Origin of the sequence: Chlorogloea sp. CCALA 695 (genome assembly GCF_003003885.1) — a bacterium.
Lineage (GTDB): Bacteria > Cyanobacteriota > Cyanobacteriia > Cyanobacteriales > Chroococcidiopsidaceae > Aliterella.
Genome location: NZ_PVWN01000023.1, coordinates 1 through 57,671 on the forward strand (window position 1 = coordinate 1; position 57,671 = coordinate 57,671).

Annotated in this window: 56 protein-coding genes and 1 pseudogene (1 of these 57 running past the window's edge); 32 read left to right on the forward strand and 25 right to left on the reverse strand. The window is 42.6% G+C overall.

What is annotated here, in order from left to right; genetic code table 11:
- Nucleotides 1-61: 61 nt before the first annotated feature.
- The gene (locus tag C7B70_RS13370) at nucleotides 62-556 is read right to left on the reverse strand and encodes a filamentous hemagglutinin N-terminal domain-containing protein (protein WP_106369536.1); all 495 of its coding nucleotides are present in this window, start codon (nucleotides 554-556) and stop codon (nucleotides 62-64) included.
- A gap of 41 nt (nucleotides 557-597) precedes the next feature.
- On the opposite strand from C7B70_RS13370, the gene C7B70_RS13375 reads away from it, so the two are divergent.
- The 5 genes from C7B70_RS13375 (at nucleotide 598) to C7B70_RS28355 (ending at nucleotide 6,889) form a co-directional block, all read left to right on the forward strand.
- Nucleotides 598-1,848 (forward strand): glycosyltransferase, encoded by a 1,251-nt coding sequence (locus C7B70_RS13375; protein ID WP_106369537.1) that lies wholly within the window; start codon nucleotides 598-600, stop codon nucleotides 1,846-1,848.
- Nucleotides 1,849-2,376: 528 nt separating this feature from the next.
- Nucleotides 2,377-4,113 (forward strand): ShlB/FhaC/HecB family hemolysin secretion/activation protein, encoded by a 1,737-nt coding sequence (locus tag C7B70_RS13380; protein ID WP_106369538.1) that lies wholly within the window; start codon nucleotides 2,377-2,379, stop codon nucleotides 4,111-4,113.
- Between the two features lie 572 nt (nucleotides 4,114-4,685).
- Nucleotides 4,686-5,060: a hypothetical protein gene (locus C7B70_RS13390; protein ID WP_106369539.1), complete on the forward strand. Its 375-nt coding sequence runs from the start codon at nucleotides 4,686-4,688 to the stop codon at nucleotides 5,058-5,060.
- Between the two features lie 129 nt (nucleotides 5,061-5,189).
- Nucleotides 5,190-5,945: a ParA family protein gene (locus C7B70_RS13395; protein ID WP_106369540.1), complete on the forward strand. Its 756-nt coding sequence runs from the start codon at nucleotides 5,190-5,192 to the stop codon at nucleotides 5,943-5,945.
- On the forward strand, nucleotides 5,942-6,889 hold the full coding sequence (locus tag C7B70_RS28355; RefSeq protein WP_106369541.1) for a ParB/RepB/Spo0J family partition protein: 948 nt from the start codon (nucleotides 5,942-5,944) through the stop codon (nucleotides 6,887-6,889). Before C7B70_RS13395 ends, C7B70_RS28355 begins: the two co-directional genes overlap by 4 nt.
- 38 nt (nucleotides 6,890-6,927) lie before the next feature.
- Here C7B70_RS28355 and C7B70_RS13405 read toward each other — a convergent pair whose 3' ends face one another.
- The 4 genes and pseudogenes from C7B70_RS13405 to C7B70_RS13420 form a co-directional block, all read right to left on the reverse strand.
- Nucleotides 6,928-7,395 (reverse strand): competence protein CoiA family protein, encoded by a 468-nt coding sequence (locus tag C7B70_RS13405; RefSeq protein WP_233220927.1) that lies wholly within the window; start codon nucleotides 7,393-7,395, stop codon nucleotides 6,928-6,930.
- 37 nt (nucleotides 7,396-7,432) lie between these two features.
- Nucleotides 7,433-7,639 carry a Lar family restriction alleviation protein gene (locus tag C7B70_RS13410; RefSeq protein WP_158260490.1) on the reverse strand — a complete coding sequence of 69 codons (207 nt, stop codon included), beginning with the start codon at nucleotides 7,637-7,639 and terminating at the stop codon, nucleotides 7,433-7,435.
- 51 nt (nucleotides 7,640-7,690) lie between these two features.
- Nucleotides 7,691-7,963, reverse strand: coding sequence for a hypothetical protein (locus C7B70_RS13415; RefSeq protein WP_106369543.1), 273 nt, complete (start codon nucleotides 7,961-7,963; stop codon nucleotides 7,691-7,693).
- Nucleotides 7,960-9,501, reverse strand: a pseudogene (locus tag C7B70_RS13420) (FAD-binding domain-containing protein). The gene C7B70_RS13415 and the pseudogene C7B70_RS13420 overlap by 4 nt, the downstream one beginning before the upstream one ends.
- A 156-nt stretch (nucleotides 9,502-9,657) precedes the next feature.
- Between C7B70_RS13420 and C7B70_RS13425 the strand changes: the two are divergent.
- Nucleotides 9,658-9,900, forward strand: coding sequence for a hypothetical protein (locus tag C7B70_RS13425; protein WP_106369599.1), 243 nt, complete (start codon nucleotides 9,658-9,660; stop codon nucleotides 9,898-9,900).
- Nucleotides 9,901-10,048: 148 nt separating this feature from the next.
- Nucleotides 10,049-10,240 (forward strand): hypothetical protein, encoded by a 192-nt coding sequence (locus C7B70_RS25930; RefSeq protein ID WP_146134041.1) that lies wholly within the window; start codon nucleotides 10,049-10,051, stop codon nucleotides 10,238-10,240.
- 56 nt (nucleotides 10,241-10,296) lie between these two features.
- Here C7B70_RS25930 and C7B70_RS13430 read toward each other — a convergent pair whose 3' ends face one another.
- From C7B70_RS13430 to C7B70_RS13475, 11 genes are all read right to left on the reverse strand, one after another.
- Nucleotides 10,297-11,472, reverse strand: a complete 1,176-nt coding sequence (locus tag C7B70_RS13430; protein WP_106369544.1) for a cysteine desulfurase family protein — start codon at nucleotides 11,470-11,472, stop codon at nucleotides 10,297-10,299.
- A gap of 95 nt (nucleotides 11,473-11,567) precedes the next feature.
- The gene (locus C7B70_RS13435; RefSeq protein WP_106369545.1) at nucleotides 11,568-16,877 is read right to left on the reverse strand and encodes an FtsK/SpoIIIE domain-containing protein; all 5,310 of its coding nucleotides are present in this window, start codon (nucleotides 16,875-16,877) and stop codon (nucleotides 11,568-11,570) included.
- Complete coding sequence (locus C7B70_RS13440; RefSeq protein ID WP_106369546.1) at nucleotides 16,877-18,445, reverse strand: hypothetical protein; 1,569 nt, start codon at nucleotides 18,443-18,445, stop codon at nucleotides 16,877-16,879. Before C7B70_RS13440 ends, C7B70_RS13435 begins: the two co-directional genes overlap by 1 nt.
- Nucleotides 18,438-20,285, reverse strand: coding sequence for a hypothetical protein (locus C7B70_RS13445; protein ID WP_106369547.1), 1,848 nt, complete (start codon nucleotides 20,283-20,285; stop codon nucleotides 18,438-18,440). Before C7B70_RS13445 ends, C7B70_RS13440 begins: the two co-directional genes overlap by 8 nt.
- Before the next feature lie 228 nt (nucleotides 20,286-20,513).
- The gene (locus C7B70_RS13450; RefSeq protein WP_106369548.1) at nucleotides 20,514-21,320 is read right to left on the reverse strand and encodes a phosphoadenosine phosphosulfate reductase family protein; all 807 of its coding nucleotides are present in this window, start codon (nucleotides 21,318-21,320) and stop codon (nucleotides 20,514-20,516) included.
- Nucleotides 21,301-24,813 carry a hypothetical protein gene (locus C7B70_RS13455; protein ID WP_106369549.1) on the reverse strand — a complete coding sequence of 1,171 codons (3,513 nt, stop codon included), beginning with the start codon at nucleotides 24,811-24,813 and terminating at the stop codon, nucleotides 21,301-21,303. Before C7B70_RS13455 ends, C7B70_RS13450 begins: the two co-directional genes overlap by 20 nt.
- A complete protein-coding gene (locus C7B70_RS13460; protein ID WP_233220928.1) occupies nucleotides 24,806-25,738 on the reverse strand; it encodes a DUF4007 family protein in 933 nt (310 codons plus the stop codon). The genes C7B70_RS13455 and C7B70_RS13460 overlap by 8 nt, the downstream gene beginning before the upstream one ends.
- 209 nt (nucleotides 25,739-25,947) lie before the next feature.
- Nucleotides 25,948-26,100: a hypothetical protein gene (locus C7B70_RS26355; RefSeq protein WP_158260491.1), complete on the reverse strand. Its 153-nt coding sequence runs from the start codon at nucleotides 26,098-26,100 to the stop codon at nucleotides 25,948-25,950.
- A 1,225-nt stretch (nucleotides 26,101-27,325) separates the two neighbouring features.
- Nucleotides 27,326-27,625: a cell division protein SepF gene (locus tag C7B70_RS13465; RefSeq protein ID WP_106369551.1), complete on the reverse strand. Its 300-nt coding sequence runs from the start codon at nucleotides 27,623-27,625 to the stop codon at nucleotides 27,326-27,328.
- Nucleotides 27,626-28,461: 836 nt separating this feature from the next.
- A complete protein-coding gene (locus C7B70_RS13470; protein ID WP_106369552.1) occupies nucleotides 28,462-28,941 on the reverse strand; it encodes a tyrosine-type recombinase/integrase in 480 nt (159 codons plus the stop codon).
- Nucleotides 28,938-29,207 carry a hypothetical protein gene (locus C7B70_RS13475; protein WP_106369553.1) on the reverse strand — a complete coding sequence of 90 codons (270 nt, stop codon included), beginning with the start codon at nucleotides 29,205-29,207 and terminating at the stop codon, nucleotides 28,938-28,940. The genes C7B70_RS13470 and C7B70_RS13475 overlap by 4 nt, the downstream gene beginning before the upstream one ends.
- A 150-nt stretch (nucleotides 29,208-29,357) precedes the next feature.
- Between C7B70_RS13475 and C7B70_RS28360 the strand changes: the two genes are divergently transcribed.
- The 11 genes from C7B70_RS28360 to C7B70_RS13515 all read left to right on the forward strand — a co-directional run bounded on the left by C7B70_RS28360 (nucleotide 29,358) and on the right by C7B70_RS13515 (nucleotide 36,923).
- Nucleotides 29,358-29,486, forward strand: coding sequence for a hypothetical protein (locus tag C7B70_RS28360; RefSeq protein WP_255409336.1), 129 nt, complete (start codon nucleotides 29,358-29,360; stop codon nucleotides 29,484-29,486).
- A gap of 58 nt (nucleotides 29,487-29,544) precedes the next feature.
- Entirely contained in the window at nucleotides 29,545-32,256 is a 2,712-nt protein-coding gene (locus C7B70_RS13480; RefSeq protein ID WP_106369554.1) for a glucosidase, read from the forward strand.
- Nucleotides 32,257-32,280: 24 nt separating this feature from the next.
- Nucleotides 32,281-32,478, forward strand: coding sequence for a hypothetical protein (locus tag C7B70_RS25935; protein WP_146134043.1), 198 nt, complete (start codon nucleotides 32,281-32,283; stop codon nucleotides 32,476-32,478).
- Nucleotides 32,479-32,542: 64 nt separating this feature from the next.
- The gene (locus C7B70_RS13485; protein ID WP_106369555.1) at nucleotides 32,543-33,124 is read left to right on the forward strand and encodes a Uma2 family endonuclease; all 582 of its coding nucleotides are present in this window, start codon (nucleotides 32,543-32,545) and stop codon (nucleotides 33,122-33,124) included.
- Entirely contained in the window at nucleotides 33,105-33,614 is a 510-nt protein-coding gene (locus C7B70_RS27020) for a hypothetical protein (RefSeq protein WP_106369556.1), read from the forward strand. The genes C7B70_RS13485 and C7B70_RS27020 overlap by 20 nt, the downstream gene beginning before the upstream one ends.
- Complete coding sequence (locus C7B70_RS13495) at nucleotides 33,611-34,276, forward strand: hypothetical protein (RefSeq protein ID WP_106369557.1); 666 nt, start codon at nucleotides 33,611-33,613, stop codon at nucleotides 34,274-34,276. The genes C7B70_RS27020 and C7B70_RS13495 overlap by 4 nt, the downstream gene beginning before the upstream one ends.
- 120 nt (nucleotides 34,277-34,396) lie before the next feature.
- Nucleotides 34,397-34,630: an EF-hand domain-containing protein gene (locus C7B70_RS13500; RefSeq protein ID WP_106369558.1), complete on the forward strand. Its 234-nt coding sequence runs from the start codon at nucleotides 34,397-34,399 to the stop codon at nucleotides 34,628-34,630.
- A 629-nt stretch (nucleotides 34,631-35,259) separates the two neighbouring features.
- Complete coding sequence (locus C7B70_RS13505) at nucleotides 35,260-35,787, forward strand: hypothetical protein (protein WP_106369559.1); 528 nt, start codon at nucleotides 35,260-35,262, stop codon at nucleotides 35,785-35,787.
- A gap of 315 nt (nucleotides 35,788-36,102) precedes the next feature.
- Nucleotides 36,103-36,291 (forward strand): hypothetical protein, encoded by a 189-nt coding sequence (locus tag C7B70_RS25945; protein WP_146134044.1) that lies wholly within the window; start codon nucleotides 36,103-36,105, stop codon nucleotides 36,289-36,291.
- Nucleotides 36,252-36,500 carry a hypothetical protein gene (locus C7B70_RS13510; protein WP_106369560.1) on the forward strand — a complete coding sequence of 83 codons (249 nt, stop codon included), beginning with the start codon at nucleotides 36,252-36,254 and terminating at the stop codon, nucleotides 36,498-36,500. The genes C7B70_RS25945 and C7B70_RS13510 overlap by 40 nt, the downstream gene beginning before the upstream one ends.
- Nucleotides 36,501-36,506: 6 nt before the next feature.
- Nucleotides 36,507-36,923 carry a hypothetical protein gene (locus C7B70_RS13515; protein WP_106369561.1) on the forward strand — a complete coding sequence of 139 codons (417 nt, stop codon included), beginning with the start codon at nucleotides 36,507-36,509 and terminating at the stop codon, nucleotides 36,921-36,923.
- On the opposite strand, the gene C7B70_RS25950 is transcribed toward C7B70_RS13515, so the two are convergent.
- Nucleotides 36,862-37,116: a hypothetical protein gene (locus tag C7B70_RS25950; protein WP_146134045.1), complete on the reverse strand. Its 255-nt coding sequence runs from the start codon at nucleotides 37,114-37,116 to the stop codon at nucleotides 36,862-36,864. The genes C7B70_RS13515 and C7B70_RS25950 overlap by 62 nt on opposite strands.
- 23 nt (nucleotides 37,117-37,139) lie before the next feature.
- The gene (locus C7B70_RS13520) at nucleotides 37,140-37,385 is read right to left on the reverse strand and encodes a hypothetical protein (protein ID WP_106369562.1); all 246 of its coding nucleotides are present in this window, start codon (nucleotides 37,383-37,385) and stop codon (nucleotides 37,140-37,142) included.
- Between the two features lie 570 nt (nucleotides 37,386-37,955).
- Here C7B70_RS13520 and C7B70_RS13525 point away from each other — a divergent pair.
- The 9 genes from C7B70_RS13525 to C7B70_RS13570 all read left to right on the forward strand — a co-directional run bounded on the left by C7B70_RS13525 (nucleotide 37,956) and on the right by C7B70_RS13570 (nucleotide 49,277).
- Nucleotides 37,956-38,189 carry a hypothetical protein gene (locus tag C7B70_RS13525; protein WP_106369563.1) on the forward strand — a complete coding sequence of 78 codons (234 nt, stop codon included), beginning with the start codon at nucleotides 37,956-37,958 and terminating at the stop codon, nucleotides 38,187-38,189.
- 530 nt (nucleotides 38,190-38,719) lie between these two features.
- Entirely contained in the window at nucleotides 38,720-39,106 is a 387-nt protein-coding gene (locus C7B70_RS13530) for a hypothetical protein (protein ID WP_199192255.1), read from the forward strand.
- Between the two features lie 304 nt (nucleotides 39,107-39,410).
- Nucleotides 39,411-40,484 (forward strand): iron ABC transporter substrate-binding protein, encoded by a 1,074-nt coding sequence (locus C7B70_RS13535; RefSeq protein ID WP_106369564.1) that lies wholly within the window; start codon nucleotides 39,411-39,413, stop codon nucleotides 40,482-40,484.
- 32 nt (nucleotides 40,485-40,516) lie between these two features.
- Nucleotides 40,517-42,190 carry an iron ABC transporter permease gene (locus C7B70_RS13540; RefSeq protein ID WP_106369565.1) on the forward strand — a complete coding sequence of 558 codons (1,674 nt, stop codon included), beginning with the start codon at nucleotides 40,517-40,519 and terminating at the stop codon, nucleotides 42,188-42,190.
- Between the two features lie 128 nt (nucleotides 42,191-42,318).
- The gene (locus tag C7B70_RS13545) at nucleotides 42,319-43,056 is read left to right on the forward strand and encodes a COG4280 domain-containing protein (protein ID WP_106369566.1); all 738 of its coding nucleotides are present in this window, start codon (nucleotides 42,319-42,321) and stop codon (nucleotides 43,054-43,056) included.
- Nucleotides 43,057-43,248: 192 nt separating this feature from the next.
- Entirely contained in the window at nucleotides 43,249-46,311 is a 3,063-nt protein-coding gene (locus C7B70_RS13550) for an alkaline phosphatase family protein (protein WP_106369567.1), read from the forward strand.
- A gap of 998 nt (nucleotides 46,312-47,309) precedes the next feature.
- Nucleotides 47,310-47,873 (forward strand): hypothetical protein, encoded by a 564-nt coding sequence (locus C7B70_RS13560; protein ID WP_146134046.1) that lies wholly within the window; start codon nucleotides 47,310-47,312, stop codon nucleotides 47,871-47,873.
- Nucleotides 47,874-48,344: 471 nt separating this feature from the next.
- A complete protein-coding gene (locus C7B70_RS27025; RefSeq protein WP_199192256.1) occupies nucleotides 48,345-48,527 on the forward strand; it encodes a hypothetical protein in 183 nt (60 codons plus the stop codon).
- Between the two features lie 78 nt (nucleotides 48,528-48,605).
- Complete coding sequence (locus C7B70_RS13570) at nucleotides 48,606-49,277, forward strand: hypothetical protein (protein WP_106369570.1); 672 nt, start codon at nucleotides 48,606-48,608, stop codon at nucleotides 49,275-49,277.
- A 62-nt stretch (nucleotides 49,278-49,339) separates the two neighbouring features.
- Here the strand turns inward: C7B70_RS13570 and C7B70_RS13575 are convergent, their stop codons facing one another.
- A complete protein-coding gene (locus C7B70_RS13575; RefSeq protein ID WP_106369571.1) occupies nucleotides 49,340-50,314 on the reverse strand; it encodes a site-specific integrase in 975 nt (324 codons plus the stop codon).
- A 244-nt stretch (nucleotides 50,315-50,558) separates the two neighbouring features.
- On the opposite strand from C7B70_RS13575, the gene C7B70_RS13580 reads away from it, so the two are divergent.
- Both C7B70_RS13580 and dinB read left to right on the forward strand, forming a co-directional pair.
- Complete coding sequence (locus tag C7B70_RS13580; RefSeq protein WP_106369572.1) at nucleotides 50,559-50,840, forward strand: HU family DNA-binding protein; 282 nt, start codon at nucleotides 50,559-50,561, stop codon at nucleotides 50,838-50,840.
- 21 nt (nucleotides 50,841-50,861) lie between these two features.
- The gene (gene dinB / locus C7B70_RS13585; protein ID WP_106369573.1) at nucleotides 50,862-51,938 is read left to right on the forward strand and encodes a DNA polymerase IV; all 1,077 of its coding nucleotides are present in this window, start codon (nucleotides 50,862-50,864) and stop codon (nucleotides 51,936-51,938) included.
- An 18-nt stretch (nucleotides 51,939-51,956) separates the two neighbouring features.
- Here dinB and C7B70_RS13590 read toward each other — a convergent pair whose 3' ends face one another.
- Both C7B70_RS13590 and C7B70_RS13595 read right to left on the reverse strand, forming a co-directional pair.
- Nucleotides 51,957-52,277, reverse strand: a complete 321-nt coding sequence (locus C7B70_RS13590; protein ID WP_106369574.1) for a fertility inhibition FinO-like protein — start codon at nucleotides 52,275-52,277, stop codon at nucleotides 51,957-51,959.
- A gap of 398 nt (nucleotides 52,278-52,675) precedes the next feature.
- On the reverse strand, nucleotides 52,676-52,939 hold the full coding sequence (locus C7B70_RS13595; protein WP_199192257.1) for a WGxxGxxG family protein: 264 nt from the start codon (nucleotides 52,937-52,939) through the stop codon (nucleotides 52,676-52,678).
- A gap of 213 nt (nucleotides 52,940-53,152) precedes the next feature.
- Between C7B70_RS13595 and C7B70_RS13600 the strand changes: the two genes are divergently transcribed.
- Entirely contained in the window at nucleotides 53,153-53,350 is a 198-nt protein-coding gene (locus C7B70_RS13600) for a hypothetical protein (RefSeq protein WP_106369576.1), read from the forward strand.
- 234 nt (nucleotides 53,351-53,584) lie between these two features.
- Here C7B70_RS13600 and C7B70_RS13605 read toward each other — a convergent pair whose 3' ends face one another.
- Entirely contained in the window at nucleotides 53,585-53,830 is a 246-nt protein-coding gene (locus tag C7B70_RS13605; RefSeq protein ID WP_106369577.1) for a hypothetical protein, read from the reverse strand.
- Nucleotides 53,831-54,212: 382 nt separating this feature from the next.
- Here C7B70_RS13605 and C7B70_RS13610 point away from each other — a divergent pair, with 382 nt between their 5' ends.
- Together C7B70_RS13610 and C7B70_RS13615 are read left to right on the forward strand one after the other, a co-directional pair.
- Nucleotides 54,213-54,452 (forward strand): hypothetical protein, encoded by a 240-nt coding sequence (locus C7B70_RS13610; RefSeq protein WP_106369578.1) that lies wholly within the window; start codon nucleotides 54,213-54,215, stop codon nucleotides 54,450-54,452.
- The gene (locus tag C7B70_RS13615; protein WP_106369579.1) at nucleotides 54,430-54,822 is read left to right on the forward strand and encodes a two-component system response regulator; all 393 of its coding nucleotides are present in this window, start codon (nucleotides 54,430-54,432) and stop codon (nucleotides 54,820-54,822) included. The genes C7B70_RS13610 and C7B70_RS13615 overlap by 23 nt, the downstream gene beginning before the upstream one ends.
- A 219-nt stretch (nucleotides 54,823-55,041) precedes the next feature.
- Here the strand turns inward: C7B70_RS13615 and C7B70_RS13620 are convergent, their stop codons facing one another.
- The 3 genes from C7B70_RS13620 to C7B70_RS13630 all read right to left on the reverse strand — a co-directional run.
- Nucleotides 55,042-55,278 (reverse strand): hypothetical protein, encoded by a 237-nt coding sequence (locus C7B70_RS13620; RefSeq protein WP_106369580.1) that lies wholly within the window; start codon nucleotides 55,276-55,278, stop codon nucleotides 55,042-55,044.
- 64 nt (nucleotides 55,279-55,342) lie between these two features.
- Nucleotides 55,343-56,779 carry a hypothetical protein gene (locus C7B70_RS13625; protein WP_106369581.1) on the reverse strand — a complete coding sequence of 479 codons (1,437 nt, stop codon included), beginning with the start codon at nucleotides 56,777-56,779 and terminating at the stop codon, nucleotides 55,343-55,345.
- A 75-nt stretch (nucleotides 56,780-56,854) separates the two neighbouring features.
- Nucleotides 56,855-57,671: the 3' portion of a helix-turn-helix domain-containing protein gene (locus C7B70_RS13630; RefSeq protein WP_106369582.1), read on the reverse strand. The gene runs 407 nt beyond the window's last position; 817 of the gene's 1,224 nt are visible here — the last part of the coding sequence; its start codon lies off the right edge, out of view — the gene reads right to left on this strand; it ends in the stop codon at nucleotides 56,855-56,857.

The following is a 57,671-nucleotide window of genomic DNA, read 5'->3' on the forward strand; positions in this document are numbered from 1 at the left end:
TTGTCTGACTCACTGGGGTGTTCCTACTTGCTTTACTTTACCCCACACTACCTCATCTTTTTTATGCGGTAGCCCTGACTGATTGAGGATTCTTAGCACTAAACTCACTACCATCGGATAACTTAATACTGTCAGCCGTGCTGGCAATGAAAGACCCCTTGAGATCGAGAACAGCACCTAATCCAAAAATAATACCATTAGGATTAATGAAAAATAGATTAGCATCACCTAATACTCCCAGCTTACCCAGAATAGTAGATGGGCTAGAGCCTGTTACTCTGCTCAGGATATTGGTGATTCCGACTGGATTACTGAAGTAGACTCCTTGATTATTTCCGATGTTGAACTGCTGGAAACTATGAAATAGTGTATTTCCTCGTGATGCCCCCCCAGTGACTACATCACTAGAAGTATCCTGGATAACTTGGTTTGGAACAACAATTGAATTACTATTCTCTAAGGATGAATCAGGAATAACTTGAGAGTATGCTGACAGGGCAAAAACAAAAACCAAATTAAAAATTGTAAAACAGCCCGTGTGAAGATAATACGACATGATAGACCATAAAGTAATTTATAGTTAAGCGAGTTAAATGTATGACCCACTTTGGTATCTTGTGTCCTCCTGCTACCGGACATCTTAACCCAATAATTGCACTAGGATATGAACTTCAAAATCGCGGTCATTGTATTACATTAATTGGATTCGCTGATGCAAAATCCAAGACAGTGGCAGCAGGATTAAATTTTAAAGCAATTGGAGAGCTTGAGTATCCAATTGGAGCAGTTGCACAAGCAATGGCAGAATTGGGTCAATTAGAAGGATTAGCTGCATTACAATATACCATTAATCGGTATAACCAGGGAGCAAATATAGTTTTACGGGATGCACCAAAAGCTGTTAAGGAAGCAAAGATAGAAGCTTTACTAATAGATCAATCTATGTTTGAGGGAGGTACTGTTGCAGAATTTTTGAATATTCCTTTTATCACCATATGCAATGCCTTAATGCTAAATCCTGAACCCGGAGTCCCACCTGCTTTAACTCCTTGGGAATACGATACATCTTGGTGGGCGTATCTACGCAATCAAATAGGTTATGCTTTGCTCACATTTGCTGGACAATCTATCGGTGAAACGATTGCAAAATATCGCAAGCAGTGGAACCTGCCTGCATACTCTTACTCCAACGATCCATTCTCTAAACTAGCTCAGATTAGTCAACAGCCTGCCGAGTTTGAATTCCCCCGTAATTCACTACCAAAACACTTCTACTTCAGTGGACCATTCTTCAACCCAAGTAGTCGAGAGTTTACTGCGTTTTGCTTCGACAAGCTAACTGAAAAACCACTGATTTATGCTTCACTTGGAACCGTACAAAATCGGATGATGTCGATCTTTTACAAAATTGCAGAGGCGTGTGTAGGTATGAACGCTCAATTAGTAATTTCTTTAGGTGGGGCAGCAGAACCTGAGTCTCTTGCACAACTACCTGGCAACCCTTTAGTTGTAAAGTATGCCCCTCAACTGGAGTTGCTTAAAAGAACTACACTCACTATTACCCATGCTGGACTAAACACTACGTTAGAATCTTTAAGCAATGGGGTACCAATGATAGCTATTCCCATTGCTAATGACCAGTTAGGAGTCGCGGCGAGAATAGCTTGGACGGGAACTGGAGAAGTCATACACCTCGATCAATTAAGTGTTTCTAAACTTAGAACTGCTATTACTAAAGTATTAACTAAAACCTCTTACAAGGAAAATGCTCTCCGGCTTCAACAGGCTATCCGTCAAGCAGGAGGTGTAAATCGGGCAGCTAATATTATAGAACAAGTATTATCCTAGGGGAAACTAAGCTAACGGATATTCAAACTACAACCTCAAAGAACTTAAAGCCCGGAAAATTGGCTCCTTACCCGTGCAAATCAAATGTTCTTTAGCTTATGTGCAAGTAAAATATTTTGATAACTTTCAATAGAAAGATTGGATACGCGCCTTTCCTGTTCCTAATAAACTTCAGATGTTCTTGTACTTTACGATTGTTCTTGTACTTTACGATCTGGGCTTCTTTTTTATTTTCTTACGGTGACAAGTAATAAAACCATAGCCCTGGAACAAGAGACTTTTTCTTATAGATACGACCCATTCATCTACATAATACATACCTGGTCAAAGCAATAATTAGACGGAAATAGCCTAACCGTTGCTCTTACATTCAATCGCTGAAATCTGTTTTTGATAGATATTACAGCCTTAATACGGTTTCTTGCTCCATTACTTGTTGTAATACTAAAAGTGTGACAACAAGGTATTCTGACAGTCCAAGCTCAAAAGTCAAACGCAATCCTAATAAATTCAATACTACCTTTTGCAATGGATCGTAAAGCTAAAAGTAGCCTGTACCAGCCTTGGTTATACTTGATCGCACTCGCAGCCTTAACTAGCATCCTGGTAAGTACCCCTTTGAAGGCACAAACCCCACCGCTACAAGTGCCTTTTCCTCAAGACGTTCAGCCTTTTCCTACGCCGATTCCTTCTCCAGTATTACCTCAACCTTTACCGCCGCCTGAAGAATTATTAGAGCCAACTTTACCCACACCTACAATCCCAGAAAGTATTCCAGGCGGACTGCAAACAATTAATGTAGAACGCTTTGAAGTAGTGGGTAGTACCGTATTTTCCCCTGAACAATTAGCAAAAGTTCTCGCGCCTTTTACCAATCGATCAATTTCCTTTGCCGAATTATTCAGTGCGCGTTCGGCGATCGCTCAACTTTATCTTGACAATGGTTATATCACCTCCGGCGCTTATATTCCTCCCCAAACTCTGCAAGGCAAAGTAGTTACAATTGCTGTCCTTGAAGGCGGTTTAGAAAATATCCAAGTTACCGGGACAAAATATTTAAACCCCAACTACGTCCGCCGACGGATTGAAATTGCTACCAAAGCTCCGTTAAATCGCAATCGCCTTTTACAAGCCCTGCAACTATTGCAACTCAATCCTCTAATTAGTAATATATCTGCTGAACTTTCGGCAGGAACCCGCCCTGACCAAAGTATCCTCGAAGTCCAAGTTAGCGAAGCCCAAAGTACAACACTTCAAGCAACGATTGATAACGGGCGAACGCCAGCAGTAGGGAGTTTCCGCCGCAACCTGCAACTAAATGAAGGCAATTTACTCGGAATAGGCGATCGCATTAGTGTTGGTTATAGCAATACGGACGGTAGTAACGCAATCGATACAAGTTACTCATTACCCCTAAATCCTCGTAATGGTACGCTTAACCTTAGCTATGGCACGACTTCAAGCCGGGTAATTGAGTCACCTTTTGACGTGTTAGATATTAAGTCGGAATCTCGCTACTATGACATAACTCTCCGTCAGCCGATTATTCAAACACCAAGTCAAGAATTTGCTTTGGGTATAAGTGCTAGTCGCCTAGAGAGCGAAACTTCCTTACAAGGTAGCCCTTTTGCCTTATCTCAAGGCGCAGATGAGCAAGGACGCACTTGGATTTCGGCACTGAGATTTTTTCAAGAATGGACTGGGCGGGATGCTCGTCAAGTAATTGCCGCGCGATCGCAGTTTAACTTAGGAGTTGGGGCAATTGATGCCACTGTCAACGAAGAAAGACCAGATAGCCGCTTTTTTTCCTGGCAAGGACAAGCTCAGTGGGTGCGACTGTTAGCGCCAGAAACATTACTTTTAGTGCGCGGTAATGTCCAGCTATCAACTACGTCGCTTGTGCCACTAGAACAGTTTAGTTTGGGCGGTTTGCAAAGCGTTCGCGGTTATCGTCAAGACTTGCTGCTAACGGATAATGGGGCTTTCGCTTCGGCGGAAGTTAGATTACCAGTTCTGCGCGTACCTGACTGGAATGCAGTTTTGCAAATAGCTCCCTTTGTCGATGTTGGTAGCACTTGGAATGCTGGTAGGGAAGCTCCAGAGCGCAATTCTTTAGCCTCGGTAGGTTTGGGTTTAGTTTGGCAGCAGAGTGATCGCTTTACGGCGCGTCTCGATTATGGAATTCCTTTAATTTCTGTGTCTTCTACCGAACGAACATGGCAGGAAAACGGTTTATATTTTTCCGTGTTTTACAACCCTTTCTAAATAGGTTCACGACTTTGAGAGTTAGGAAACAAGACAGAATAACTTAACGGGTCTTTCACCTTTTCGGTTTCACCAAAACCGTGATGCTGTATTTTCGGCGGTATAACCACCGCGTCCCATATAATGACTAGAATCCCAGCCAACAATGTATCCGTTGCTCACTTTTATCATGAGTTTTTCTTTTCCTTTTCCTCCGCGCGGTAGCGCATCTGGAGCATTAGTAGCAAATTTACTCAGCTTTTTTGTTAACTTTTGAATTTTTAACCAACACGGGGCGAGGCTTCTTCTTTGTCAAAGTATCTGCCTTAGCCACAGGAGGTCGGCAAACTTCGCAGTATCTCGGTCTTGATCCGTAAGGCTCTCGCTTGGTCATTTGCTCCACTAGGCGTAAATGAACTTGTACAGGCGAGTTGTTATCGTCTATTCATGCGCCCTAACCGTATATTCTCTAGCATAAACCTTCTTGGATGGCATAATCAATAACATGGTAGCTGCGTATCAATTATCTTAGATAAAAAGCGCAATCTCACAAAAATGCCGCCAACGGAAACTTCATTACTAACCTGCGGGAAATGCGTTCACGCTACCAAAGGCGAATCCAACAGTACAATCCTCTTGTTGTTTATGCCCAAGAGCAACTGTTCCAGGGTAATGCTTTGTTGGTAGACGAGTCATCAGATAATCAGCAATTTGCAACGAATTTACTGGAAATGCGTTCGCATTACCAAGCTACAGTTGACGAACAAAAGCGCTCTTCTGGGCGACAAAGCCGAGGGGGTTGGAATTCTAACAACATTGCTCTAATTCCCTCTCCCTTAACCATCCCAGCAGCCCTAACTGAAGAAATCGGCTACACGAAGCAAAGCTATTATCTTCCCGCAAATCCATTACTGGCAGAAAAGTCAAATCACCTCATCAATGGCTACTGTTGGCTCTATAAAGCGTAATAGTAGTGAAGTAGCTGTTAGCAAACTGAATTTGCAAATTGTGATTCTATTTAATTAAATCTATTCTTAATACTAATTTTTTTCTCCATAATCCCATAAACTCTTAGGTAGCGTTTGTAGGTAAGTTCAGTGGTTCAAGTAATCACTATTTATAATCAATCTGGCGGAGTTATGAAAACTTCTCTAACTATGAATCTAGGTTATCATCTTGCCCAGCATACTAGAAAGGTTCTTCTAATTGACATGGACCCACAGGCAAGTTTAACAATCTTTATGGGTTTAGAACCATCTGATCTAGAGCAAACGGTTGCTGAATCAATCTTGAACGAAGCCCCGTTGATGATTCATAGGGGAATTTATGGAATGGATTTACTTCCGTCTAACATCATGCTAAGTGCAGCAGAAATGCAGCTTACGTCCGTAATGGCACGGGAGTGGAGGTTGAAACGAGCATTAGAACCAATCTTGGATGACTACGACTTTATCTTAATAGACTCTCCTCCGAGCCTTGGAATTCTTAGTGTTCTGAGTCTAGTGGCATCTAGCTATGTTCTGGTTCCAATCCAGACGCAGTACAAAAGTTACAAAGGCACAGAATTGTTGCTGGATAGCGTCAGACAAGTGCAAGATTATGTAAATCCTGACTTAAAGATTGCTGGAATTGTGCCAACTATTTATGCAGCAAGTAACGCTCAAGATAAAGCAATCCTAGGAGCAATTCAGGAGCAGTTAGCTAAAATTACCCAAATATACCCTCCTATTCCTCGTGCGACGGCGTTTGCTGATGCCTCAATGGAGCATCAACCACTAGCGGTACATAGCCCTAGTCATGCAGCAGTCAAAGTCTTAGAATCAATTGCTAAGAGTATGGAGAAGCTAAAATGACTAAGAAACAGTTGTCCGTTCCGCAGATGCGGGGTGTCAGTGCCTTTCTCAGCCCACCTGTCAGCGAGGATGAGTCTGGGCAAGAGCCTCTCTCAAATACCATAAGTACAGTTTCCATTAGTCAGATTCATCTACCCCAAAATCAACCTAGACGATATTTTGACTCAGAAAAGCTCCAGCAATTAGCAGCCTCCATTAAACAGCATGGTATTCTGGAGCCACTATTGGTACGTCCTTTTAAAAAAGGAGAATACGAACTGGTTGCAGGAGAACGGCGATACCGGGCTGCAAAAGAGGTGGGTTTGCAAGAAATTCCTATTACTGTCCGGGAATTATCAGATCAAGAAGCTTTACAACTGGCATTGGTCGAAAATTTACAACGAGAAGACTTAAATCCAATTGAGGAAACAGAGGGAGTGCTAGATTTGCTGAAACTGATGATGAGTTGTGGTACAGATAGCATTCTGGATACGCTAACTCAAATGGCAACGGCTCAGAAGAAAGGAATAGAGACATCGGGAAACGTTTCCCGACAGATAGAAACAATCACTACTATCTTAGAATCTACTATTGGAATAACGCCAGAGAGCTTTCGTACATCTAGACTTCCTTTACTCAATTTGCCTTCAGATATTCTTGATGCTATTCGGCAGGGGAAGTTGGAGTACACTAAGGCGCGGATAATTGCCCGGATTAAAGATTCTGATAAACGACAATCAATTTTAAAGGAGGCGATCGCTCAAAAACTCTCTTTGAACCAGATCCGAGAGAGAATCAAAGCGACTTGTTCACCTACATCAGTAGAAACACTAACTCTTAAACAACGGATGCAGAACATTTCACGTCGTTTTCAAAATACAAAAAGTTTAGATAATTCTAAAAAGCAGGAACAAATTGAGAAATTAGTTGCAAAGTTAGAATTCCTTTTAACAGAAGATAAGTAGCTAAAGGCTAGAAGATGCAGGGAGATTTAAACCTACAATCAAAAAGGGAACGCGGCTAGAGGCAGTGAGCCAAAAGGGATTTGCCCTACCTTAGTAAACTGGTAAGCTTTTCGCCCTGTCCCAGCGTTAATAGTTGGCGAAATCTCAACTAAGTCTTTCCTAGTGAAAGCTGGCAATACCTCTAGGCGATCAATGCAATTGTTGTGCGCCTTATGCCTGTGCCAAAGCTTTTTTAATTGCTCTAGATCCTTTCCCGTTAGGAAAATATTAAAGGCATCGTACAAAGGTAGACGCGGTATGTCGCGCGGCTCTCTTTTGAAAACTACGTTACACGTTTCCCCGTCATGAGCGAAATGATGCTCTTTTATTTTGCCCTTTTTAGCGATCAGCGCTCGGCCGCAGTAGGGGCATATTAAATTAGTTTTCCTACTGGTTACATCTTCAATTGAAACTAATTTGTTATCAGCATCAACGCCATAGTTTAGCCAAATGCGATTACTGCCCAAGTGAACCTACTATTTCTGATTATTCAGAATTACTGCTTTAATTTTTAACTCGACTATTCCACAAAAATGTTGCTTCCTCCTCAGTTTTTGCCGCCGGACCTTGTACGCCGCAGACGCAATAAACTGTCAGTCCCTCACCCTCCTGATTATCTTCAAACTCTGATTCAATGATTTCCAACGCTGACTCACCGCAAAATGGGCAAGGTAAAAAGTAATCTTTAGCTTCTATTTTCTTGCTGCTCACACTACAGATAATTTAAACTGCTTAAGCAATTATACAATCGGTGTTGTAGTATTACTGAGCGAATAATCTTGCTACTCCACTACCAATTAAATAAAAAATAAGCACAACAACGGTTTGAATTAGATAAGTAATGAGCAAGGATTTATACAGTTTAGAATTTTGCTGGTGAAATAACCTATTCCACAAATACCACTTGCCCTGAATATAGGCGGCGGTGAAGAATAAAGATAATGCTGGAACACTCCACAACGGGGAATTAGCAAAGCCTATGTAAATAGCGCTTGCCAGTAGCCCCACTCCTAACAATCCTTTAATAAAATTCATATTATTTTTGTCTGGTACTCTCGGTATTGCTTATCTTTATTCTCCCAATATTTGTCTACAGTCTTTTTGGCGATTGCCGCCTGCTCTAACTCCACCCCCTGCTCGGCTACTAATCGCTCTTTCACCCGCTTCCGCAAGTCTGATACAATCTTGCCATTAATCTTCCTCGTTTCCGCCCAGTCCAGTATTGGCTCAGGGTATGGACTTTCATTCAAGTACGCTCCATTAAGGATTTCTGGCAAACTATAACCACGCAATTCTTCAACCCAGTGATAGATAAACTTCAAATCGCCGTCTTTTTCCTCTAAATTTTTATTTGGATTGTAAATGCGGAAGGTATCGGACAAGGGATTTGTTACCCCTGCTTGCATCTACCATTGCCAATTGTCAATCGCTAGATCCCCGTCTACCAAATACTTCATGTAATGCTCTGCGCCGTGATGCCAAGAAATGCCACGGTTGATACATAGGAAAGTGGCGCACATTGCCCTCATCCGAAAATTCATCCACCCCATTGTTTTGAGTTGCCGCATTGACGCATCAACCAAGGGAAAACCTGTTTGCCCTTCCTTCCAAGCAGTAAACAACTCTTGTTTTTCCTCATCTAGCTCGGCAGATGAGTAATAATCATTAAACTCCGGATAGCGGTTGGTATCTACTAACTCTGGGTAGAAGTACAGCCGTTGGGTAAAACTATCGTGCCAGCGCAGCCGATCTCGAAAGGCTTTGAGGGAAAACTGAGCTTTTGGATTGCTGGCTAATTCGGCGGCTTTAGCTTTGGTACTCTGGTAAACCTGGCGAACAGAAATAGTACCGAAAGTTAAGTGAGTTGATAGGTGGGACGTAGAACCCTGCTGAGTTAACCAGGGGCGCGAGATTTTCCAGTGGGACCCTTGATATCGAGAACTTAGGAATGAGTCTAATGTAGCGATCGTCTGTGTCTCGCCGCCACTGAAATAGGTATTCTCTGTTTCCCAAAATTGGCTATACTTTTGCTTCAACTGACTGAAGGTAAGCTGAGGGATGTCAAGCTGAAGCTGGGGCGTGTTAATGCTTTCTGGCACTGGATGTTGAGGTTGCCGCAGGTAGGTGTAATATTCGTTAAACCACTCGTCGCGGCGATCACTATCGGTTTGCAGGAAGTTGTTTAGACCTTGGTGGTAATCGAGATTGTGTTGGCGGTAGAAGTCGATGATTTGGCGATCTCGCTCAATCCCATACTGCACCTGTACGTCATAGTTGAAAAACAGTTTAGGGCGATCGCCTAGCTCTAGTAACTGGCGGGTAAGCTCTTGAATTACGTCAGTGCTATTACCTTCAAACAAGTAGAGTTGACTTCCCCGCGCTTTGAGGTTTCTATCCAGGTCTTCTAAAGACTCGAATAAGAACTTGACCCTAGCTTTGCCTACTTCAGCTTGCCCATAAAACCAAGGATCGATTATGAAGCAGGGCAAGATTTCAGCGTTATCGGCGGTAGAATGAGCAATTATTTCGTTGTCACTCAAACGTAAGTCTCGACGGAACCAGAGGATGTGCATTCTTGAGGCGTACTATTTCTGTACTACTATTCTAATCTTTTGCAGGCGATTGCCTACGGCACTGCTGGAAGCAATCGCATTTAAGGTAGTTTAGAATTGGATTAATTGTGCGACAACGCTCTAATCATAATTCTTGCAATACTTTTCATCTTCTCTATGAATTCCAAGAATATCCTGAAAGTTAAGCGCCTAACCAAACCCCAAACTCCGCCGCTACCATTGAATGATTCTGCCATTGAAGAAGCCGTTGAAGCGTTCCAACAATCCACAATGGAGACGCTTAAACAGCCAGAGCCAGTAGTAAACAAAGAGGTTTTTCTCGGAACTCCAAGAGATGAATCAGTCTACGGATCTGGGTGGAGCTTGACGGAATTATTGAATGAGTTTAACGATAGGTAATTACCGTTGCTAAGGTTTTAGGGCGGCTGTCTAGTCTTCTAAATTTAAGGATTGGGTTACATTCACTTATGACTAATTTATGGTGGGAATTTAAACGCATCTTCAGGCACTAACGCCCCATGAAACTATTAATCAATAACCCATCAACTTGGAAAACAACCATTTCTTTCTTGTTCCTCAGCACTTTACTCATTTTGTTTATTGGCGTTGGAAAAATGGACGTAGTAATCCCTCACCACTAGCTATGCGAAAGGTTGAGGAAATGCTGCGGCAGATGGGTGATCGCGGTGAGGATTTATTAAATAAATACTTAGCAAAATGGGTAACTTTCATTTTTTGAAGACTATACTAGCTTTGATTCAGTGATGCCAATAATCTCTAATCAAGTTCGCAAGTTTACGAGGACATAGCTTCACGAATTTGACGGACAGCAAACACTAAAATTTTGGTAGTTTGTTCAATCTCCTCTAAAGTTGTAAATTTGCCTAAGCCAATACGCAATGCTCCTTCAATTACTTGAGAAGGTAAACCCATTGCTCGTAAAACGTGAGAGGGAGTTTCTACACCAGATGAGCAAGCAGAACCCGTGGAAATGGCTAGATTTTGACGTACCCTAGCAATTACTGCACTGTTGGGAATATCAGGGATAGAAATGTGAAGATTGCCGGATAAGCGAGAAGTAATATCTCCATTAATTATCAAACTCGGAATTTTTTCGAGTAGTAATTTTTGCAGTGTATCTCTTAAATTAGCGATCGCTTTCTCATCTTCTTCCATTTCTAATGATCGCAAGCGGCAAGCTTCTCCTAGTCCTACAATGCCTGGAACATTGAGAGTACCTGATCGCATCCCCTTTTGATGTCCACCCCCAAATACGAGCGGCTTTAGATAGTAGTCTTTACGAACTACCAATGCCCCAACACCTTTAGATCCATATAACTTGTGGGCAGAAATAGCTAGATAAGTAATGCCCCAATCCTCAAACTGGATTGGAATTTTTCCCACTGCTTGCGATCCATCACAAAGAAAAGGGACATTGTAGCGTTGGGCAATTTGCCCAATGTCTTGTATTGGGTAAACGTTGCCAATCTCATTGTTTGCTGCCATTATGCAAACTAGAGACAGCCCTTGGACACAAACTTGCTCTAGGTGAGCGATATCTAGCCTACCTTTAGAATCTATTTTTAGATAAACTAATTCTGCCCATCCTCGCTGCTCAAAAGCTTTGCAAGTATCAAAAACAGCCTTATGCTCAAGAGGTAATAGTCCAATCCGGTAGGGCTTTTCGGGATTTGGAGGCAGGCTACCTTGAATTGCCAAGTTAATGCTTTCTGTCGCTCCTGATGTCCAAATAATTTCTCGTGGTGAGGCTCTAACTAGGTTGGCTACGTGTTTAGCAGCTTGTTTTACCGCATTTTCAGCGTGATCGCCGTACTCGTGATCTACGCTGCTTGCATTGCCAAATTCTTCAGTCATGCAGTGGTAAATGCGCTCGGCAACCCTGATATCAACAGGAGTTGTAGCATGATAATCAAGGTAGATAGGCTTTAGATCAGATGAGCCGTTTGACATTCGGATGATGACAGGGTAATTTTATAATGCTGTGAGCCATTTGAACCTGGTAGTTCTACTTAAACATTAATGTTCAAAAGTTAGTCTACTGCCTTTTATTCAGAGTCAGCTTTGATTGATTCCACTATTGAAGGAAAATCTGCATCATTTAGAAATGGAACTTGCGTGTATATAATAGCTGACTCATTGGTTAGTCTTGCCGCCAAATGTCCTTTTCCTAACAAATTTTCTGCCCCTTTCTGCCCAAGGGCAATTTCTGAAGTTCCAACGCTTTCAACCCTAAGAATCAAGCGATTTCCAAGATTGTCTCGAAGCTGAACAGGTAGAACGTTGGCATCTGGACGTTGGGCAGCAAAGATTAAATGAATTCCCGCCGCTCTTGCTTTGACTCCTAAGCGTTGCACTGCCGAGGATACAGCATCTTTGTATTCGTCTATCAGCATCCATTCCGCAAATTCATCATGAACGAGCCACAAAACAGGTAAACGTTCGCTTTCTGAAACCTTGCTGTTGTATGACAAAAGGTCTTTAACCCTCTGCTGCCTAAACTTCAGGTATCTTGAATCCATTTCTGATACTAGGTTATTTAGGACATTGATCGCCCGCTCTTGTTCTATAATGATGCCTTCATGCAGATGGGGAAGTTCTTCAATCTGGGAATAGTCAACGCCTGCTTTTGGATCTATTAAATAGATGTGGGTGAGCTTGGGGGAGTTGGTGGCACAGATATCAAGTAGGAGGTTTTGCAGCAAGACAGATTTACCGCTTCCTGTAGCTCCAGCAATCAGAGTATGAGGAGCGTGTTGCTCTAAATTCTCGAAGCTACTACCTACGTTGAGGTAAAGCAGTTCGCCATCAATTTCTTTGACTCCAATTACAAAGCTAAGGTTAATGCCGGAGGGAGAGCGATTGACTTTTCGTCTTTCCCAAACTTCACACAAAGAAATGGTTTGTCGTTGAGGACGAGCAATCGAAACAATAATTTCCCCCGGTTGACCGTAAAGGCTGATCACATTCAAGGAATGAGTAGTTAGAAGCTGTGATCGCTTCTTTTCGATATCATCTAGCTTCAAATTATCAGAACCTTTGAAACGCACGATCGCCGCGTTAGGAGTCAAGCGCTTGCCTTCAATTTTAGCTTGCAAGTTATATCCCAAAAGTGCTGTTCTTAGTTTTCCCGCCACTTCTTCCAGCCATTTTTCTGCCTCTGCATCGCTCTGACGGTTCTGCCCCTGTCCCTGCCACCAAGAGGTAAGAGCAGGATTCGCCCAACTATCCTCCGTAACTGAATTGATAGTTATGGCTTCCGATAACTCCTGAGTCACTGTTAGCGGGAGTGGATTAGCAAGGTTCTCAAGCTGGTTATTTGCTGTTGATACGGTGGTTTCTGTTAATGTTGGGACAGTATTGGTTACTGTTTTTGGCTTTTCAATCCCCAATACCCAAGTAACTCGCTCTGCGGGCTGTAGGGCTTGAACAACCGTCCAAGGTTTGTCATCACCTAAAAGCTCCCGTACTGGAAACAGAGATTGTCCTGACTCGTAAGCTAGGACAAGTTTGCGGACTGATTCTCGGTCGAAAACTTCTTGAAAACAGCGATCAACTTTAGGGATAGGCGAGCGCTCTCCTTCTACATTGTTGTCATTATTACCTGTTACAAAAACGTGTGAGTAGCCAGACAAATCAATGCGGAGAGTACCAGAGCGGATTTGTTCACGCCACTGCTCAACATCCAGCTTGTTGTCTGCACTAAATTCAATGCCATCGAGCAGCAGATCGCTAAGACGCGAAAGCCACAGATCGCGATCAAGACGACCAGGACTGATAAAGAGCGCATCGGCAATCCGAAGGGCAGTCTGTCTTAATTGGTTTTGAGATGTCTTGCGGGCATCAGCTAATCCGGCTGCGTCAATATATTTTGCCTCTGAAATAATAACTTTGAGGATAGGCTCATTGTCAATGTACTGCGGTGAAATTGCCATAATGTCAGCAATTTGCCCCTCTTTTTGTCCTAGCCAAGAAGCATAATCATCTAAAAAGTACCAGCCCATTGGGTTGTGCGCCCCTAACTCCGCCGCAATCAGCGCTCTACTAAGCACAACGCCCATTAGTTCGCTGGCAAATCTGCCGCATTTAGCGGCGCGCAATACGATGTCACCGGAAACAGCGTTGGCATCATCGATTGCCCGTTCTACAAGCTTGTCAATGCGATCGCTCTCTAGAGAGAGGTTAAGGGCTTCTAATCGTTTTCTAACCAACACTTTGAGTATGTTCAACGACGCATCGGAAGATACTAAAAAATTACGTTCGTCGGTACGATGCTGCTGGTAGCGAATTACCTTCACACCTTGGTTGATGAGTTGCCGTCGCTCTAGCAAATCATCATAGTTAACTACCCACTCTCCTAAACGGTGGCTCTCATCGAAGGTCGTCCTTATGGTTTCATCTTGGAAGGAAATTTGACGAGCAGGCAAAAAGTGTTGATTAGGAGAACAATCCTCGCCTACAACAATGCTGTAAACCATATCAAGATGAGCTTGTCCGACCGCAGGCTGCTTGGGACAGGTGAGGTAAGCGGTGGACTTGAGTTCGTCTTTAGCAGAGGGACGCTTGCGCGACCAACGGGCAGGGGAGTGAACTAGAAGATCAGGTGTGGTACTGTCAAAAGGAGAGGGCTGCCAGACAACTTTCGCTTGCCGCGAGATAGCATCTTGCAAAAACACAATATCAGCAAATTTGCCTTCCCTGGGATTTGTGGCAGGGACATCGCTGGACATGACTGAAATCCGAAGTCTTGCCATAAAGTTTTGAGAAACTTCGCTGGCGATGAAGGCATCAGGGTCAGCGTCAGAACTTTCCATCATTTGCTCGTAGAGTTGAGCCAGTTTTTGCCCATTTCTGTGGCGCAGAATTATCTGGCAACGGACTTCTTCGCGGTCGTTTTGAAGTTCTTCACTGAGCTTGTTAACGATCGCCTGTGGAAGTTTTGTTGAGTCAGTTTGGTATAAGACTATACTTAAATTGGTTTTTTCGTGGGGTAGCAGTTCTACATAGCGGCGAATTATTTTTAAGAGAAGCTCGGCAGCTTCCGTAGGGTTTTCATTGGTAGTGCGATCACTTTCGTCTCGTGTCGGGCGCTCCATTAAACTATAGTCGTTGACGGTATCGGAAGTCGATAAAAGCTCAATTTGTTGTTTTTGATAGCCGACGCAAACTTCAGGATAGTAAGGATGGTCAAGTTCGTTGCGTAAATCGGCAAAAAATAAGCGCGAGTCTCCAAAATTTACCTCCGGAGTAGAGATAATATATCGAAGCAAGCCTGCTAATTGACGGGCTTTGACTGCTATAGATGCTAATCGTAAGGGATGCCAAGGAGCAATAATTGCCGCAGGTTTGCCTCGTTCGATCCGGATACATCCTAAACGCAGAATAGGTTGATAGAAGTCGATGCGATTAAGATCGCCTTTGACATGGGTAAGGACGGTTTTGAGCAGAGTTTCGTAGGATTGGCACTGATGCAGCAATTCTGGATTACCAATGCCTTCTCCGCTAGCGTTGGTAAAACTGGCGATTGCTGCTTTGTAGCTTTCTGCAAAAGCTTTCCACGCAGTAGTAATCTCGTCGGCTGCTGCTTTGGAGAGACGACCTTCGGCAATGGCTTGTTTGAGCCTTGGGGGTAAGGTTTTATCAAGATCACTTTTGCGATCGTATTTACTGACTAAAGAACCTCGATCCTGGCTATAGGCTGCCATTAGTGTGCCGACATCAGAAAGGGCAATCCCTTGTAATCTGCCCTTTTTACTGACTAACTCTCGCGATACCTGAGAAAGCTGGAAAGGTGAATCTTTGAGCAGTCGTTTAAAGTCATTGCTCAACTCCATGCCGATCGCATTAGGGTTGCAACGCCACACCAGTTGAGTTTTGGCGATCAAAGCCTGAGTATTATCGCGCATCTCTACATAAAACTTGATCTCTACCGCAGTTTTTGCTCCAGAGGTATTCTTTCGATATTTTACCTTCTGTTTTTTCTTTGTCTCTTCCAGTAAGGTTTCGTACTTGAATAGCCAGTGTGTTTCCCATTCAATATGGGGTGCTGTCAATTGTTCGATTCCCCGGTAACGGGTACAGAAGTATCGTCCCACATCAGCATTTAGCTCTAGCCATTTGCTTTTGGCGGCTCCCTTCTGCGTCGAAATTTTGAGCGATTTAATGCTATCAACCGTCTCTGCTTGATCAAACAAACGCTCAAAGGCTTGGAGCAAACCAATTAGAAAATCACTACATTCAACAGGTTGCCCATAGACAAATTTATCCCATTTAGCTTTGAGCTTGCGATCACCTTCAAGTTCCTGACGGTGTGCGTCGTAGAATTCCCGGTCTTCATCTTGCGCTTCTCGCTTGTTACGTTTTTTCAGGGCATTAATGTACTGAAGCTCTGATTCGGTCAGGGTATCAGGATATTCACTCAAGAAAAAATCTTGGGTAAGGGAAGCGATATCTGTTTTTTGTGCTTGTAACCCAGAAAACAGCGTATTAATATGGTCAGATTCCCACTCGAACTGGGCAAGGTCTTCGGCTTGGGATGTCCAGCCTGTGGAACTGGAAATAAATGATTCAATCGTAGGGTAAGCGATCACTGGGATGTCTTCTTTTACTTTGTTAAAGGCAGTTTGTAAATCCTGCTCGTCAATTGGTTTGCGGCTAGGTGTTTGCTTTAGAAGCAAGCAAGCACGTTTGGTGAAGGCTTGCTGAAACAACTTTTCCCAACGCTGGGTTTGTCTCCACTGGGCTTCAGGGATAGCGCGAAAGTAACCAGAGTCACGGGGAAGACGCAAAGCAGGAAGCGCCCATCCGAGGGCATCTACAACAGGAAGGCTTTCTTCTAAGATGCGCGATCGCGTCTGAACGATGTACTCAGCGAAATTTTCTAAGCTTGGCGTTCCCACTTTTTGCAGCCCATTGAGAGCTTTGCGCCAGTATTCAATCTGGTCGCTAGAAATTGCCAAATCAAGCGCAGCAAGATCGATCCAACAATCAATTTGCCCCTTGAGTTCCTGAGCGCCAATGGAAGTGATGTCATTTAGAGACTGAGCTTGGTCATCGCTGATGTTGGCAAGCAGCAGAGCGGGGCGATCGCAAGCAGAGTGCCGTAAATGAACGGTGCGTTCATCAGTGAGGATTTCAGAGGGCAAGTCCCAGCTTTTAACTAGATCGCGCGGGACTTGAATTTTAACTTGAGGCTCTAGTTCGGAGTCTTTGAGAATGGCGCGGCAAATTTCCGCAACTTGCTGGGCAGTCAGGCGATTGAGCATAAATCGCGCGACACCTTCACTGGTTTCATCGGTTTGAATCGAGCGTTTTAAAAAGTCCGCCGCCACCTGCCCAATCAGTTCTATGGTCTGCATTATTTTACCTCCGAAGCAAAGGGATTTTGGACGTAAGCACAAGCATCGGAGAGGCGTTTGAGCAATCCAATACTCGCAAGTCGATGTTCGAGCCGCTCCGCATTTGCTACAAAGTCTTCTCGATCGGCATCGCCGGAGTTAATCAAATCTTCGGCTTGGCGATCGCCAATAACCAATCCGTATTTGTGGTAGAGTTTCGCTAAAAACTCTTGAAACTCTAAGCGAGTTGGTACAGATGCAAGCACTAACGTTTTTAATAAAGAATCTGTAGGGGCGTAACGAGTTCGACGACTACTCCGGCTAGAGGATAAGCCAATTTCGCGCGCCCAACTTCCATGAAATTTGGCAAGGTGCTGTTGGTGTCGCTTAAGTGCCTGTTCGCATAGGGAATTTAGCAAAGCTTCTGGCGAACCCGATCCATCTGATTCTTCTTTGGCAGACCAAGCAAAGCGCTTTTGTAGCAAATCAATGGCATCCTCCATTGGGTTAGGAGAAATCAGGCTTGCTTGCCATTCTGGTGAATCAACGGTACTGCGGATATGATGCTCGATCGCCCGTTGGGGCAGACTATTATTTTTCTGATACTCGTCAGATGCTAATTCACGCACTGTAGTTTTTTTAGGCGCGACGATCTCTAATACAAAACGTGGCGGAGCAGATTCACCTAGCGTCATCTTGGCGCGGGTTAGCAAGTAAATAATCAGATGCAGCCCAGTAATCGTGACTACATGGGGCAACGCATCGTAATTAGGAAGGTCGCAGCCTAAAATACTTAGCCAATCCTCTGCTAATCGCTCGTACTCTGGCAGTTGAGCATGAGGGAGGTAAGGTGGGCTACCGCTTACCCTAATATCTTCTCGATCTTTAGGAGACTGAAGAGCGAGGACTAGATGATTCCATTTAGAGCCTCTATAATCCTTTGAATAGTTGCGAGTAATGATTCTTGTGTTCTCTAAACGAGCGAAAATTTCTTCGCCTCGACCGCTACGGCAAAGCATAAGATAGAGGAGTTCGCCAGTTCTGCCAAAGAAGCGACGGTCATTGGTGGCTCCATGTTCAGTAACCCGTAAGTCTTCGTAGAGGCAATCGGAACCGTAAGGAAAAACAAACTTTGAACTCCAACGCTTGTTGCTGTCGCCCTCAATGGCGCTTGATTGTAAGAATTTGACGAGTTCTGCAAAATCTTTGAAAGATGCAAATCTAGATTTAAGATAATTAAAGTCTGGTGAAGTCAGTCCGCCAACATTGCTGGCGATTTTTTCCATCCACATTTGCCACCGTTCGTTATCATCCAAAGACTCCGCAGCAACCGCTTCAATATGAGGGTTATTAAATAGAATATTACGGAGGTAAAGGCGTTTATAGATTTTATATTCAAGAGTGTTAAACTCGCTCTCCACAAACGCTCGACCGCTACTTGCCTCCGATTGAGTAATGCAAAGCATCTCTAGAATGCAGAGCCAGGGGGTTTGCTCATCGTATAACCGATGTCCCCAAATAGATTCGTCAACCCACATATTGAGTTGAGATTGTTCGACTTGCTGAGGGCGCGGTAAGATTTCAAGCACAAAAGTAAACCTCCAAAGAACGTCCGCTTGCAATTCCAGCGTTACTAACTTCCAAGAGCCGAATATTCATGGCTTCTTCTGCATCCTCATTCTCAGTCTCTAACGATTGCCTAATTGCTAGTTGCTTAAATACTTGGGTTTTGAAAGCAAGAACATCTTCATAGCACTCTTGTGAGAAGCTGCTTGGAAGGACACCTTCGGCGACTCTGCTTAAATATTCATACCGAGTCAGCGTCAGGTTAAAACTAATCGGCTCACCACCGGAAGCAAGATGAACGACTAAACTCGGTCTTTTGCCGTTTTTATCCAACTCCACTGAAACGCTCTCACCCCGCTTTCGAGCTACAGATATTGATTCTTCATAAACGCGACTAATTCTTGCTTGGGAATAGCTTCCTGAAGTTGCCAAAATCAGTTCGTCTTGATTACTAACCAACAAACCTGTAAAGATGCGATTCAATCCCCTCACTAGACGTGAAGCAATTGGCTTAGAAATCTTTTTACCCGCTTGTAAAACTCTACAAAGGTCATTTAGGTATTCTCCAGCGTAGTGAAAGACTGTAAGGTCCCAGAGCTTCATGTCTTTTGTGCGATCTCCCGCAATGGTAAAAAATAAACGCTGCCGTTGAGCTTGCAGAACACCAAGGAATTCTTCTCGCCCCTTGGCTGCGTCTCCTTCTAAATAAGAGCGTTGCTGGGCTTGATAATTAAGGTCTGCTCCGTAAAAAGAATCAGCCAGCACTAACTCTTCGTAAAGTGGTTGTATTTCTGGATCGTCTGCCCCAAAAATTAGGATGTTGTCAATCTGATTGCTAGTTTCTGCTCCAATCCCAAATCCGCGCAATACTTTAAAAACCTCTGTTGATTCGCGCCGACGCTCAGGCAAATTTTCGCCAAAAATATTTCGGTAAAGGCTGGCAAGGGAGGTAGTTTTGGCATAAACTACCCCAGGAATCTGCCGACAGTTCAATAACTTATCTTTCGCCTCTGGATGACCCAGCAGAGTATTGGCAACTAACAAAAGTAACTGGCGAACTGGCAGATGCGTTTGGTTTAACTCACAGAGTTCTAAAAGGTCAGTCAGTCGCGCTCTCGTGGTTCGGTTGGCTTCTGTTCCTTCTAAACGCTGCTTGTTTTGCCAAATTGGACATCCCTGGTTTTGATAGGCACACTGGTCGCACGTTCTCCACCCTGGATGATTGAGGACTGCATCTAAAATGCGTGTAAATAAGACGGCAGCACTCTGGCGGCTGAGATTGTAGAGCTTCATTTGAAAGCCATCTTTTTCGCGTAAGTCGCCAACTAAAAGGTCCTCAATTGCTTGTCTTACTGCCTCAAATTTCTCGGTCTGCGCTGTTTCTGCCCATGCCTCCACCAGTTGACCATCGTTGGCAGCAATTAGATAAAGGGTGGCAGTGTCTTCTCCGGTGATGGCAGTTGCAATTTTGGGTAAGAGACTGCGCTTTTCCTCTAGGGTCAATTCACTCAAATCTTTGACGACTACGAGCTGGCGCTCGCCCAATGCTAACTGATGAATTTTTATATCCTGCTGCCAATCTTCTACAGAACCGCCAAAATACTCCCAGATTTCTCGACAGTAGTAAGTCTTGCCATCCCCGGCAGTTCCCGTCAAAATGACCGATTTAGGGCTTATTGAGCGAAAGTTGTCAAGCAGTTCGTTCAGGTATTCAGTCTCAAAGGCGATCGGTGCCATTTTCTTCCGCCGCAGCGTCCTTTGGATTACCTCGTCATACATATTGTCATTACGAGGAATCGGCCCATAATGGCGTAAGAAACCGATCCAATCAGACTGAGAGCAAGGTAAAGGTTGAGGAGTCATAAAACTCAGAAGTTACGAATTTTCCTGTTGAGCCTAGTGCCGCAGGGGAAAGAATGCTGATACAGTCTCTCAACTTTCTGCTGTCACTTTTCCTATCATTCCCAAATAACTCTTTGCTGCACCACGTAAAAGTAGTTATTTGTAAAGATTTATAAGAATTTTGATTATATTAATTGCAAAGTTCTTGACTAGAGGCTAAATCTGCACCCAACACTTACTTTCCTACCGCTACAAATAGCACGTTAAACAGGGCATAGTATCATCTTCATCGTCTAACACCTTATCTAGCGCATTTGCTAAGGGCTGATTGGGCTTTTCTTTTGCTTGTCGAGTCATTGCCTTATTGTGTTCAGTAATAATTTGCTCCTTGCGTTCTATTAGTTCCAACAGTGTTTCGCCCTGTGTCCAAGTGTAAGTTCTACCGTCCCGGTGATTCTGCTCGTAAGCAACAGCTTTTTGAAATAGGTCAGGATGCTCTTGCGCCAACATTACCCACTCATACTTGCGCTGGAAGAAGCAAAAATAGCAGCCTGACCGAGAGCGCCAACGATAGTAATCGGGCAACCCAATACCACTTTCTTCAAGAATACGCAGAATGTCTGCCTTAACCAGTCCGTGTTCTTTAAAAGGGTACTCTGGCGTGATAGTCGTTTTGGTTGATATGTAGCCATCCCTCTGTTCGTCAGCCCGAATAGCAACGTAACTAATGACCTCATCATCACCTACCCACTTTTCTAGGGGAATAATTTTCATCTGTTTTGTACACCAACGCATCTGCGGTGAAGGTAAGAACCCGCCGTAAACATCAAGCCAGTGGTCAAACCCACGCGCTGCTTCAAGGTAATTGATTTTGATGCCTAAACGCGCTTTAATTCGCTCTAGGTAGTCGTAAGTTTCTTGCAGTTCCTTGTGGGTATCGCAGAAAAAATACTCTATTTCTAGTTCTGGGTAGTTTTGACGCATGAAGATAGCCAAGGCTGTACTATCTTTTCCCCCCGATAGACCGAGAATGTGTCTAACCAATTTCTTGTTCATCCTTTCGATTTTGAGGCTTTGCTTGCATTTGACTAAGCTTATCTTGAGATCCTAACCTCAAAATCCTTTCCGTCAGCTTGGCAACGACAGCTTGCTGTAATTGCAAATTGTCGTGTTTATTTAGTATTCCCAAAACTTCTTCAACTACACCATCAATTAGATCGTTGCGCTCATGATCAAACCAAATCAAAGAGTGAATTTCCTGCCCATCTGGGCGCGTTATGGTGATTTTTCGTGCATCAAATCCATCACCTGTCCGGGTTTCCGCATCTTTCTGTAAAGCCTCTAAATTTTTGAACCGCCTAGCCAAATCCGAAAGTTTAATTTCAAACCCCGTGACATCCTCATCTGTCCAAGATTCAGCAGGTTTATCTGCAACAATCATTACCAGTGCTTCTAACCACTCTTTATCTGCTACGGTTTCATCCGCCGCCGCTTGGACGAAACTCTTAAGACGACGTTCCAAACACTGCCCTGACAAATAACTTGCTCTCACCCGTAAATCCTCTCGCAGCTTTTGCTCACCAGTGCGGACGGCAAAGGCATTGTAAAGAAGGGATTGACACTCACTTAGCAAGCGTTCATAGGCGGTTTGAATCTCATGTAGTGCTGAAATGAGTTTCTTTCGTAACGTTTGAGTTGTCGTGCTGCAAGTTTCTTCACTCGCTTGAATTGGTAACAATCCGCAAGCTATGGGCAAAGCTGTAAATAGTAGTTCATCTGGTTCTTGCGCTTGCTGCAATGTCTGTAACACCGCCGTCGCCTGCGGACTGAGCCGCTTAGTTTTAGTTGTGTAAACTGGTAATTTTTTTACGAATTGAAATAATGGCTTTACTACCATTAGCAGCGTGGAGTTTCGTACCTCTGGCGCAATGGTTGCATCCTGTTTGCGAAGAATTGATTCCAGTTCTTTGAAGACTTGCGCCCGCAAGCCTACCACTTCAAAATATTTAATCGCAAAGCGTGAGGGGTCTTTTACCAGTAGTTCAAAATGTTCGGCTCCTAAAACTGCGATAAACGTACCATCCTTGTATACCCCAATATCATCAACATGGTGCAACAAAACTGCCGCTAACAGGAGCGGAATTACGCCATGTTTTACTCCATAGGGAGGCGCTTCTAAAAGCTTGTAGAGATTATCTAAGGTTTGTGGTTTCTCCTTGGCTTGTAAACAAAAATCCTCAATGGTCTGCCAGACAGTCAAAACACCAGATTCTTCTTGAGGTGGATAAAATCCCCAGTCTCCATCGACAATTTGGTGGATTCCTGTCTCACCTAAGACAGAAAAAAACATACTGGTTTCTGGACCATACCCCTGCAACGAGAGTTTTTCTTGCTTTGGATGTTCGAGCATTGCCTCAATTAGTTCTCGTCTTGCCTTAGCACCTTGGCTCGTGAGTGTGCGGCGATTAATTAGCTCATTCCAGAGGATCAAACCCTGGCTATAAACCTCGTCGCATATATCTGATAGCTTGGCATTAAAGTCTGTAATGTGGCTGATGGTGGTTTCTTTCTTTCCACCAATCCAACAGCGACTTTGATTTGCTGCCACATCAAATGCCCAAGAGAGCGTTTCATCTAGCAATTGTTCAGCTTGAACCAAACGATAGCGAACTTCGCTCCTCGCTACCCCATCAGTTTGTAATTCAGAACTGCTCGTTTGAATTTTCTTCAACGCTGCAAATTCTCGCGCTCTAATTTGTAATAAATCGAGTTTAGCCACTTCGACAATAATTAGTGGTTTTCCATCGGCGGTCATAGCTGAAACTTGACTTGGAAACTCCCTATCGACCCAGTAACCCATTAATCCATCGCTATCTGGATAAGAACACTGTAATTTATTCAAATCTTCCAATCCGTCTAGATATCTGCGCTCAAAATAGCGTAACGTCCCGGTTTTATAGCTATGACGTTGAGCTACCATTGGGGTAAGAGGACGAATATCAGATAAAAGCTTGACAAGGGGCGCTCTTTCTTTTTCAAGATAAGCTGTCAGTTCTACATCAACGTTGAAATCAGATCCCTGCCAAATTCGCAACTCATCTAACTGCCGCCTTGAAGTAACAACACCCTTTTGTAAAAGACTCTCAACTACCTGCTCCCAATGTTTGCTACTGCTATCCGTAGCGCGATCGCACAAGGCTAGTTTGACTAAAGAGCGCGTTGCTCTTAATGACCCTGTAGTCGTCACCAAGTTTAGGATGCCAATCGTCTTTAAAACTTTCAGACTCTCTACATCTTGTCGCTGGGCATCAGCAATTAAATTTTGAATTTCTACCCAGCGTGAATGATTGGGTCTTGAAGCTAAACCCATCCCCACTGCTTCAATAAAATAATCATAAACTCGCTCTAACTTCAGTGTGGGCAAAATATCTCCCTCAACAGCAGTTTGCTCCAGATAATTGCGAAACGAATAGGGTTCGTAACTTGTTAAAAATGTAAACAGAGAGCGATCGTTTTGAGCATAGCGACTACATAACAAAGGCAGCACTAACGCGGATATTGGATGCAACGGGTAAGCCGCCGCCAGAACAGAGGCAGTAATATTATCTGTAACCTCACTTGGTAAATGTTCAAACCACTTTTCTGCTTGGTTATTAATCGTACAAAGAATTTTTTCTGCTCCAGTAGAATCAATTGCTTGCCCAATTAATCGGATCATCTGAGCCGGAGAATCTTTAAAAGAAATATCCTCAAATCTGCCCTGAATTTTTGCCCATTCACTTTTTTGTACGGAAGCCAATCTTTCCCCGTAGTCAGCGAACGATTGGTGTAATAAACCAAAAAGATAAACTTGAATGTTTTTACTTTGGGGTAGTTCGGCTAATTGCTGGAATAGATATAAATCTTCAGCCCCCTGACTTTGAACCGCAAATTCAAGATTTTTACCAAGTTCGTCAATAATTAACAGCACGCTTGTCTCGGAAATAGTTGCTATTTCTTGCACTAATTTAAGAATGCGGCGGCTGTCTATAGTTGCTCCGTTTGTAATATCTCCGTTTAGGTCTACAAGCAAACGATGAACGCTCAATTTCGACCGTTGCTGCGGTGTCCAAAACAGTTCGGCTCCTCTATACAGCGCTCTAATAATCGTATTACTCAAGGGTTCTCGCCCAGCCGTAGCCACTGCTCGAAATAAACCTTGACTTGGCAACTTTTCCTTTAATGCTAAATAATCAGCACTATCAGTACCAAAGGCGGTTGCCGCAATCTCTAACGCTTTGGAACGCATCGGACTACTTTGAGGCGCACACAAAGATGCTAAAAAATGGGCGAAAGCAGATTTCCCCGTGCCGTAAACGCTCGTCAACGTCCAAGCTCTATGGTTAGAGACTCCAGTTAATCCGGCTATTATTCGTTTAGTGGCATCAAGACTTCGCTCTGTGGGAATGTAACCAACTATTGCCTCAATTTTTTCCAAATCCCGTTCTAGGTTAATGGAACGAGAATAGCGACGATTAAGACTGAAATACTGAGATAGCGACTTATTCATTTTTTGCCCTACTTCGTCTGCCCCTGTAGTAATTATCTAAAATATCTCTTGCCAGTATTTCTGGTTCAGACGTAAAGGAAAATTGAATTAAACCAGCCGAGTCAGAAAGAGCAATTTCTTGAGTTTGCTTTGCTACCTGTTCGATGGCATCGCAGACGGCGCTTTCCGAAAGTTTAAATGCCATACCAGGGCTACCGATATCGTAAAGCAGGCGAGATATAGAGATTGTTCTTTGTTGTTTACCCACAGAACTAGCATATTCAAGGGCAGCTGCGACAACAATCTGTGCAGGTAAATTCCTTTTAACACCGACGCGAAATGTGTAATGTCTAGCATCTCCGGCTGTATGGAGTAACCCCATCAGAGCAAAAGGACAATCTATACTATCCTCGCTCTTGCCAGCCATTGCAAGGGTTCCTTGTTCAACATACATACGCAAAATTAGGGTGACATCTTTTTTGACGGAAGCGTCCACAATGCGAGGGGCAATACTATCTCTGTAGTTGCACAGGGCATTGAATAATTCATCGAGTGAAAATTCTACAGAGTGAAAGACGTTAAATGTATAGTACCAGGCTGCTGCATTGCAACTTGGTTTAAGTAAATTCCAATGCAAAAGCCACAAGGATGCGGGGTCTTCTAAAAACGGGTCCCAGCCTTCTTCTCCTAATAAGTTTTGTCCAAAATCCGTTGGACTATCCTCTTTTAAAATTTTGAACGTATTACACCAATAACGAATGGAATTGACCATGTTCTTGCCCACGCCTAGGCGCACGGGCGCATCTTCTTGTAAAAAAATGCTGGCATCTCGACTAGCGGCATCAAAACCTTTTTTGAGCCAACCAAAGCGGGGATGAAATGTCTCATGGCGAGCAAAAACGGGATTGACCTGATTTGCCCCTTTAATATCTAGAGCGAGGCTCATTTGTCTTAGCATGAAGAAATGGAGTTTAGTTTGTAAGCAGAAGCGCGTATTGTAAAAATAACTCAGTAATTAATATTAAGTCAGATTCGTTCTTCCAAAACTGCTTTTGCCTTACGTACTGTATTAACTGACACCTCTGCATACTTAGCCTCCTGCCGCAAAGAGAATTCTCGCTTTTTATGCAAAAGTTACAAACCGCTATACTCTGCCTAGCGCTTGGGTCGCCATTGCAGTTGCTCCTGTAAACGCAAGAAAAAGAAACGCGCTATTTTTACCGCCTCTTGGTATTCTGCTTCATTAGTATGCTCTGACCAACCTCGCTTTGTCTGCTCTTTGATAAACCCAGATAGGTTGTGTTGCAAAAAATAACTGAGTCGCAATAGTCCTCAGTTATTGACAGCTACATTCCACATATAGGTCTTAAAAAATAAGTAAACACTAAATATAGAATATAATTGTCAACTATTACAACCTATTGACAACAAGAAAGTTTTGCAACACAACTCAGGGTACAGTCCATACCAGTGTTTCAGAAGATAGATCGCCTCCTCGCTATACCAATCCCACATTGTTTTGACGCACTACCTAAAATTTGTTAAAGCTATACGGTTACTAAAAACAGCTTTTAAAAAGCAGAAATACTATTACCAATTAAAAGCTGTTTTGGAAGAACTGTGAGTATGACAAGTTGTTAATACAGTTGCTACCCGTCAAGTATTGTAGTTTTCCAGTGAAATTACCTACTCATAAACTTGATTTTACTGTTATCACTGACTGATAGGCAGGGATAATGAAACTTAAAATATTCTTCTATTTGTTATGAAATTTGCCAAGCATATTGGTTTAGGAAAAACAGTATCTGCGGAGGACGCAAGCTACAAGGATTTTTACGGTATTTTTCTTTGTCCTGAGTGTAAAGAAACATTAACGCTTATGTTGTGATGCTCTGCCCGTAGAACATAGCTGATACTGCTATACGTTATCTTCAGCAACGGAAGCTCTGACCGTTAAATAACTTAGTATTCGACACCCTTTATGACAGTCTGGTTGCAATTAACTTCAGTTCGATACTACTTTAGACACATTTGAGGACGATCTATTAATTCTTCACAAAATCTTCACCTAGTTTTTTTATACTTGCATTCAAGTCGAACTAATCAGGAGCTTCTGCTCTAAAAGTCTAGGAACTCTTAATTTAGCTGGAATTGCTTAAGAAAAGCTTAGTAAAAATTATTCCAAGCAGCAGTACAAGGAACTGTTATCTATATTATCAAAAATCTTAATCGGCACTCATTAGGTGAACATCAGTAAAAATTAGTCTTGGTTTGATAAGTCTGTAAAGAGTTTTCCTTTAAGTTCTGTTATTGATGATTTCTCCAACTATATTTGCTATTTTCATCCGAAAAAAAAACCGCATTAACTGTTCATAATGGGAACAACTAATGGCGATAAACAGTAGCACTACTACTGTTTATTTAGCGTTTCCTAAACCTAGAATAAGGCGATCACACTTTAAAACTTTTATCTATAGTATAGTATGGCAGTATTTAATTAGTTCGCGTCCAATTTCAATACACGAGCGGTTTTTTATACTGTAATTACGCTTGATTGATTAATAACCTGAACGAAATTTGGAGTAAACAGGAAAGTTTGTTTGCCAATTAATTGACTATGACCATTGATGGCATAAGTACCACCAATAATGAAGTCTACTACTCGCTGTGCCTGGTCAAACTCCAATTTACTCAATTTCAAAATTACAATTTTCCATTGGTGCAAAGCCTGAATTGCTGAACAGGCTTCTAAAGAGTCAAGTGGTTCTATAATTACTATCTCAGGAATTTTATTAGTAATTTTATGTAGTTCGAGCAGATTGTTTTGATACATACTAAGTCCTTATTTTAAAGTATTTTTAAAACATATTTATTTGCTAGCCATCAATTCTCTAAGTTTTATTTAAAAATATAATACTTAAAAATAAAAATATAATTGTATAGAAGCAGTTAAATAATCAAGGTTAGCCCATTTTATTCTTAAACAATTATTTTAAAAGCGCTACCGTAAAAATACTGAATGATTGCAAGCGTTTAATACTGCAAACTCGTAACTACACGGGAGATGAGTAAATATTAAATGAATATTAGGTTAATAGACTTTTAAGAAAGATAAAAGAGAGGATTAAAATATTCAACTAAGTTAGACAATTTTAAAGGATTTCTTAAAAAAGAATAGGAGAAGCAATTGCAAATAGCAGTACACCTTAGATGATTGTCCCTGGTGACGATAATATACTTTAATACTGCTACTCCAAGACAACGGAAAAATCAATCAGGAGATTGCTTTCCGTTTAGAAACTGGGTATTCTCGACAGTAACAAGATTCGCAACTTATTTACTAGACCTTCAACGCGATTGCAGAGATATTGCGTTGCTGGTGCGGATCTAAACCCGGTTTGCTAAGACCTCTACAATAATATTGAAACTGCTAAATAGCTCCTGCTTAATAATTGCTTCTATTTCTATTCTAAGTACAGGCTAATTAAAGTCTTTTGAGTGTCACGATCAAGATACATAGACTTTGACTATAAATGCCGCCTTCTCCTACTTTTACCTAATAGCCTTGGACAGAGACTTACAGCGAAAATCGTGGAGTGAGAAAGAAGGAATTTGTGCCTCCAAGCCCCGTTGCCGTAAAATATCCAATACCGCCTGGTCGGTCATTCTTCAATGTTCAACTTTGCCCCCCTTGCGCGTGGGATAAAATAACGCCCCAGGTTCTTCTCCCCGCCAAATCAACCAGTCCATCAGCGCCGCCGTCGCTCCATCATCTAAGTAAGTCGTCCGATCTTTATCACCTTTACCCGATCGCACCGTCAAACAATTATCAACCATATTCCAGTCAGACGAATCTATTGCTACTATCTCAGAACGCCGTAAACCAGCCGCATACAGCACTGCAATTAACGCTGCATCGCGGCTGCCCTTTACTGACGAGTCCTGGGCGCAAACATGAAATAAAGCCTGTACTTCTCCTATGCTCAAAGCCCTACCCTTCAATAACCTTTGCCCTGTTTTACGTTCAATGGTGATTGCACGGTGATAGTCCTCCGCCGACATTTGCCCCAGCTTCCACGCTTCTTCCAACACTCGACTTAGTGCAGCCATCATTTTGTTGGCATTGCTAAATGCGTATTTTTCGCTCAATTGCGTGTAAATAGCTTGAGTGTGCTGATACCTGAAAATGCCCAAGGGAAGCTGATTGCATCAAATTTCCCAGCGCTGACAATTTTGGCGATAGTTTCTAGCGCTCCTCGCATTGTCCGCCGTGACGAAGAACTTAACTGGGATAAATAAACCGACACTGGATTGAGACAAGCTTCTTCAATCGGAGACTTCGCGGCGGTTCGCTCAAGGGCGATTGCATTCGGAATAATATCTACAGCGACAATTTGCGTTATTTTTTCGTTCAAAACAGCCAATTCCTAAAATACGTCTTTATTCTACCATAGCCATTGAGATGATGATTTCTCATAACCTATTTTATAACAAAATACTCTAGCGAAACTCTAACGACAAGCAGTAGGGTACACTAAGACTTAATTGCTTTTTTGGTGACTTGTATGGGCTTGAGCAAAACCGCGATGGTATTTAGTGGAGGTAAACTTGACCATATCCAAAATTCTCGTTATTCCCACATTCAACCGCTAACAGTTCGTCAATATTTGGAGCAAACTGATTTGAAAGTGTGATCGCGCCACAAACACTAAAACAAAGTTCCATCGGTAAACATTACTCAGGAAAAAAACTATGACTGCGGAAGAACAAAGACTGGCAGCAGACCGTGATCGTACTGCTCACTGGAAACGCTGGGGACCTTACTTAAGCGAACGCCAATGGGGAACTGTCAGGGAAGATTACAGTCCTGACGGTGCAGCTTGGGACTACTTTCCTCACGAGCAAGCTCGTTCCCGTGCTTACCGTTGGGGAGAAGATGGCATTGCTGGTATCTCTGACAATCACCAAAGATTGTGTTTTGCTCTAGCGCTTTGGAATGGTGAAGATCCAATCCTCAAAGAAAGGATGTTTGGTTTAACAGGAAATGAAGGCAATCATGGAGAAGATGTTAAAGAATACTACTTTTATTTAGACAATACCCCTACGCATTCTTACATGAAATGTCTTTATAAATATCCCCAAGAAGCTTTTCCCTACACTCAATTAGTTACAGAGAATAATCAGCGCGATCGCAGTAGTCCAGAGTTTGAATTAATTGACACAGGTGTGTTTGACAATGACCGTTACTTTGATGTTTTTGTTGAATATGCCAAGAATTCACCGGATGATATTCTAATTCAAATCAGCATCGTCAACCGAGGCTCTGAAGAAAAAACCCTGCACTTATTACCGACACTCTGGTTTCGTAATTACTGGTCTTGGAGCAATGAACATGACAAACCTTTGCTCAAAGTTATCAAATCTGATCATGACTTCAGCGTCATAGAAGCATCTCATTCCACTCTAGGCGAACGATGGCTATATTGCGATGCTGCAACTCAACTGCTGTTTACAGAAAATGAAACCAACAATGAAAAATTATTTGGAGTAAGTAATGCTTCACCTTATGTCAAAGATGGAATTAATAATTATTTAGTTCATGAGCAAAAAGAAGCAGTTAATCTTAATCAAACTGGAACTAAAGCTTCAGCCCATTATCAATTAAATGTTGGTGCAGGCGAAACTAAAACAGTCCGGTTGCGACTGAGTGAATTATCAAATTTAGCTCAACCATTCGATACTGATTTTGACACAATTTGGCTTCATCGCATTAAAGAAGCTGACGAGTTCTATCAGCGCATCTCTCCTTTTGAGTTGTCAGCAGACAAGCGCAATATACAGCGACAAGCATTTGCTGGAATGTTGTGGAGTAAGCAATTTTATTACTATGTCGTAGAAGATTGGTTAAAAGGCGATCTTAATAGCCCACTGCCGCCTAATTCGCGTTCCAATGGTAGGAACCGAGAATGGATTCACCTGTTTAATGACGACATTTTATCGATGCCAGATAAATGGGAATATCCCTGGTTTGCAACTTGGGATTTAGCTTTCCATGTAATTACGTTAGCTATGATTGACCCAGACTTCGCCAAGCGTCAACTAAGTCGCTTAACGCGAGAATGGTATATGCATCCCAACGGTCAATTACCATCTTACGAATGGGCTTTTAGTGATGTTAATCCACCCGTCCATGCTTGGGCAACTTGGCAAGTGTATCAGATTGAGCAACAAATGTATGGACGTATAGACAAGCAATTTTTGGAACGGGTATTTCAAAAGTTGCTACTTAACTTTACTTGGTGGGTTAACCGTAAGGATACTGAAGGCAAAAATATCTTTCAGGGCGGCTTTCTAGGCATGGATAATATAGGTGTTTTCGACCGTAGTGCTGAACTGCCAACGGGTGGAAATCTCGAACAAGCAGATAGCACAAGTTGGATGGCTATGTATTCTCTAGATATGCTGACAATGGCTCTGGAATTAGCCAAAGAAAATTCAACTTACGAAGACATTGCTAGTAAGTTTTTTGAGCATTTTCTCCGAATTGCCAATGCAATGGACGGTCTTGGTCAGCAAGAAATAGCTCTGTGGGATGACGCAGATAACTTTTACTATGATGCACTGCATTCCCCCGATGGTCATCAATACCCCATGAAAGTTCGGAGCCTCGTGGGGCTGATTCCCCTGTTTGCTGTCGCAAATTTGGAACCAGAAACTTTAGAGCAGCTTTCAGGCTTTAAAAAGCGGACGCAATGGTTTCTTGATAATCGCCACGACCTTACACAAAAAATCGCTTGCGTTCAGACCCCAGGAATTGGTGAGCGGCGACTTTTGGCAATTTGCTTTAAACCACCAGGGGGAAGCGAAGAGCAAAATAAACTCCGTCATATTCTACACAAAATGCTAGATGAAAAAGAGTTTCTTAGCCCCTACGGTATTCGCTCTGTTTCTAAAGTTCATGCTGAAAATCCGTACATTTTTAAAACTAATGGCAAACAGTACCGAGTGGATTATGAATCGGCTGAGTCTAGCACCGAAATGTTTGGCGGCAATTCCAACTGGCGTGGGCCGATTTGGTTTCCTATAAATTATCTACTCATCGAATCCCTGCAAAAGTTTTATCACTACTTGGGTGATGATTTCAAAGTAGAATGTCCAACTAGTTCTGGTCAAATGATGACACTTAAAGAAGTAGCAACAGAATTGTCACAAAGACTAATGGGGATTTTCTTACAAGATTCTTGTGGACAGCGACCTTTCAACAGGAGAACAGACAAGTTTCAAACTGACCCAAATTGGCGCAACCTAATTCTTTTTAATGAATATTTTAACGGTGATAATGGCGCTGGTTTGGGAGCTAGTCATCAAACTGGCTGGACTGGTTTAGTAGCAAAACTGATCCACCAGTGTGGAGAATACGATAATCAAGATAAGTTGGCTAAATTTACTGATAAAGATACCTAATCTTTAGGGTATGCTTGAGCAGAATTGTCAGACATAAATACTTGGTTTAACGGGGTGACCTTAGTCAACTGTTTGAAACATGAGTACACCCAAGAAGAAAAAGCGGGAAGCAATTTATGCGATCGGCTAACTAATTTTCATTATGATGCCGCCGTAGTGGCAATATCCTGCATCAATCAAGCTAGCGATCTCACTATCCGATCGGTTTACCCAAAGGTGTAATCCTTAACCCAAGCAGCATTTTTGAAGAGTTTAGAATTAATAGATTAAGTTTGGAGTCGCTTACATGAGTTTGAGCAAAACGAAATTTAGCTTGCAAGAGTTTTTAGTAATGCCCATTAGTGGCGATCGCTCTGAATTAGTTAATGGAGAAATTATTACTAAAGTGTCACCATCAAGTCCTCATAGCCGCGCTCAAAAACGCTTGCTTATCCTCCTCAATGATTGGTGCGAACAGACGAATCTTGGTGAGGTCAACCCCGAATGGACTATTACTTTAAAACGTAATGGTGTTGATTGGGCCCCCGTTCCTGACCTCACGTACATTTCCATGAGTCGAATTCCAACGGATTGGGATGGACAAGGTACTTGTCCAGGGATTCCAGAATTAGTTGTCGAAATTATTTCTCCCGGTCAGTCTTTTGGCGAAATGACAAGTAAAGCGACGAGTTATCTACTAGCTGGCATTGATCGGGTTTGGGTAGTAGACAATCAAGCCCAGTCTGTTACCGTTTTTGGCAATAGTGAGTTTCCTCAAACTTTTTGGATTAACGACATAATTTCCGATGAGCTATTGCCAGAACTGGTGGTCGCCGTTGCCGATATATTTAATGGACAACGGAGTGCCAATGCCAGCCAAAGCCAGTGACAAGTGCAGGCAGTGCAGTAAGCTTTCAGTAAAAAGTGCGATCTCGCTTCATGGAACCGAGGGTGATGGCTGCTGGGCAGGAGAGCCTTGCCACAAGCGCCGTACCTATTATAAAAAGCGCGATTTATACAATCGTAATCGTCGCCTTAAGTATCACGGGGACAAGGAATCTGCGGCGCAATTAGAATCAATTAGTATTCCAACGGTTCCGGCGGTTATTGTCTATTTCTACCGCCAGCGTAAGGATGAGCCGCTTCACGCTTTGGCTGTGGAATTGTGGGTAGGACAGCAGAAGAAAGCTACGCGCGAACCTGTCCACACGTTAGGCTGGAAGGAAGCCAATGTCCGGGAATATATCAAAAGTGCGATCACTTCTTTTTCCCAGCAGTACGAAGTAACCATTAACGGCATTGCAGCTACGGTTGAATTAAATCCTCAACTCTGCCCCCTTGCTCCTTGCCCTTTGAAGCTTGGAGAGCAAAGTCAGTGACTCCGAGCTATAAGCAGCTAGAACTGGATTTATGGGGCGACCTTAAAACCGCGCTTAAGACCCCAGAATCCGCCGATATGCAATTGCTTTGGCATTCCTTAGATCAGGCAATCGCTCACTCTGGTAGCAATGAGCAGTTATTAGTGGCTGGAGATGCGATTACTCAGATTGTCGAAGTTTACGTTAAACGCGCTAAGTGTATTTTAGATAGTTTGGAAGTGAACGATGATAGCAGCGAAGGTCCTGTTTTAGATGAGGATTTTTTATCAGGTTTAATGCGCCACTCGATGTCGCTTGATTTGTCAGACTTGATGGAGGAATTCACTTTTGATGTTGAATTAAGTCCCGCCCCTGTAGGTTCGGTGGTATCGGTATTAGATCGCAAAGAAGCTAAGGCAATCGCTCGAAAAGCTAGGGCTGCCATGAGGAAAGCTTTGCAGGAGTTGGCGGAAAAAGAGAATATCCCCAAGTGGCAGCAGGCGATCGCTCACTGGATACAGCAGCACCAAGGTGAAAAGGTCTCTCTGTGGCAACTACAGCAAGCGCTGGGTATGCCTCTAGTGGAGGTTTGGCTGGGGCTGCTGCATTCCCCTACGCCCTATCAGTGGGATGGTCAGGGCGAGTTTTACAGAGAGGCGCGGGATTTTTGGATTAGTAACTGATAGCGATACCCCGATCTAAGCCCCAGCGAACCCCGTTTCTGTATCTAAGGTTATAAGTTTGTTTAATGGGTGAGCTATTAATGCGATATTAAATTGAAAAATCAATTTTGAAACAAACTTATGGCAACCGAGCAAGAGCTTCAATCTCTTTTTGATACCTTAGATGGCGACAAAGATGGCAAAGTGTCCATTAATGAGCTTTTTTTAAGTCCTGGCTTAAGTGCCGTCATCTCATCAGAAACAGGTATCAGTAGCCCCCAGGAGCTACTATCACGGTATGCTTCAGGCTCAGACGGTAGTATCACCTTTGAAGAATTAAAGCAAGCAGTTAAAAATGCAGATAATTTAACCTAGCAGTCAAAAAACCAAATACCCAGTACCTAAAATCCCTCTCTAGCCCATGCCTTGAGGGATTTAAAATTTCTCTGTTGCAACTACAGCAAGCGCTGGGTATGCCACTGGTCGAGGTTTGGTTAGGGCTATTACATTCACCCACGCCTTATCAGTGGGAGGGGCAAAGGGAGTTTTATCGAGCAGCGCAAGATATGTAGGTTTACGTTTAGGGCGCAATCGCTTTGCGGCTGATCTGTTCAGCAGAGGACAATTGAAGAAAACTTGCTCCAATTTGAGCAAGCTATACTAAAGAATCCTCTAGCAGAACTGGATATAGATTACTTCGCCAAGCATACTCTGCTGGATAATTGTTATTTACGTACTCAAGCCAATAGAGGATTTCATCGCCGCCAGCTTCTATCTCATTGATTGAGGCTTTGCGGACAATTTTTGCTTCAGCCCCCTAGGGATAGCTATCGCCCATACAAACAGATGTCCCGATGGGAATTTCATTTTTGCCTTCAGAGTCGTCACTACTCCAACGATTCATCTTGTTCATAAACAATGAATGGCTCTACTGTGCCAATGTAGCTTAATCTAACTTTTGACACTTCTGCTACATTGACAGCATTACTTGTTTGGTACTCCCTATGTCTCGTACAGGTTTTCTGGTTAAACATACACCACAGGTTCACCAAAGCATCCTTGACTTTTATTTACAAAAGGCTAACAGTTTTCGGGCGTACTTTCCAGCAGGGGAAGAGTTAAGTGGCAGCAGACCAGATTTTTTAGCACTTGAGGGAGTGTTTGCACAACCTTGGTCGGGAATGGTAGGCTGCATCGTTGTTGAAGGCACTTTAACGCCAGCAGTAAGAGCGCTCATCCTTGAACGCGGAAATTTTGATGAAGATGGCTGCTATCATCCTTTGCAATTATGGAGCTATGAGTTAGCCAATGAGACTGAAGTGTTACTGCGTGTCGGAGACTTTTCGGTTTGGACAGTTTTCGCTACGCTTTCTGAGCTAAAAAGCTTGGAAAAACAAAAGATTCCCATCAGTGAATGGCAAGAATTTTCCCTTGAACCTGAAGAAGGAGTGACGCTACTCCCAATTGATGAAAGCGACTTAAGGCAAATCACTCAGGCTATTGAGGAAGCGTTTATTCCTAAACATGAATAACTACAAATTTATCAGGGAGCATAAATTAAGCTATTTTTGTTATAAAGCCTATTTAGCATCTTTTTCTGGATGCAACAGCACTAGGGGCATAAAGTTTCTTTAGAACAACTACAGCAATTGCTGGGTATGCCCCTAGTTGAGGTATGGCTAGGGCTGCTACATTCGCCTACGCCTTATCAGTGTGATGGCACGGGGGAGTTTTATCGGGAGACACGGAATTTTTGGATTAGTAATTAGACTTCTTGCCAGAGGTTTACTGCTTAGTACAGCTAGTGCATGATATTACCAAGCAAAAGACTTCAGAGGCTATTAGCAGTGCGCTCAAAATTGCCCTGCTTGAAGTATGATAATCCTGACTTTAAAAAATTATCAGGAGTAAAAAAATCCAACTCTATCGAGCAGTTGCGACCGATGAACGGCTGGATATATATTTCTGGAGAAAATTTTGTACTACTCCAAAATCAATGGTGGGTAAATGGTTCGCTGAAACGGCTCTTGATGTAGCGCAGTGGGGAAGACTTTTTTATCAATGGGGCGGAACACCTTTTTATGTTATCAAAGTTGATGTTCCCGACTGGGTTACAGCACAAATGTTTAGAGTTGCCAATTTAGATAACATTGGTACTGCTCGGTGGGCAAGTGAAGGAGACTTGCTCGATCTGCTCAATTCTACAAATAATGGCATCATAGAGTTAGCAACAATCGCGCTCTAATAACTTGTGGTCACTCAACTAATAGCAACAGCGAGAATACATTGGCTAGACTCGGCTCATGGAGGGCGTTTGGTTCTACCATCTGATCCTATTTATGCTACTACTGGAAGATTTGCCGAGCGAGAAGATGAGCTTTTTAGTGTGATTGTGCGCTTTTCTCTAATGCAATCTGTAGACAGACAGCTATCCCCAGACTTATCAGGCTTTCTACAATCAAAGCAGGGAGAAGACGAGCCACAACGTTTAAATTTAGATGAAGCTAAAATTGGCTTTTTTGCCCCAGAGTTAGTTAAAAATAAACTGTATCCTGGCGTAAAGCTTTTGCTAACCGAAGGACCTCAAGTAGTAGCAGAGTGTGAGATTAAAAAGGTTTTTCAAACCGACTTGACGGCAATAACAAATAATACTCAGCGTCGAGGATAACCAGAGAATTGCGATCGCCAAATCCGAGCAAGTCAAAGTGTAGTTTTGCTTCTGTACCTGTGGCTATATTGTTGATATCTATAGTAAATGTCATCGGCACTCCTAGGGTGAGGATGTCGTTAGACGTGCTGCCCTTAAAGGTGACACAAGGAATTATTAGATAAGCTGTGCCGTCCTGTTGAATATTAAACAAGGCATTGCTCTTCTCGACTAACTCTAGTTACTCTCAAGCGAGTGTTCACCAATTCTTAACTGTGTTTTACCACGCTCAAGTTGTTGCCATAAAGAATGAATCTTTTGGTATGACTCTTCTGGCGAGAGCTTCCCGGCTGTTTCCAAGTTACAGATGTAGCCCACTGCTGTCGCAAATTCCTGTAAATTAGTATTAAAAACCAAGTTCTCTGGTTTAACTTGACCATAGTAACGGCTGTGCGAGTGTAAGAAGTCAAATTTATTAGCCATAGCTAACTCCCAATTTGTTTCACATTTTCTGATTAAAATTCCATTAAACCGCCTAGAGTTGTGTCACAGGAAGATTAAATACTTTTAAGATTATCATAACCTCCAAACACTTAGATTAAGACTAGGTTAAGTTAAAGTTAATATGTATTGAACGATATAAAATTATTCACACTTGTGCTTAATACAATACTATAGGATTGCTTAAGTTAACTTAATTTAAGCAGCGAGAGATCGCTGCTTTCTACCACTACCCCACCCGGTTCAGGTTACATTGCCATTGCTTCTTTTAAAGGCGTGTTCAAGTGGTCAAGTAGTTATTTCTAATAACAATTGTCTGTCTAACGAGAGGTTTACCAAAGAGCAATCTTAAATATAAAGAAGATAATATCTAGTTGACAGTCGTTAATCGCGACTAGATTTTATGAAGTCAAACAATGGAGATTTACCTAGAGCAACAGTGATAAACAATCAACAGGGTTTAAATAGCTCAGTCTCTAGTCTTAAACAATCTATGGATTCTCCTGGTCGAGGATACAGACAACTGCAAACAATTTTATTACTACCTGGCTCATGACTGAAGATGTATTGAGTCAAGCTAGTGCCTGGGGATTTGATTGTAACTCGGAAGATGATGGAAATTGGCAGATTTTACCCCAACAAAAAAATGAAAGGTGGAAGTTGCAATTAATAGGAGATAGATGGTTGTTGAGTGTCAGTAATGTCCCTCAAATTAGTTTACATCCACATGAAGTAATAGCTTTTTTAGAGCTTCGTCATTATTCCTTAAAACGTAGCACGAGCTAAGACTTTAACTTGTAAGTTTGAATATTTGGCTGCTAGTGCTAACTTTTTTAGGTTATTTAATTTCCTAATTTCCAGCATATTTTCCAGAATAGCAACTTGCCGAGCAATGAATAATGGAATAGCTCTAAAAACTAAGGCAGAACCAGCATTTCAAGCTTTTGTACTCTTAAAACTTGTTTATAAAACCCATTTGACATCTAAGAGGGAGTTGATCTGAGATAGGAGTAAATTAGTACCACTTCGCTCTTAAGACTGTCTCTGGATTTTAGCTATCGTCCGTTTTGCTCGGCTAACGTCTACTAACTATGATTAGCAGATGTAAATTGACTCAAAAAAGGTTCTAAATCTGCTAATGCCACTCAAAACTTCCTAATTTTATGGCGGCTTCGGTAAGTGGCACTTTTTTCCAGTTATTTAGGCTCGACTCCGATATATCCTAAATTACTCGCCGCCGTATTCCGACGGTAGACATCATTGTCAATACCAAGTAAGGTCTTCTTATTTTAAACGAGGACTTTTTATCGGGTTTGATGCACCAGTCGATGTCGATTGATTTATCGGACTTGATAAAAGAATTTACTTTTGAGGTTGAACCCACTGCCGTTAGTGCGGGTTCGGTAGTATTAGTAATAGACCGCAAAGAGGCTAAGGCAATTGCTCGAAAAGCTAGGGCTGCTATGAGAAAGGCTCTGAAGGAGTTGGCAGAACAAGAGAACATTCCTAAGTGGCAGAGTGCGATCACGCTCTGGATTAATCAGCACCAAGGGGAGAAAGTTTCCTTGCAACAACTACAGCAAGCATTGGGTATGCCATTGGTAGAGGTTTGGCTAGGGCTGCTGCATTCGCCTACGCCTTATCAGTGGGACAGGCAAGGGGAGTTTTATCGGGATGCGCGAGATATTTGGATCGGCAATTGATGGAGATACAGTTAGATATACTTAACAAATACTTTGACTTAGTTATCACCTCTGACTTTGATATATGCTTTATCTACTCATATTTCTTTGTATGAGATCCCAAATGCTTTCCATAGCTCGGAGTCGAGGGTAAGTCCACTCATTAGTTATACCAAATTGATAACAAATTTTATAGCGTAATTTTCAGAAATTAAATAAATGACAAATCAAACTTAATCAAATATTAACTCACTTACATTCTCCTCTATCATATTGTTCTGCCTATATGCATAAACAATTGCGACGGATTTTAAAAGGCACAGCTATGTTTAGAAGGAACAAATGGTTTACTTTTGGATTGAGATTTTTGTCTGTCTCTAGCTTATCGCTAATTGTCGCAGCCTGTGATGTTACCCAATCTCAACAGCCAAGTTCTACAAGTAGCAGCCAAAAACCAGTCACATCTTCAACTACCGCACAAACACTAACAATTTATTCAGGACGGGAAGAGAAAATAATAGGTCCCCTAATTGAAAAAGCTAAGAAGGATTTGGCAATGAATATTGAGGTGCGCTATGGCGATTCAACGGAATTAGCGCTCGCATTGATAGAAGAAGGTAACAATAGCCGCGCTGATATATTTTATGCTCAGGATGCTGGCGCTTTGGGAGCTTTAGCTGAAGAAAACCGCACTTTAACTATCCCTGAACAGTTACTAAACAAAGTCGATAAGCAATTTCGCTCTCCTACCGGGCAATGGACTGGTATTTCTGGACGAGTTCGCGTTATTGACTACAATACCAAGCTCGTCAAGCCTAGTGAACTCCCTACCTTGGTCATGCAACTAACAGCACCAAAATGGCGTAATAAAGTTGGTTGGGCAACCACTAATGGTTCTTTCCAATCTTTTGTAACCGCCATGCGAGTGTTGGAGGGCGATCGCAAAACATTGGAGTGGTTGAGGGGAATGAAAGCCAATGGAGTTAAAAACTATAGTAGTAACTCTGCAATTGTTGAAGCCTTGGGTAGGGGAGAAGTTGCCTTGGGGCTAGTTAATAATTATTATCTGTACCGATTTACTAAAACTAATCCTAGCTTCCCTGTGGCTGTCCATCATACGCGGGGTGATGCAGGAGCATTAATGAATTCAGCAGGTGTAGCTGTGTTGAATACAACTGACCAAAAAAGTGATGCAGAAAAGTTTGTTGCCTATATGCTCAGTCCAGAGGTGCAAAAATACTTTACTCAAGAGTTTTACGAATATCCTCTAGTACAAAATATCCCGGCATCACAAGAGCAAGTTTCGCTTGAGCAGCTTAATCCTCCGCAGATTGATCTAAACAAGTTAGCGGATGTGAAAGAGACACTCTCTTTACTTCAAGAGGCGGATGTATTGTAACTAGAAGCAAGGAGCTAACAGCAAGTGACGATATGCAATCTAAAGTTACAAAAACTTATAAGCTACCAGCTACAAAAACTCACAAGCCACCTATGTTCCTCGTGTTGATGGCTACACTTACTGGTGTAGCCATCGCACTGCCATTAACTTATTTGGTTATCTGTACAGTTGCTATTAGTCGGGAACAGCTATGGACTTTAGGATCCCGTCCTCGTACGCTTGTAGTGTTACTCAATAGTGCGGTAATAGCAGTAGCTGCTCCATTATTTTCAGCATTAATTGCTGTACCTCTTGCCTTTTTAACATTACGGACAGATTTGCCGTGGCGGCGTTTTTGGCTAATTGCTACAACTTTACCTCTGGCAATTCCTGATTATGTGGGTTGTTTTGCCCTAATTGCTGCCTTTGGCCCAAAAGGTAGCTTGTTGCAGCTATTGTTAGAACCGTTAGGTGTGCAGGAAATACCAGAAATCTATGGCTGGACTGGCGCGCTTCTAGCAATTACTTTGTTCACCTACCCTTATTTGCTCCTAAGTGTTCAAGCTGGGTTGCAGGGAATTGACCCGGCTCTGGAGGAAGCTGCCCAAGGTTTAGGTTGTAACCAGCGTTCAATATTTTTTCGGATTATTCTGCCGCAGCTACGCCCATCACTCATAGCAGGGGGATTACTAGTATCAATGTATGCTTTGCAAGATTTTAGCGCAATGACACTAATGCGGTTTGATGCGTTCACACGGGTAATTTTTCTACAATACAGGTATACTTTTGACCGCAATCAAGCAGCTGCGTTAGCTTTGATGTTAGTGAGTTTAGTCTTACTACTTCTATGGCTAGAGTATAAAACGCGCTCTCAAGCTACTTATTACAGTCGTAGCAATAAATTCTACCGCTCTCAACCATTAGTCCACTTGGGAGCTTGGAAAGTGCCTGCACTATTATTTTGCTTTACTGTAGTTAGCCTTGGCTTATTCTTACCGTTTGGTGTCACACTGTTTTGGTTAGTGCGAGGACTAACAGGTAATGGGGTAGATGAAATGATATCCTTACACAAGATAATGCAATTAACGTGGCACTCCATCTGGGCGGCAGGACTAGCAGCAACGATTTCAACTCTATGTTCACTGCCAGTCGCAATCCTAGCAGTGCGATTTCCTAGCCGAATCACTACAGCAATCGAGCGTTGTTGTTACATCGGCTTTGGATTGCCAGGACTTGTGGTTGCTCTATCTATAGTATTTTGGGGAGCAAATTACTTACCTTGGTTATATCAAACGCTGCCAATGCTCGTGTTTGCTTATTTAATACTGTTTCTTCCTCAATCTGTAGGATCTGTGCGAAGCTCCCTGCTTCAAGTCAATCCTCAAATCGAAGAAGCTGCTCAGAGTTTAGGCAGAACTCCTTGGCAAACTTTGAGAGAGATTACTTTGCCTTTGGTACACCCAGGAGTAGTGAGTGGAGCAGCTTTAATATTTCTGACAGCGATTAAAGAGTTGCCAGCAACGCTGCTATTGGCTCCAATTGGTTTTAATACACTCTCTGTGCATATTTGGAAAGCCACCGAGAATGTCTCTTACAGTGATGCTGCGGCTGGATCATTCGTCATGCTGGTGATTTCGATTAGCTCAATGTTATTGGTGTTATCTCAAAATAGCATCAAAGAACTAAGTCCAGATGTACAACGCAGTCTTCAACGGGAAGTTGATTAAAGAAAACTTGTTTGTTTTTGTTATCAAATCATTTATAAAAATTATTTATAAATGATTTGATAACCGATTGGTAAATATTAATTTTTTGTAACTCAACTAAAAACCATAGCTTAAAGGAACTAAACTTCATGAACTGGGAAATTTTTTTGGCTAGTTTTACAGGGTCTTTAATTGAATTATTAGAGATTCTGGGAGTAGCTATAGTTGTTGGTAGAGTGACAGGTTGGCGTAACGCCTTAGTTGGCTCAGGCATTGGTATTGGTGTGACTGTAATTGCCGCACTTATCCTAGGCAAAAGCTTAATACTGATTCCTATACAAATTCTTGAGATTATTGCTGGAGCCGTCTTGCTTGCTTTTGGGCAAAAATGGACTCGCTCAGTAGTCAAGTATTATGGTGGCATTCTTAAGCCAAAGGATGATGAAGACGAGCAGTTACAGAAAGAACTGGAACAAGAGGGGATAAAATCAGGTTGGAACTGGTTTGCTGTCGTAGCCACCTTCAAGAGTGCGCTGTTAGAAAGTGTAGAGATTGCAATAGCAATCGTCACTTTGGGGGTTACCGCAGGAAAATGGTATGAAGCCATAGGTGGCACTTCCCTTGCCGCCATTGGGTTGGTCTGCTTCGCATTTCTGTTTAGAGTCCCGCTCAACCAAGTGCCTATCAAGCCAATGAAATTTGTGGCAGCTATGCTCCTGATGGGATTTGGTACTTACTGGCTTGGCGAAGGACTTAATGTTCGCTGGTCAACAGGTAGCTGGACTATTATTTGGTTACCGCTAATCTGGGGTTCATTTATGGCTGGTTGTGCCGCGCTTCTACGCTGGAGAATTATGTTGCAAAAACAGCAAGAAATAATCGGGTAAGGACTTTAAGATTTCTTTTGTTATTCATTGGTTCTCCTTTAGAACAAACAAGTTTAGTCATCATAATTCATTGCCTAGTCTAAAGTTGAAGGTTAAATAAAGAAGAAGGTAACCTAAACTTATCTTCTTCTTAATAAACTCGTGGGATTATCTACTTGAATAAGGCAACAATTTGATTTTTAACGAGAACAAATGCAACCTTTCAAGTATAAAAACTTCAAGCGTAAGCAATATTTCCTCCTAAGTCTGCTCATAACAGCAGGAATAATTGTATTAAGTATTCAATCAATCAGTGCCAGAACTACTAACCCTGTAGGGAACTTTGCCGATAGCGGAGCTTTACTACCCACAGGACAAGTGATTACACCCGCCTCTGCTCCCGGCTCAACTTTTGCGCGTTTAGCTACTGGTTTGCGCTCGGATGGAACCGCCGATGCTGCCGAAGCTGTCTCAACGGCTCTCAGTCCCGATGGTAAAACTTTGCTAGTTTTAACTAGCGGCTACAACCAAAACTTTAAGAATGAAACTACTGGGGCAAACATTACCTACCCAGTTTTAGACCCAGTGACTGGTCTACCTAGCAGTGTAGTAGACTCATCGACGGGTGAGCCGATTACAACCCGCAAAGCCGAATGGGTGTTTGTCTACGATGTTAGTAGCGGTAGCTTAGTCAAACAGCAACAAATTAATATCCCCAATACTTACAACGGTTTGGCTTGGTCGCCAGATAACCAAAACTTCTATGTATCCGGCGGCATAGACGATCGCATATATGTTTATACTCGCCAAACTAATCAGTACGTCCCTCAAGCTCCATTCATTCTACTAGGTCACAACTCCGACCAGACTGCACCCTTCCCTGAGTATGATGGCGGTCTATTAAAAGATACCGAAGCTTCGGCCGCATCAACTGGAGCAGTTGTAGCAGGCGTTGCCGTGAGTCGCGACGGTAAAACCTTAGTGGCAGCAAACTTTGAGAACGATTCAGTTTCCGTAGTTGATACCGCAACGCGCCAAGTCCTTAAAGAAATCAAATTTTTTGTAGCTGGTGGCAAAGTAGCAACAGGGGAATTTCCTTTTGATGTTGCGATTAGAAACACAAATACTGGTGCTGCTGCCAAAGCTTTTGTTAGCAGTCAGCGCGATGATGAAGTGTTAGCTGTTGACTTATCTAGTGGGGCAATTACTCGCATACAGGTAGGCAGTCAACCTAACAAAATATTGCTTTCAGCAGATGAAAGCCGTTTGTATGTAGCAAACGGCAATAGCGACTCCATTTCGGTCATTGACACCAACTTAAATAAAGTGGTGCAAATTATCTCTTTATCCAGACCGCGCGATAAGTACAAAGGTGCTAATCCCAACTCCTTAGCTTTCAGTCCTCAAGGGCAGACTCTTTTTGTGACTTTAGGTGGCGAAAATGCAGTAGCTGTCGTTGATTTAAAAAATGGGAGAGTAGTCGGACGCATCCCCACAGGTTGGTATCCAAACTCGGTTAGTGTGAGTCAAGACGGCAGCAGACTGTATGTAGTTAATGCTAAGAGTAATTCTGGCCCTAACCCTTCTAATAACCGCACTACGGAGGCGGGGACGGCGCGGAACACTAATTTTAGAAATGATTACACTTGGGCTTTAGAAAAAGCGGGAATTTCAGTAATTCCTGTTCCTAGTCGTAGAACCCTAGATAGTTTATCTCAGCAAGTAGATAAAAATAATGGGTTTGCCAACCGCCGTCAATACCCAATGATGAATTTTCTCCGCAATAAGATCAAGCACGTTATCTATGTAGTCAAAGAAAATCGCACCTATGACCAAGTTTTGGGCGACTTAGAGCGCGGTAATGGAGATCCGGCACTGACTTTATTTCCAGAGCAGATTTCACCCAATCATCACAAGTTAGCCTCAGAATTTGGCATTTTTGACAATTTCTATGACAGTGGCGAATCTAGCGGAGTTGGTTGGAATTGGTCTACCTATGGTCGCACTACCGACTACGCCGAAAAAACTCAATCAGTGCTTTATGGAAACGCTAATTTTAATGGCTTAACTTATGACTACGAGGGAACTACCCGCAACGTTAATCCAGCATTAGCGCAAACTTCTAGCACTCCATCCCAGATAAATACGCGCTTAACAGGACTATTAGATCCTTCGGGCAATTCTTCAATTTTGCCTGGAGATAAAGATGTCAATGCTCCAGAAGGAGACGGCGAACTAGACCAAAAATCGATTGGTGGTTATCTTTGGGATTCAGCGTTACGTGCTGGTAAAACGGTGAGAAATTATGGTTTCTTTATCGATCTCACATATTATGATACGACGCAAGCTGATCCAACCAAGAGTGATCCAACTAACCCCTTGTACATCCCGATTTCTCCTACGCCTTTTACAGATGAGATTCCTCAAGCACCTGTCACAAAAAAAGTGCTGCTAGATAAAACCGATATCTACTTCCGGGGATACGACCAGAAACATCCAGATATTTATTTGTTCAACGAGTGGCTGCGCGATTACACTCAAAATGGACTGCCTAGCTTAACGCTGCTAAGACTGCACCATGACCACTTTGGCAATTTCAATAATGCTGTAGCTGGGTTAAATACTGCCGAATTACAAATGGCTGATAATGATTATGCTTTAGGATTGCTAGTTGAAAAAATTTCTAGGTCTCCTCAGTGGAAAGAGACAGCGATTGTCGTCATCGAAGATGACTCTCAAAATGGGCCAGACCACGTAGATTCCCACCGCTCTTTGGCTTATATAATTTCGCCTTATAGCAAGCGAGGCGAACTTATTAGCACTAACTACAACACTGTTAGCGTTCTCAGAACTATGGAAGATTTATTAGGGATAAACTACGTCGGCATAAACGATGCTAATGCCGAGCCAATGGTAGATGCTTTTACGAGAAGACCTAACTTTAAGCCTTACAAAGCTGTTATTCCTGGAAATTTGTGTACTACACCTGTAGATCCCAATCTCGTTCCCGCTTGCAAAGATCCTCAAGCTGTGAAAACCGCAGCAATGCCTTTGTTGCGCGATCGCCAGTGGTGGACAAAAGCAACAGTAGGTTTCAATTTTGAAGTAGAGGATAAGGTTGATAGCGAGGCATTTAATCGCGTTTCGTGGGCAGGAATTAAAGGCGATAATGTGCCTTATCCCACCAAGCGTAGTCAGGCAGATTTACGCCAAAATCGCGCTCAATTGTTAGAGAAAAGGAGTTCAAGCGAAGTTTTATCTATTAACTCCAAATAGATTGACCGATTTTTGATAAGTAAGCTTAGAAACAATATCTCAGCTTACTTATCAATCTTTCAAGGCTATTGACTATCTGTAACGTAAGCGTTGCCTGTTCCTCGCCTAAATTGAGATTTGGCGATACGACTACCCAGGTTACTCTTCGCAGACGAATTTTTACCACACAATTTTTGTAAATCTAACGTTGTGCTATCAGCCATTTGTATGTAGCAGAGTGGCTTATCAGCTTGCGAATTTTCTACTTTTGGATATTTATAGTTTGGAGATATTGGAGCGCTAAATGTAGGTGAAATAATTGTACCGAGTGTGAAGCATACCCCTAGGCTAGTAACTAAGCAACACCATTTCAACATAATTTGAATCTCTTTGGTTAGTTCAACGATGTTATTATTTCATGAATACATCTGAATTGGATAAGTAGTGATAACTAATAAAAACATCTTTGAAGTCAAAAATGAAGGCTTAACTTAGTGTGTGATTGGTAGAACAAAAGATGATTTACTACCCTAAGCTCGGTAATAAAAAGAAAAAACGGACTAAAACTTGAAAAAGCTTGTAATGTATATCTTTTACCCTTTATTTTTTACCATCAGAGTTTACTTATAGCCGTTTTGCCCAAAGCCTTATCTAACGCAGGTTCTAAGTTTTACTCTCCTGAAAGTGACAAAAGAGGGGTAAGTGCAAGCATTTGAATTTAAGGATATTTATTAAACGATTAGCTTACCAAACAGTCTGTTTTCTGCTTGTCAATACTGCTCTATGAGTGAATTGAAGCTTTTACCAATTGAAATTTAGGCAGAAACAACCTGAAGCTGATATTTCCTGATTTAGAGTATTACTTTTATTACCTAAACCCCAGTACCTCATCAAAACTTGTTTCCTAAAGCAGATAATACTTTGCTTAAATACAAAGAATTAATTTATCTTTATCTTGTCCTTAACTATTAACCACTATCAATTAAGTATGTATGTGTTAAGTTGTGTTCTTTTAAGCAATGCTAAAAAACTTGTCTCAAAAAATGATTGTTAGGGCGATTAGTGTAGTTACTGCTATAGCAGTAATTTCTGCTCCAGATCCTTCAAAAGCAGCTGTTTTTTTCTATAATGTCACAGTCAATGATGCTGCCGGTAAAGCCACTGGCATGGGTTCCTTCACTTACGATGACTCAGATCCGAGAATTATTACTCCTTCAGGAGATACATTAAAGGTTTCTAGCCTAGACTTTTCTTGGTTAGGTAAAGTTTACACTGCAGCTGATGACTCACGACTTGACTTAACTCCCGACCTTTCTCCAGCTATATATGTTAAGCAAGGAACTTCAAATTTTTTAAACGCTCTAGATTTTGTCGTTGATACTCCCAATCAACTATTCGCGTTCGAGCCTACATTTAATGGAGCTAGTGGATCTACGTCCTTTTCAGCTTTTTCACCTCAAAATGCTTCTTATAGGGCAGGGACAGTAACTTTTACTGCCGTTCCCGAGCCTAATAGTATTCTCGGGTTAAGCGTCTTCAGTCTTGGTGTTCTACTTATGCTGAAGAAGAGGGGTATATTATAGATCAGTCATTTGTCCCCTAAATTGGTAAATCACACTTGTACCTGTCGACAAATAATCTAATGACTAAATCGTGCATAACCTCCATAGCGCCTTAGCAAAGGGTGGGACAGACTGCTCTCTGTTGCTAAGCCCAAAGCTTGGAGGTTAGGTCTGCTCTTTGAGCAGTTATAGTCCCTAAATGATGAGTACACCCAAATTTAGTTGAAGTAGTTGACAAGCAAGCGCGAATTTATTTATCACTAAAATCTTTATCTAAAGCAGACTCCAGGTCTTACTCTCCTGAAAGTGACAAATAAGGAATATGCTGCGCCGCACTAGACTATATTACCGCGCTGCTTTATTGCTGCAATCTGCCAATCTGTCTCTCCATGAGTGCTGCCTGCGTGGAACTACTACGCTACCTCCTCTGCAATGCCTGCCTCTGCACAACTTGAGTACCAGGCGATTTAGCGCAAGCGTGAGGAGACTTTTTTGCTTGCTTTTGACCAAATCAAAGCTTTTTCTGGTATCAGCGCCGATGAAAATATCATCGACTATCTTTTGGGTGCTTATTTATTGTCTCCCCGCTTGCCAGAAATTTCCGATAACTACTGGCTTGCTCCCTCCAACTGGCATTTGCAAACTTTGCCGAAAACATCTAGAACTACCAGATAACATTTTTATAGTTGCTACTAACAAGGGCATAATAGTGAGTAATACTTTACACTTATTCAACTCAAGTTACTCTTTACGGTGCAAAACTCCTCCATTTCTTCTCCTACATCTAATTCCATCGTTGCCAAACTTTTAGAAATTGATACTGACTTAGCAGCACAAGAAGCTGAGGTAGCGGCTCAACTTCAGTCCATTCAAGAAAAACGCCACAGTCTCAAAAACGTCATTAGCCTATTTCCTCCTGGAGATACTGCCGTTCCTACACCTGTAGTAATATCAACCCCAGTTGTTGAAGAACAAGCAGAACCCCCTGTTCCAGAAGTGGCAACTCCAGAATTAGAAGATACAACGATAGATACTACCGAAGCTGCGCCCTCCACTCAAAAGCAACAAGGTAAGAAAAATATATCTTCTTCTACCAGCAAGTCAAATAAGAAATCCGCACCTACCAAAGAGGCAAGCAAAGAAGCAGATACTTGGCAGCAGTATGTGAAAGAAGACTTTATCAACGCTAGTCTAGCGGAAGCTGTCGCTGAAGTTATGCAACAGCAACAAGAGCAGGTATTAGAAATTACTATAATATTAGAGACTATCTTCGCCCAGGAAATGCCACAAGAGTTAAGAAGTAAGGCGCGAGAACGTGTCTCGAACGTCCTATCTGTTGGCGTAAAGAAAGGAAAGTGGTATCGAGGACAAGCAGGTAGGTACAGTATGTCCAAAGCAGCAGTGGTGGATGATTTAATTGCATAAAAAACTGGTAGCCCTATAGACTTAGAGCGACGTTACCGTAGCGTACTCACGCAGTGCTTGAATTATTCATCATAAGGAATGTGCAATAATTCTGTAGCTTGGCGTTTGGCTGCCTCACCTCTACGGTCATACTTAGCTGTAGTCATGGGATTGGCATGACCTGCTAATTGGGAAACCGTTACTAAGTCGGCTCCCGCGTCTAACAAATTAGAAATAAATGTGCGGCGGCAATCATGGGGAGAAAAGGAATCTACCCCACTTTGCTTTGCCCGTTTCTGAAGAATATATAATACTGATTGGTCAGTCAAGCGTCGCTCCATCACCCGATGACCCTTACTAACTGGATATAATAAAGGACCTGCTTTAACTCCTCTAACTTTTAGCCAAGCTGACACCGCCTTCATCCCACTACTAGGCAGGTACACCGTCCGATCTTTACCACCTTTGCCACCGCGCACCTTGATTGCACCACTACTGGGGTCAAAATCGCTTAAGTCTATAGACACTACCTCCTGCCTCCTCACCCCCGAACCCAAGAGGATAATAAATAGCGCCGAGTCTCTCCTTCCAGCAGCAGTCAAATCAGTCTTCATAACTTGCAGAATTGCGGCAATCTCGGCAGGCTTTAGCGCTCTACCCCGTAATTCCTTAGTAAATCTAACATTTTCAATATCCACCGCGTCTGTATAATCGCTTGGCGACATTAATTTGAGTTTCTTAGCTTCTTTTAACACTCGGCGCAGAGCGCACAGCATTTGATTGACCGTTGAGGGAGCAAACTTCTCTACCAATACCGCTCTTATTGCTGCTGTATGATAATAACGCAATTGGCTCCAGTCTAAGGTGAGGCGATCGCACTGCCCTTGGGTGAGGAGATTAGCAATCAGGTCTAAGTTCCGCCCCATCGTTTGCCGTGACTTAGGACGCAACTGAGAAAGGTACACGGCGGCTGGATGTTGAGCAAGACTTTGTGGCTGCAATAGTTGCAGGTCGTGGGGGAAAAATTTTGTTTCAAGGGCATCATCAGCCTTACTCATCACAAACAAAAAAAACGCGAGCGCCTGCTTCTACAATAGCTCGTAGCGGCATGAGCGCAGCGTTACTTATTCAAACTATGATTATCAAAAGTAAGTTTGAGCGCAAAGAAGATAGCTTGTAACCAACCTGCTACAGAAGCTAAAAAGTACAATCAACTCTAATAAGATGAAAATATTTTAGAGTAGTACGCTTGCACTCTCTAACACCTACGAATAAAATAGCAACGGTGTTGAGAGAAATATTATGAACAAGGGCGAATTGGTTGAGGCGATCTCGCAGAAAATCAGTGTCAGCAAACAAGAAGCTGATACGATCCTGACTACCATGTTAGAAGAAATTATGGTAGCAGTTGCAGGCGGGAGCAAAGTAACTTTTGTCGGCTTTGGCTCCTTTGAGCCACGCGAACGCCAAGCCCGTGAAGGACGTAACCCCAGCACAGGTAAATCAATTGCTATCCCAGCAACTCGCGTCCCTGCTTTTTCTGCGGGCAAGTCGTTTAAGGACAAGGTTGCTCTAGGTAAGTAAGCATTAGTTTTAGGCGTGAGAATGAATAAAGATAGGAAGATTGTTCACGTTGATCTTGATGCTTTTTATGCCTCGGTTGAACAACGCGACAATCCTCACTATCGAGGTAAACCCCTTGTAGTCGGTGGATTGCCCCAACAGCGCGGTGTAGTAGTTGCTGCCAGCTACGGGGCTAGGAAGTTCGGTATCCATTCTGCCATGCCCTCTTACCTCGCCCTACAAAAATGTCCGACTCTGGTCTTTGCCCCACCTCGCTTCGAGGTCTATCGCAGCCTTAGTACCCAGATTCATGCTATCTTCAAGCGCTACACGGATTTAGTAGAACCTGTAGCCCTCGATGAAGCATACCTTGATGTCAGCCAAAATAAACTAGGGCTGCCTTACGCTACGACCATTGCCAAACAAATCAAAGCAGCTATCCTCTCAGAGACTAACCTAACGGCAAGTGCAGGCGTTTCTGTAAATAAGTTCCTAGCAAAAATGGCATCAGGCATGAATAAGCCCAATGGACTAACGGTGATTCTACCCGAACACGCCGCAGATTTTGTCGCCGCCCTACCTATTGAGAAGTTTCACGGCATTGGACAAGTTACTGCTACCAAAATGCACAATTTGGGAATTCATACTGGGGCAGACCTCAAGCAATACAGCCAAACCGATTTAGTGCGTCACTTCGGCAAGGTAGGACATTTCTATTACCTGATTGCTAGGGCAGAAGATCACCGGATAGTCGAGCCTAACCGTCTCCGCAAATCAGTTGGTGCAGAAACTTCGTTCACTCAGGACTTAGACGATCCACAGGTAATGCTGCTTGAACTAGAAACTATCGCTCAAACCCTCCAACATCGATTAGAAAGCCACCAAGCTCTGGGACGCACAATCACCTTAAAAGTCAAGTTTGCAGACTATCAGCAAATCACGCGCAGTAGAACTATAAGTAATGCTGTTGGCGAGGCGAGGACAATTAGCCAGGTAGCAAAAGAACTATTAGTAGCGATTTCGCTGGAGGGGCGCAGCGTCCGGTTGTTAGGCATCTCCTTATCTAATCTCGACGGAGCCACTGAACCAAAACCAGTTCAATTATGCTTATTTGAATAAACTGCTAAGGCTTCTAGCTCAACTAGCCGCACTAACAACAGGTGCTGCCCCTTCTTTCGGTTCTTTTGGCTTTTTCTCAAAGGTCTGCACGTTCGGCTCCTTGAGTACAAAACCCGAATCTGTCTTCTCCCCCATCATTCCAGAAATCGCTGCTACCCACATCGGATAGTTCTCCTGGGCTTGCTCTAACTTTTTGAATATCTTAGGCTTGAGGCTGACAGTAACTATTTGTTCGCCTGTATCAATATCAAACTGCTTACAGCCATTTTCAACTGTCTGTACGTCTACTGGAAATTCGTTAATTTTGATAGTTAACTCTAGTTTTCCTGGTGTAGGCATGGCTGATCTCCTGTGACGTGACACTCTCTTCCTTATAGCATTACTACTAATAGGTCTGTTATAGCTAAATGCCGAGCGTACAGGTTTTTGCCCCTCCACTACCGCAGATAACACTACTTCTTTTTGACTGCCGTCTGGAATAAAGCCAAAGTTAACAATTTTTGATGCACGTTGGCTACTTGGGATGCTTGTCGGTGCTAGTATTTTTTTGACTGGATTTTACCAGGCTGATGCTGACTTTTAGCCCCAGCTTTGCTCTAAATGGTTTTTACCCCACAGCTTGAACTTGCTGCAAGGAAACATTTATAGCTCTATTAATTAACTATTCGGCTTGATGCTACTCAAGCCGCAATTACTCTTTATCTAGCTTTAATGGCAACAATATTTTGAAGCTGTTATTAATGGCTAGTACGATGTTCACTGCGCTTATTCGCCAGCCGACCAGCAAGACCGATAAGACCTAGCAAGCCAATCCAACCCCAATCAAAAGCACGCTGACCGCGATCTGCTTCACCATCCCCATAAACTGCTGTGTCCCCAGGAGCCGCATTATTTGGACTTGTAACAGTATTATTTTGGGCAGATACAGGCAGGGACAATACTAAAATGCCTAAACTTAAGCTGGCAAGACCAGTAGCAACAGACTTGGATAGCCTAGTCATCAAATTTCCTCCATTCGCTTACTCTAGATAACTAGATAAAAACTATTAACTAGCTCTAATAAAGTTATTTAGACTAGCTCCAAATTAACCCTCTCTAAAGATACAAATTGGTATACATAAAATATTACTTTAGAGCTAATTTGTTAGTTTTTCCTGGGGTAGCTATGGCGGCTCTCCTGTGACGTAATATTCTTTCTTATAGCCTTGCTGGCAATGGGTCTGTTGCGGCTAAATGCCAGCCTACAGATTTCTGCTCCTGCTCCACTACCGCAGATGACGCTACTTCTTGAGGTAATTACCGTAGGGGTTGTTGCTCCTTTCGCTCCTGTGTTAGCTCTAGGCGTAATTGCCTCAGTCTTGTTTTCCAATCAGTTAAGTTTTGCTGGTGTATCCAATCAGTTTGGTTCATAGATGTTTGCCAACAACGCGCTTGCTATAGCAGTATTTTTGATGGGTTGGCGGCGATCAAATACAGGATGCTATTTGGAAAGTAAACACCTCAGAACTTTCTACTTCACGTAGCACCGTTAGAAGCATCTGGAACTCTATGAATAACTGCCGAACCCCCAGTACAGTGCTGTCAGTTTTTTGCTCTCGCCTCATACTTTTATCAGGTTCAACTAAGGTTTTCAGCTTCTGTTGACCTTATTTACTCTCAAATGGTTGTTCGCCAATGCCCAACTCCACTTTACTATGCTTGACTTGTTGCCATAGAAAGTCGATCTTCTGGTACGCCTCTTCGGGTGATAGCTTTCCGGCTGTCTCTAAACTGCTAATGTAGCTTACTTGATGGGCGAACTCCTGTAAGTTAGCGTTAAAAACTAAGTTCTCTGGTTTCACTTGACCGTAGTAGCGGCTGCGCGGTTGGAAGAAGTTAGATTTATCATTCATAGTTAGCTCCTGATATTTTTTGGCGGCTTATCTTTTATTAAAGTTTGACTGTTAGCGATGGTTATTTCGAGTTAGAGATACAGCAGGCATTTATCTACTTTCAACTTTAGTGCTTGTACTCCTCATCCTCCCAGAGTAATTTCACGGTTAAATTTACCCGCTCCAAAACGGAGCATCAATAATACCTAGATAACTCTAGACCCTAAAACAGCAGTTCTTCCTTTGCCGCTGGTACTATCCTCCTCAAGGGAGGATTTCAATTAATTAAGTTAAGTTTAAATTAAGAACAGGTTAACTAATGATTATAATGTGGGGAAAGGTTGTTGAGTGTTAGTTTTTATCCAATTGCCAGTTTTGTCTTAGAGTACAGGCAGTCAGAGTGATGGTAAATAAATTTAACTTTTTATATCCTCGAAGTGGCTACTACGGCGACGTTAAGCCAGAGAATCTAGTATTCAATGCCAATTTACAAGAGTTTGCCCAGCGCGTTAGCTATATTTCTAACCTGGAAACTGGTGGCAAGCTTTCTCCTGAAGAATCTTATGCACAAATTAGAACGCTGTGGAAACAACTCAAACGTAGCAAGAAGGCATTAGGCATTGGTACAGACGCAGCCGAATAAGATTTTGGTGATTGAAGATGAAGAACTGATTCGAGAAAGTATTGTCTACCTCCTAGAAGTCAGGGGTTTTATGGTAATTAATACTGCCGATGGCTATAGTGGAGTTCGTTTGGCAAAAGAGCTTATCCCGGACCTAATTTTGTGTGATATCCGCCTGCCGGGTCTAGATGGTTATCAGGTTCTGAGAGTTGTGCGTGCTGACCCGATGACTGCTAATATCCCCCTAATTTTTCTGACGGCTCAGATAAGTGTAGCTGATTTTGAACAAAGTCAAAACTTAGCAGTAAACGGTTATCTAGCTAAACCGTTTACCACTGCCGCGCTCCTGAAAGTAATCTCTGATTGCCTTAACAAAGGTACAGAACGATAAGCTCACCTGACTCTTCCTGGATAGAGACTTTTCCATCCTCACTAAAACTAGCGACCGCTCTTGCCTTGCCTCAATTTTTCACTATAGACTACAAACTAAAGCTGGTTCTAGGTTTAACTCTCCTAAAAGTGATAGAAGAGGGATATGATTTAAGTTCCTCTAAAGGATACTTAGCCAATAGAAACTACCGAGGAAGAATCAGAAGGTACGGACGAGTAATCAATCATCGTTATTTTCTCCATAGCGTTGTCTTTTAGGTCTAGTCATTTGTTTGAGACTTTGCTTCCAAACAGTTGCTTCTTCTGGACTTGGATAGTGACCAAGTAATGCCACCAATTCTTGCGCTGGCTTACTTCTTAAGTCCGCTTGGATTCGATTCCCTAATAATGATACTGCTCGTTCTAACTCATCCTTGGACTGAGGGATTTGGGGTGGCAGTTGCATTTTTTTGGGCATAGTCCTTTTAGCTCCTTTCTCTAAAAATTCGCGTAGGGCAAGAGTTCTATCTTACCCTTGGATATTAGTCACCGATTCCATAACACTGCTCCATAAACGTTAACAACTTCTCTTCAAAATCCGTTAAATATCTCTGCCGTCCCAAGCCTTCAAGTGCATGATAAACACCGCGATCCAGCATTTCTGCGTTATTCCGCAGCCTTTTTATCCGTTTAAGCGTTTCTGGTAACTGACGGCGTACATCAGGTAAATCAATGGGGTTAAGATTTTCTGGTTTCACAGCAAGTTCTCTGTCATAAACATCAACGGCTATTGTAAAGTCTCTCACTTCAAATGCGATCGCCCAACAGCCATTATATTTTCGTTCCGCTCCTTCTAATCTAGTCAGGATGAACGCATCACCGATAGTGCAAAAGTCACTGGCTTTAACCAAGGGCTTTTCCTTGAGACGTTCGACGATGCCTTTAACCTGCTTCCCTGTAGGGTGTTTCCCACCTGTTTCTTGTAAGATTTGCTGCCAAGCAAATATTTGTTGATTAGGTTGAAAAATCGTCAACGAGCGACAAACAGATTCTTTAGCTGGCAAAATGTGACCAAATTGGTCGCAAAATTCTTTCAAATTATTTACAACGTTGGCAGCTTCGATTAAACGGTAGGAATGACGGCTACTTAGTCCAAATCGCTCTTGACAGTAAGCATCAAAAGTCCTATGAGTCGAACGATACAGCCGTTTGTCCTTAAGTTCTCGCAATGCCGATCCTGCTTCATAATATGCACGTTCTACTTTTAATTCCAAGCGATGACGCTCTTTTTCCTCGTCTTGGCTTAACTCACCAATTTCTTGAACAGTAGTAACTACAGCTTCCACCGTAACTACAACTTCTTCAGAGTACGATGCCAGTTCTTTCCTTGATTCAAGGTCAACCATCTGGGTTTTCGAGGTAATTTCAGGGATAGAACTGTTAGTATCTACTGGCTCTTTACAATGGTTAAGCGCGTCTGGTTTAGAATTTTCAATCCTTTGCCACTCCTCGCGCTCAAAAACCATTTCCTCAGTTGTCTCTACCGCTCCTCGCGCTAATAACCGCTCTACAGTAAAGATTTTGCCAGCTTCTTCATGACCCTCAACGATTTCTATGCGATCTCCTACCGCAATGATTTTTGCCATCGCTGCACTATCAATTTGCAATAAATTCGGCTGTTCGGGAATTTGCAATAAGCCATCCCAACTGACCCAAACTTCACCCATGCCTCCAGGGGTGATGCTCAATTGCTTGACAATTCCCAGTAGGGGTGAATTAACTCGGTGGACGGGCATTTTAAGTTCAAACACAGCCCAAGCTTGTAAATTCTGGCGCTTACTTACTACCCCTGATAACTCTTTTTCAAGCTGTCTATGTTCCTTTACTTTGCTTCGTTGCCCACGCAGGTTGTCTAGACTGGTATGCAGTTGATTCTCTTGCTCACTCAGCTTTTTTATGTTTTCAGTAACACTAATCATGATTGTTACGCCTGTCAAAATCTAGTTTTGCTAAAAATATTGGGTATTAATTACCCCTCATCCAACTCATTGTTTTTAGGTGCTGCAAGGCTCATTACTGGAATCAGCCACCATTGCCTCAATTTCTGCCCAGTCAAGGTGCTTCACTTCGCTCCACAGCTTTTGAATGCCATTGGCAAAATACACCATGATATCCCCTTCATGGGAACAGGAAAACTGCATTAATCGCCGCTTCAATGCCTCGCTTGCCCATTCTCCCCATCCGCCTCCTGGCTTGGTCGCACAGGGTTTCAGTCCTTTCTTCAGCGCCGAGATAAACAAACCCAACCCCGGTTTCTTTTTCCAAGTAGCCAACGCTTGTTTAAAATACTGCATTGCTGGCTCAATACTGCTAGGGTTCTGATTCAACGCATTAGTCAGATTTGAATTGAAACTTAAATCCTCAGCACTTTCACCAACAATCCGCGCTAATTCTTCTAATAGCTGCGAATAGTTTTCCACCTTGCTTGATTCCTGAGCTTTTACCGAATAGCTTATTGAATCCGCCAAATCCTTGTCGAGTGAAACAGCTTTTTTACTTCGTTGCCTTGGTAGTGATTTAGTTTTGTCTTGACTATCAGCTAAGAACGACCGCTCTTTGATTTCCGACAAGACAGATTTAGTTTCTGTCACAAAAGAAGCAAACACTGGTTTTAGAGCGTCAGTAAGTGAGTGAGCTAGTTGTTGTGATAATTCCAATATTTGTCTATTTGATTTAACTTTCCCCCCATCCCCTGTTTTTTCCCCTTGGGGGGTAAGGGGGGATTGGGGGAGTACCTTAAGGGAAATATCTTCAGAGGGAATACCTTCGTCTATCACTTCTGGTAGGGGTAGGGCTATCACATCTGATAGG

Coding starts and splice junctions, on each gene's coding strand:
- dinB (WP_106369573.1), top strand. CDS start 50,862: ATGAATAAAGATAGGAAGATTGTTCACGTTGATCTTGATGCTTTTTAT.
- C7B70_RS13620 (WP_106369580.1), bottom strand. CDS start 55,278: ATGCCCAAAAAAATGCAACTGCCACCCCAAATCCCTCAGTCCAAGGAT.
- C7B70_RS13445 (WP_106369547.1), bottom strand. CDS start 20,285: ATGACTCCTCAACCTTTACCTTGCTCTCAGTCTGATTGGATCGGTTTC.
- C7B70_RS13415 (WP_106369543.1), bottom strand. CDS start 7,963: ATGAATTTTATTAAAGGATTGTTAGGAGTGGGGCTACTGGCAAGCGCT.
- C7B70_RS13580 (WP_106369572.1), top strand. CDS start 50,559: ATGAACAAGGGCGAATTGGTTGAGGCGATCTCGCAGAAAATCAGTGTC.
- C7B70_RS13510 (WP_106369560.1), top strand. CDS start 36,252: ATGGTGGGTAAATGGTTCGCTGAAACGGCTCTTGATGTAGCGCAGTGG.
- C7B70_RS13505 (WP_106369559.1), top strand. CDS start 35,260: ATGTCTCGTACAGGTTTTCTGGTTAAACATACACCACAGGTTCACCAA.
- C7B70_RS13590 (WP_106369574.1), bottom strand. CDS start 52,277: ATGCCTACACCAGGAAAACTAGAGTTAACTATCAAAATTAACGAATTT.
- C7B70_RS13450 (WP_106369548.1), bottom strand. CDS start 21,320: ATGAACAAGAAATTGGTTAGACACATTCTCGGTCTATCGGGGGGAAAA.
- C7B70_RS13535 (WP_106369564.1), top strand. CDS start 39,411: ATGTTTAGAAGGAACAAATGGTTTACTTTTGGATTGAGATTTTTGTCT.
- C7B70_RS13425 (WP_106369599.1), top strand. CDS start 9,658: ATGAATTCCAAGAATATCCTGAAAGTTAAGCGCCTAACCAAACCCCAA.
- C7B70_RS13375 (WP_106369537.1), top strand. CDS start 598: ATGACCCACTTTGGTATCTTGTGTCCTCCTGCTACCGGACATCTTAAC.
- C7B70_RS13465 (WP_106369551.1), bottom strand. CDS start 27,625: ATGTATCAAAACAATCTGCTCGAACTACATAAAATTACTAATAAAATT.
- C7B70_RS13455 (WP_106369549.1), bottom strand. CDS start 24,813: ATGAATAAGTCGCTATCTCAGTATTTCAGTCTTAATCGTCGCTATTCT.
- C7B70_RS13485 (WP_106369555.1), top strand. CDS start 32,543: ATGAGTTTGAGCAAAACGAAATTTAGCTTGCAAGAGTTTTTAGTAATG.
- C7B70_RS13525 (WP_106369563.1), top strand. CDS start 37,956: ATGACTGAAGATGTATTGAGTCAAGCTAGTGCCTGGGGATTTGATTGT.
- C7B70_RS13605 (WP_106369577.1), bottom strand. CDS start 53,830: ATGAATGATAAATCTAACTTCTTCCAACCGCGCAGCCGCTACTACGGT.
- C7B70_RS13550 (WP_106369567.1), top strand. CDS start 43,249: ATGCAACCTTTCAAGTATAAAAACTTCAAGCGTAAGCAATATTTCCTC.
- C7B70_RS13625 (WP_106369581.1), bottom strand. CDS start 56,779: ATGATTAGTGTTACTGAAAACATAAAAAAGCTGAGTGAGCAAGAGAAT.
- C7B70_RS13380 (WP_106369538.1), top strand. CDS start 2,377: ATGGATCGTAAAGCTAAAAGTAGCCTGTACCAGCCTTGGTTATACTTG.
- C7B70_RS13530 (WP_199192255.1), top strand. CDS start 38,720: ATGCACCAGTCGATGTCGATTGATTTATCGGACTTGATAAAAGAATTT.
- C7B70_RS13480 (WP_106369554.1), top strand. CDS start 29,545: ATGACTGCGGAAGAACAAAGACTGGCAGCAGACCGTGATCGTACTGCT.
- C7B70_RS13390 (WP_106369539.1), top strand. CDS start 4,686: ATGCGTTCACGCTACCAAAGGCGAATCCAACAGTACAATCCTCTTGTT.
- C7B70_RS28355 (WP_106369541.1), top strand. CDS start 5,942: ATGACTAAGAAACAGTTGTCCGTTCCGCAGATGCGGGGTGTCAGTGCC.
- C7B70_RS13430 (WP_106369544.1), bottom strand. CDS start 11,472: ATGTCAAACGGCTCATCTGATCTAAAGCCTATCTACCTTGATTATCAT.
- C7B70_RS13500 (WP_106369558.1), top strand. CDS start 34,397: ATGGCAACCGAGCAAGAGCTTCAATCTCTTTTTGATACCTTAGATGGC.
- C7B70_RS27020 (WP_106369556.1), top strand. CDS start 33,105: ATGCCAGCCAAAGCCAGTGACAAGTGCAGGCAGTGCAGTAAGCTTTCA.
- C7B70_RS28360 (WP_255409336.1), top strand. CDS start 29,358: ATGGGCTTGAGCAAAACCGCGATGGTATTTAGTGGAGGTAAACTTGAC.
- C7B70_RS13460 (WP_233220928.1), bottom strand. CDS start 25,738: ATGAGCCTCGCTCTAGATATTAAAGGGGCAAATCAGGTCAATCCCGTT.
- C7B70_RS13600 (WP_106369576.1), top strand. CDS start 53,153: ATGGGTCTGTTGCGGCTAAATGCCAGCCTACAGATTTCTGCTCCTGCT.
- C7B70_RS13610 (WP_106369578.1), top strand. CDS start 54,213: ATGGTAAATAAATTTAACTTTTTATATCCTCGAAGTGGCTACTACGGC.
- C7B70_RS13560 (WP_146134046.1), top strand. CDS start 47,310: ATGCTAAAAAACTTGTCTCAAAAAATGATTGTTAGGGCGATTAGTGTA.
- C7B70_RS13545 (WP_106369566.1), top strand. CDS start 42,319: ATGAACTGGGAAATTTTTTTGGCTAGTTTTACAGGGTCTTTAATTGAA.
- C7B70_RS13435 (WP_106369545.1), bottom strand. CDS start 16,877: ATGCAGACCATAGAACTGATTGGGCAGGTGGCGGCGGACTTTTTAAAA.
- C7B70_RS13540 (WP_106369565.1), top strand. CDS start 40,517: ATGCAATCTAAAGTTACAAAAACTTATAAGCTACCAGCTACAAAAACT.
- C7B70_RS13595 (WP_199192257.1), bottom strand. CDS start 52,939: ATGACTAGGCTATCCAAGTCTGTTGCTACTGGTCTTGCCAGCTTAAGT.
- C7B70_RS13370 (WP_106369536.1), bottom strand. CDS start 556: ATGTCGTATTATCTTCACACGGGCTGTTTTACAATTTTTAATTTGGTT.
- C7B70_RS13520 (WP_106369562.1), bottom strand. CDS start 37,385: ATGGCTAATAAATTTGACTTCTTACACTCGCACAGCCGTTACTATGGT.
- C7B70_RS13575 (WP_106369571.1), bottom strand. CDS start 50,314: ATGAGTAAGGCTGATGATGCCCTTGAAACAAAATTTTTCCCCCACGAC.